52 protein-coding genes (2 of these 52 only partly in view) are annotated in these 56,086 nt (G+C 73.0%); 21 read left to right on the top strand and 31 right to left on the bottom strand.

Features of this window, described 5'->3' with window-relative positions; translation table 11 throughout:
* The 3 genes from G6W55_RS13795 to G6W55_RS13785 form a co-directional block, all read right to left on the bottom strand.
* Nucleotides 1–1,052: the 5' portion of an excinuclease ABC subunit UvrA gene (locus G6W55_RS13795; protein WP_175521107.1), read on the bottom strand. The gene continues 1,309 nt to the left of window position 1, outside the view; 1,052 of the gene's 2,361 nt are visible here — the first part of the coding sequence; the start codon lies at nt 1,050–1,052; its stop codon lies beyond the left edge, outside the window.
* A gap of 71 nt (nt 1,053–1,123) precedes the next feature.
* Complete coding sequence (locus G6W55_RS13790) at nt 1,124–1,531, bottom strand: VOC family protein (protein ID WP_175521106.1); 408 nt, start codon at nt 1,529–1,531, stop codon at nt 1,124–1,126.
* A 10-nt stretch (nt 1,532–1,541) separates the two neighbouring features.
* The gene (locus G6W55_RS13785) at nt 1,542–1,991 is read right to left on the bottom strand and encodes a helix-turn-helix transcriptional regulator (RefSeq protein WP_175521105.1); all 450 of its coding nucleotides are present in this window, start codon (nt 1,989–1,991) and stop codon (nt 1,542–1,544) included.
* A 123-nt stretch (nt 1,992–2,114) separates the two neighbouring features.
* Here G6W55_RS13785 and G6W55_RS13780 point away from each other — a divergent pair, with 123 nt between their 5' ends.
* From G6W55_RS13780 to G6W55_RS13765, 4 genes are all read left to right on the top strand, one after another.
* Nucleotides 2,115–3,686 carry a hypothetical protein gene (locus G6W55_RS13780; protein WP_175521104.1) on the top strand — a complete coding sequence of 524 codons (1,572 nt, stop codon included), beginning with the start codon at nt 2,115–2,117 and terminating at the stop codon, nt 3,684–3,686.
* Nucleotides 3,687–3,803: 117 nt separating this feature from the next.
* Nucleotides 3,804–4,388: a hypothetical protein gene (locus tag G6W55_RS13775; RefSeq protein WP_175521103.1), complete on the top strand. Its 585-nt coding sequence runs from the start codon at nt 3,804–3,806 to the stop codon at nt 4,386–4,388.
* A gap of 122 nt (nt 4,389–4,510) precedes the next feature.
* Nucleotides 4,511–5,581, top strand: coding sequence for a nitrous oxide reductase family maturation protein NosD (locus tag G6W55_RS13770; RefSeq protein WP_175521102.1), 1,071 nt, complete (start codon nt 4,511–4,513; stop codon nt 5,579–5,581).
* 89 nt (nt 5,582–5,670) lie between these two features.
* Nucleotides 5,671–6,723, top strand: coding sequence for a methyltransferase (locus G6W55_RS13765; protein WP_175521101.1), 1,053 nt, complete (start codon nt 5,671–5,673; stop codon nt 6,721–6,723).
* 75 nt (nt 6,724–6,798) lie between these two features.
* Here G6W55_RS13765 and G6W55_RS13760 read toward each other — a convergent pair whose 3' ends face one another.
* From G6W55_RS13760 to G6W55_RS13715, 10 genes are all read right to left on the bottom strand, one after another.
* On the bottom strand, nt 6,799–7,131 hold the full coding sequence (locus G6W55_RS13760) for a TcmI family type II polyketide cyclase (protein WP_030786380.1): 333 nt from the start codon (nt 7,129–7,131) through the stop codon (nt 6,799–6,801).
* Between the two features lie 44 nt (nt 7,132–7,175).
* Nucleotides 7,176–7,655: an SRPBCC family protein gene (locus G6W55_RS13755; protein ID WP_085209682.1), complete on the bottom strand. Its 480-nt coding sequence runs from the start codon at nt 7,653–7,655 to the stop codon at nt 7,176–7,178.
* A gap of 1 nt (nt 7,656) precedes the next feature.
* On the bottom strand, nt 7,657–7,914 hold the full coding sequence (locus tag G6W55_RS13750) for an acyl carrier protein (protein WP_175521100.1): 258 nt from the start codon (nt 7,912–7,914) through the stop codon (nt 7,657–7,659).
* Nucleotides 7,915–7,959: 45 nt separating this feature from the next.
* Nucleotides 7,960–9,201 carry a ketosynthase chain-length factor gene (locus G6W55_RS13745; protein WP_175521099.1) on the bottom strand — a complete coding sequence of 414 codons (1,242 nt, stop codon included), beginning with the start codon at nt 9,199–9,201 and terminating at the stop codon, nt 7,960–7,962.
* Nucleotides 9,198–10,469, bottom strand: a complete 1,272-nt coding sequence (locus G6W55_RS13740; RefSeq protein ID WP_175521098.1) for a beta-ketoacyl synthase — start codon at nt 10,467–10,469, stop codon at nt 9,198–9,200. Before G6W55_RS13740 ends, G6W55_RS13745 begins: the two co-directional genes overlap by 4 nt.
* Nucleotides 10,466–10,921, bottom strand: coding sequence for a cupin domain-containing protein (locus tag G6W55_RS13735; protein ID WP_175521097.1), 456 nt, complete (start codon nt 10,919–10,921; stop codon nt 10,466–10,468). The genes G6W55_RS13740 and G6W55_RS13735 overlap by 4 nt, the downstream gene beginning before the upstream one ends.
* Nucleotides 10,922–10,988: 67 nt before the next feature.
* On the bottom strand, nt 10,989–12,122 hold the full coding sequence (locus G6W55_RS13730; protein WP_175521096.1) for a SchA/CurD-like domain-containing protein: 1,134 nt from the start codon (nt 12,120–12,122) through the stop codon (nt 10,989–10,991).
* A gap of 159 nt (nt 12,123–12,281) precedes the next feature.
* Nucleotides 12,282–13,046, bottom strand: coding sequence for a class F sortase (locus tag G6W55_RS13725; protein WP_375372444.1), 765 nt, complete (start codon nt 13,044–13,046; stop codon nt 12,282–12,284).
* 201 nt (nt 13,047–13,247) lie between these two features.
* Nucleotides 13,248–13,793, bottom strand: a complete 546-nt coding sequence (locus G6W55_RS13720; RefSeq protein WP_175521095.1) for a hypothetical protein — start codon at nt 13,791–13,793, stop codon at nt 13,248–13,250.
* 205 nt (nt 13,794–13,998) lie between these two features.
* Nucleotides 13,999–15,660 carry an FAD-dependent monooxygenase gene (locus tag G6W55_RS13715; RefSeq protein WP_175521094.1) on the bottom strand — a complete coding sequence of 554 codons (1,662 nt, stop codon included), beginning with the start codon at nt 15,658–15,660 and terminating at the stop codon, nt 13,999–14,001.
* 180 nt (nt 15,661–15,840) lie between these two features.
* Between G6W55_RS13715 and G6W55_RS13710 the strand changes: the two genes are divergently transcribed.
* Nucleotides 15,841–16,131 (top strand): zinc-ribbon domain-containing protein, encoded by a 291-nt coding sequence (locus tag G6W55_RS13710; RefSeq protein ID WP_175521093.1) that lies wholly within the window; start codon nt 15,841–15,843, stop codon nt 16,129–16,131.
* A gap of 28 nt (nt 16,132–16,159) precedes the next feature.
* Here G6W55_RS13710 and G6W55_RS13705 read toward each other — a convergent pair whose 3' ends face one another.
* A complete protein-coding gene (locus G6W55_RS13705) occupies nt 16,160–17,245 on the bottom strand; it encodes a sugar ABC transporter substrate-binding protein (protein ID WP_175521092.1) in 1,086 nt (361 codons plus the stop codon).
* Nucleotides 17,242–19,656: a SpoIIE family protein phosphatase gene (locus G6W55_RS13700; protein WP_175521091.1), complete on the bottom strand. Its 2,415-nt coding sequence runs from the start codon at nt 19,654–19,656 to the stop codon at nt 17,242–17,244. Before G6W55_RS13700 ends, G6W55_RS13705 begins: the two co-directional genes overlap by 4 nt.
* 130 nt (nt 19,657–19,786) lie before the next feature.
* Here G6W55_RS13700 and G6W55_RS13695 point away from each other — a divergent pair, with 130 nt between their 5' ends.
* The 8 genes from G6W55_RS13695 (at nt 19,787) to G6W55_RS13660 (ending at nt 26,740) form a co-directional block, all read left to right on the top strand.
* A complete protein-coding gene (locus G6W55_RS13695; protein WP_175521090.1) occupies nt 19,787–20,878 on the top strand; it encodes a sugar ABC transporter substrate-binding protein in 1,092 nt (363 codons plus the stop codon).
* Nucleotides 20,879–20,922: 44 nt separating this feature from the next.
* Nucleotides 20,923–21,696, top strand: coding sequence for an ATP-binding cassette domain-containing protein (locus G6W55_RS13690; protein WP_175521089.1), 774 nt, complete (start codon nt 20,923–20,925; stop codon nt 21,694–21,696).
* 5 nt (nt 21,697–21,701) lie between these two features.
* On the top strand, nt 21,702–22,982 hold the full coding sequence (locus G6W55_RS13685) for a sugar ABC transporter permease (protein ID WP_175521128.1): 1,281 nt from the start codon (nt 21,702–21,704) through the stop codon (nt 22,980–22,982).
* Between the two features lie 55 nt (nt 22,983–23,037).
* Nucleotides 23,038–23,649 carry a DUF6629 family protein gene (locus tag G6W55_RS13680; RefSeq protein ID WP_175521088.1) on the top strand — a complete coding sequence of 204 codons (612 nt, stop codon included), beginning with the start codon at nt 23,038–23,040 and terminating at the stop codon, nt 23,647–23,649.
* 65 nt (nt 23,650–23,714) lie between these two features.
* On the top strand, nt 23,715–24,221 hold the full coding sequence (locus tag G6W55_RS13675; RefSeq protein ID WP_175521087.1) for a DUF2617 family protein: 507 nt from the start codon (nt 23,715–23,717) through the stop codon (nt 24,219–24,221).
* Nucleotides 24,218–24,619, top strand: coding sequence for a DUF4247 domain-containing protein (locus G6W55_RS13670; protein ID WP_175521086.1), 402 nt, complete (start codon nt 24,218–24,220; stop codon nt 24,617–24,619). Before G6W55_RS13675 ends, G6W55_RS13670 begins: the two co-directional genes overlap by 4 nt.
* 71 nt (nt 24,620–24,690) lie before the next feature.
* A complete protein-coding gene (locus G6W55_RS13665) occupies nt 24,691–25,128 on the top strand; it encodes a DUF350 domain-containing protein (protein WP_175521085.1) in 438 nt (145 codons plus the stop codon).
* A 10-nt stretch (nt 25,129–25,138) separates the two neighbouring features.
* Nucleotides 25,139–26,740 (top strand): polyamine aminopropyltransferase, encoded by a 1,602-nt coding sequence (locus tag G6W55_RS13660; protein WP_175521084.1) that lies wholly within the window; start codon nt 25,139–25,141, stop codon nt 26,738–26,740.
* A 35-nt stretch (nt 26,741–26,775) separates the two neighbouring features.
* Here G6W55_RS13660 and G6W55_RS13655 read toward each other — a convergent pair whose 3' ends face one another.
* Entirely contained in the window at nt 26,776–29,241 is a 2,466-nt protein-coding gene (locus G6W55_RS13655; RefSeq protein ID WP_175521083.1) for a SpoIIE family protein phosphatase, read from the bottom strand.
* A gap of 173 nt (nt 29,242–29,414) precedes the next feature.
* Here G6W55_RS13655 and G6W55_RS13650 point away from each other — a divergent pair, with 173 nt between their 5' ends.
* Nucleotides 29,415–31,481, top strand: coding sequence for a SpoIIE family protein phosphatase (locus tag G6W55_RS13650; RefSeq protein WP_175521082.1), 2,067 nt, complete (start codon nt 29,415–29,417; stop codon nt 31,479–31,481).
* A 19-nt stretch (nt 31,482–31,500) separates the two neighbouring features.
* Here the strand turns inward: G6W55_RS13650 and G6W55_RS13645 are convergent, their stop codons facing one another.
* From G6W55_RS13645 to G6W55_RS13615, 7 genes are all read right to left on the bottom strand, one after another.
* Nucleotides 31,501–33,678, bottom strand: a complete 2,178-nt coding sequence (locus G6W55_RS13645; protein ID WP_309243706.1) for a SpoIIE family protein phosphatase — start codon at nt 33,676–33,678, stop codon at nt 31,501–31,503.
* Nucleotides 33,679–34,147: 469 nt separating this feature from the next.
* On the bottom strand, nt 34,148–35,146 hold the full coding sequence (locus G6W55_RS13640) for a sugar phosphate isomerase/epimerase (protein ID WP_175521080.1): 999 nt from the start codon (nt 35,144–35,146) through the stop codon (nt 34,148–34,150).
* A 12-nt stretch (nt 35,147–35,158) separates the two neighbouring features.
* Nucleotides 35,159–36,322 carry a Gfo/Idh/MocA family protein gene (locus G6W55_RS13635; protein ID WP_244367798.1) on the bottom strand — a complete coding sequence of 388 codons (1,164 nt, stop codon included), beginning with the start codon at nt 36,320–36,322 and terminating at the stop codon, nt 35,159–35,161.
* A gap of 59 nt (nt 36,323–36,381) precedes the next feature.
* The gene (locus G6W55_RS13630; protein WP_175521126.1) at nt 36,382–37,422 is read right to left on the bottom strand and encodes a substrate-binding domain-containing protein; all 1,041 of its coding nucleotides are present in this window, start codon (nt 37,420–37,422) and stop codon (nt 36,382–36,384) included.
* Nucleotides 37,423–37,463: 41 nt separating this feature from the next.
* Nucleotides 37,464–38,483, bottom strand: a complete 1,020-nt coding sequence (locus G6W55_RS13625; RefSeq protein WP_175521079.1) for an ABC transporter permease — start codon at nt 38,481–38,483, stop codon at nt 37,464–37,466.
* A complete protein-coding gene (locus G6W55_RS13620) occupies nt 38,480–39,997 on the bottom strand; it encodes a sugar ABC transporter ATP-binding protein (RefSeq protein ID WP_175521078.1) in 1,518 nt (505 codons plus the stop codon). Before G6W55_RS13620 ends, G6W55_RS13625 begins: the two co-directional genes overlap by 4 nt.
* A 104-nt stretch (nt 39,998–40,101) precedes the next feature.
* Complete coding sequence (locus G6W55_RS13615; RefSeq protein WP_030786304.1) at nt 40,102–41,283, bottom strand: ROK family protein; 1,182 nt, start codon at nt 41,281–41,283, stop codon at nt 40,102–40,104.
* Nucleotides 41,284–41,563: 280 nt separating this feature from the next.
* On the opposite strand from G6W55_RS13615, the gene G6W55_RS13610 reads away from it, so the two are divergent.
* Nucleotides 41,564–42,790, top strand: a complete 1,227-nt coding sequence (locus tag G6W55_RS13610) for a phosphodiester glycosidase family protein (RefSeq protein WP_309243705.1) — start codon at nt 41,564–41,566, stop codon at nt 42,788–42,790.
* Between the two features lie 56 nt (nt 42,791–42,846).
* Here G6W55_RS13610 and G6W55_RS13605 read toward each other — a convergent pair whose 3' ends face one another.
* The 6 genes from G6W55_RS13605 to G6W55_RS13580 form a co-directional block, all read right to left on the bottom strand.
* Complete coding sequence (locus tag G6W55_RS13605) at nt 42,847–43,041, bottom strand: hypothetical protein (RefSeq protein WP_030786295.1); 195 nt, start codon at nt 43,039–43,041, stop codon at nt 42,847–42,849.
* Between the two features lie 104 nt (nt 43,042–43,145).
* Nucleotides 43,146–44,006 (bottom strand): phosphatidylinositol-specific phospholipase C/glycerophosphodiester phosphodiesterase family protein, encoded by an 861-nt coding sequence (locus G6W55_RS13600; RefSeq protein WP_175521077.1) that lies wholly within the window; start codon nt 44,004–44,006, stop codon nt 43,146–43,148.
* A 180-nt stretch (nt 44,007–44,186) separates the two neighbouring features.
* Entirely contained in the window at nt 44,187–45,278 is a 1,092-nt protein-coding gene (locus G6W55_RS13595) for an acyl-CoA dehydrogenase family protein (RefSeq protein WP_175521076.1), read from the bottom strand.
* Nucleotides 45,275–46,459, bottom strand: coding sequence for an acyl-CoA dehydrogenase family protein (locus G6W55_RS13590; RefSeq protein WP_175521075.1), 1,185 nt, complete (start codon nt 46,457–46,459; stop codon nt 45,275–45,277). Before G6W55_RS13590 ends, G6W55_RS13595 begins: the two co-directional genes overlap by 4 nt.
* Complete coding sequence (locus G6W55_RS13585) at nt 46,456–47,433, bottom strand: NADPH:quinone oxidoreductase family protein (protein WP_175521074.1); 978 nt, start codon at nt 47,431–47,433, stop codon at nt 46,456–46,458. The genes G6W55_RS13590 and G6W55_RS13585 overlap by 4 nt, the downstream gene beginning before the upstream one ends.
* Nucleotides 47,434–47,584: 151 nt before the next feature.
* A complete protein-coding gene (locus G6W55_RS13580) occupies nt 47,585–48,157 on the bottom strand; it encodes a helix-turn-helix domain-containing protein (RefSeq protein ID WP_175521073.1) in 573 nt (190 codons plus the stop codon).
* Between the two features lie 65 nt (nt 48,158–48,222).
* Between G6W55_RS13580 and G6W55_RS13575 the strand changes: the two genes are divergently transcribed.
* From G6W55_RS13575 to G6W55_RS13555, 5 genes are all read left to right on the top strand, one after another.
* Entirely contained in the window at nt 48,223–49,182 is a 960-nt protein-coding gene (locus G6W55_RS13575; RefSeq protein ID WP_175521072.1) for an NAD(P)/FAD-dependent oxidoreductase, read from the top strand.
* Between the two features lie 792 nt (nt 49,183–49,974).
* Entirely contained in the window at nt 49,975–51,513 is a 1,539-nt protein-coding gene (locus tag G6W55_RS13570) for an ATP-dependent DNA ligase (protein WP_175521071.1), read from the top strand.
* Nucleotides 51,510–51,974 carry an NUDIX domain-containing protein gene (locus G6W55_RS13565; RefSeq protein ID WP_175521070.1) on the top strand — a complete coding sequence of 155 codons (465 nt, stop codon included), beginning with the start codon at nt 51,510–51,512 and terminating at the stop codon, nt 51,972–51,974. Before G6W55_RS13570 ends, G6W55_RS13565 begins: the two co-directional genes overlap by 4 nt.
* A gap of 71 nt (nt 51,975–52,045) precedes the next feature.
* The gene (locus G6W55_RS13560) at nt 52,046–53,431 is read left to right on the top strand and encodes an NADP-dependent succinic semialdehyde dehydrogenase (RefSeq protein WP_175521069.1); all 1,386 of its coding nucleotides are present in this window, start codon (nt 52,046–52,048) and stop codon (nt 53,429–53,431) included.
* A 25-nt stretch (nt 53,432–53,456) separates the two neighbouring features.
* On the top strand, nt 53,457–53,693 hold the full coding sequence (locus G6W55_RS13555; protein WP_030786258.1) for a DUF6213 family protein: 237 nt from the start codon (nt 53,457–53,459) through the stop codon (nt 53,691–53,693).
* A 41-nt stretch (nt 53,694–53,734) separates the two neighbouring features.
* Here the strand turns inward: G6W55_RS13555 and G6W55_RS13550 are convergent, their stop codons facing one another.
* Nucleotides 53,735–54,961 carry an acyl-CoA dehydrogenase family protein gene (locus G6W55_RS13550; RefSeq protein ID WP_030786255.1) on the bottom strand — a complete coding sequence of 409 codons (1,227 nt, stop codon included), beginning with the start codon at nt 54,959–54,961 and terminating at the stop codon, nt 53,735–53,737.
* Between the two features lie 170 nt (nt 54,962–55,131).
* On the opposite strand from G6W55_RS13550, the gene G6W55_RS13545 reads away from it, so the two are divergent.
* Entirely contained in the window at nt 55,132–55,776 is a 645-nt protein-coding gene (locus tag G6W55_RS13545) for a TetR family transcriptional regulator (RefSeq protein WP_175521068.1), read from the top strand.
* A 25-nt stretch (nt 55,777–55,801) separates the two neighbouring features.
* Here G6W55_RS13545 and def read toward each other — a convergent pair whose 3' ends face one another.
* Nucleotides 55,802–56,086 carry the 3' portion of a peptide deformylase gene (gene def, locus G6W55_RS13540; RefSeq protein WP_175521067.1) on the bottom strand. Its footprint extends 261 nt past the window's final position, so the window shows 285 of its 546 coding nt (coding positions 262–546); its start codon lies beyond the right edge, outside the window; its stop codon occupies nt 55,802–55,804.

The following is a 56,086-nucleotide window of genomic DNA, read 5'->3' as shown; positions in this document are numbered from 1 at the left end:
TCCACGAACGAGTCGAGGGTCTGGCCCAGGGTGGTGAGCAGCGGCAGCACCGAGGGCTCGTCCAGGCCGCGGATCCAGGCGGCGAGGTCGGTGATCTGCATCGCGCAGGCGTCGGCGATGCTGACGCCGTCGATCTTCGAGGCGCGGGCGCCCTCGCTGAGGCGGGTGCCGTCGCACTCCGGACAGGTGCTGAAGGTGACCGCGCGCTCCACGAACTCGCGGATGTGCGGCTGCATCGACTCCTTGTCCTTGGCGAGCATGGACTTCTGGATGCGCGGGACCAGACCTTCGTAGGTCATGTTGATCCCGGCGATCTTCATACGGGTGGGCTCGCGGTGCAGGAAGTCGTGGAGTTCGCGCTTGGTGTAGTCGCGGATCGGCTTGTCGGGGTCGTAGAAGCCGGACTCGCTGTAGAGGCGGTAGCCCCAGCCGCCGGCCTTGTAGCCGGGGATGGTGAGCGCGCCCTCGTTGAGGGACTTGGAGTCGTCGTAGAGCTGGGTGAGGTCGAGGTCGGTGACCGAGCCGCGGCCCTCGCAGCGCGGGCACATGCCGCCGGTGCGGTTGAAGGTGGCCTTCACGGCCTTCTTGGCGCCGCGCTCCACGGTGATCGCGCCGCTCGCGCTGACCGAGGCCACGTTGAAGGCGTAGGCGCTGGGCGGGCCGATGTGGGGGGTGCCGAGCCGGCTGAAGAGGATGCGCAGCATGGCGTTGGCGTCGGTGGCGGTGCCGACGGTGGAGCGCGGGTCGCCGCCCATCCGCTGCTGGTCGACGGTGATCGCGGTGGTCAGCCCTTCGAGGACGTCGACCTCGGGGCGGGCGGTGGTGGGCATGAAGCCCTGGACGAAGGCGCTGTAGGTCTCGTTGATCAGCCGCTGCGACTCGGCCGCGATGGTGCCGAACACCAGCGAGCTCTTGCCCGAGCCGGAGACTCCGGTGAACACCGTGAGCCGGCGTTTGGGCAGTTCGACGCTGACGTCCTTGAGGTTGTTCACGCGCGCGCCGTGCACGCGGATCAGGTCGTGACTGTCGGCGACGTGCGGGGCCGTGCTCATCGTGTCGTCTCCATCGTGTCCGTCGTGTCCGTCGTGTCCGTCGTGGGCGTCCCGTCGTGGTGCCGCATGGCTCAGCGCCGCTCCTGGATACGGATCAGATTGCCGGAGGGGTCGCGGACGGCGCAGTCACGGATGCCGTACGGCTGGTCGGTCGGCTCCTGGACGACCTCGGCGGTGGCCTCCAGCCGGGCGAAGGTGTCGTCGAGATCGGGGGTGGCGAGCAGGAGGGCGCCGTACGTGCCCTTGGCCATCATCTCGGCGACGACGCGCCGCTCGTCCTCGGTGACACCGGGGTCGGCGGCCGGCGGCGTCAGGACGATCGAGGTGGCGGGCTGCCCGACGGGGCCGACGGTGATCCAGCGCTTCCCGCCGAATCCGACGTCGTTGCGGACCTCGAAGCCGAGCAGGTCACGGTAGAAGGCCAGGGAGGCGTCCGGGTCGTCGTGCGGCAGGAAGCTCGCGTGAATCGTGATGTCCATGGGAGTGAGGCTAGGGGCCGCCCGGTGCGGGCGCTTCTCGATTCCTGACGGGACGCGTCACCTGTTTCGACACACAGGACGGCATCCCGTCCGTCGCGGCCGCCTGCTCCCGCCGGTAGACGCTCGGCGGCACCCCGACCAGCTCGGTGAAACGGGTGCTGAAGGTGCCCAGCGAGGAACATCCGACGGCGAAACAGACCTCGGTGACACTGAGGTCCCCGCGCCGCAGCAGCGCCATGGCCCGCTCGATCCGCCGGGTCATCAGGTAGCCGTACGGCGACTCCCCGTAGGCCAGCCGGAACTGTCGGCTGAGGTGCCCGGCCGACATGTGCACACCGCGCGCCAGCGCCTCGACGTCCAGCGGCCGCGCGTACTCCCGGTCGATCCGGTCACGGACCCGCCGCAGCCGGGCCAGGTCGCTCAGCCGCTGTCCCTGCCCCTGATCCCTTCGACTGTCCACCCACCCGATCGTGCCACGCCGGCCCGCCCTCTTCGGCCTCTTCGGACCTGTCCCGGTGTCGGCTTCGGCCGTACACTGACAAATCTTAAGTTCGTGGGGGAAGTTGAGCGGGGGAGGCCGGGCATGTCCGGTGACGGATTCGGGGCGTACAACCATGGTTACGGCGTGCCACCGGTGCCGCCGATGCCGTCGGCACCGCCGCCCGCGCCGGCCGACGGTGTGCGGGCCGTGGCGGTCGCGGTGCTCAATCTCAGCGGTCTGGGGCTGGGCTACGCCCTGACCCGCAAGTGGGCGCTCACGGCGCTGTGCTGGGCCGCCACCGCCGTCCTGCTGTTCGTGGCGCTCCCGGCCGACCCGGACGGTGTCTCCGGGACCGCACTCGTGGTGTACGGGGTGTTCCTCGCCGCGGCCGCCGCGCACGGCGCCGTGGTGGGGCTGCGCACCCGGCTGGCCTGGCCCCCGCAGGCGCCGCTCGCGCTGGTCCTGGGGCTGCTCCTGATCGCCGTACCGGCCGGTGCCGTCGTGTTGTACGACGACGCGCGCGACGAGGCCACGGAGCAGATGCTGCTGGACCGGCTCGACGAGGCGGACACCCTGGTGGCGTCGGCCGGCAAGGGGACGTTCACCGCCGGCCGGTCCGACTACCGCGAGGCGCTGAAGATCTACGAGAACCTCAGCGACGACCACCCGGACTCCCGGGCCGCCGCGAAGGTGCCCGGCCGGCTCAGGGACTACTACGAGTCGGTGGGCGCCCCCTACGCCGACAAGGAGTACTGCGCGGCGATCGAACCGCTGACGTATCTGCGGACGGTGCCCGACACCCTCGACGACACGGACCTCGGCGATCTGGAGTCCTGGCCCGACGAGCGGCTCGCCACCTCGCTGTACGAGTGCGGGGCGGACGGGCTGACGACCGGGCAGTCGAGCTGGGCCGTGCAGTTCGGCGAGCTGCTCACCACGTTCCCCGAGTCGGACCAGACGGCGAAGGTCGGCCCCGCCGTCACCGCCGCCGTCACGAAGACGCAGGGCGGCCTGCGCGGCAGCGAGCCCTGCACGGCGGTCGAGCAGCTCACCTCGCTCGGCACCCGGATCGCCGATCTGCCCGCCCAGGGCACGACCGTCGCCGCCGGGCTCGACAAGGACGCCGACCGCGCGAAGAGCAGCGCCGACGCGGGCGCCTACACCTGCGGGGTGGACCAGTACAAGGACGGGGACTTCGAGGAGGCGCAGTCGACCCTGACGAAGTACGCCTCGGAGCACAAGAGCGCGAAGAACGCGGCGCTCGCCAAGAAGATCGCGATAGCCGCGGAGATCGCGCAGACCGTGCCGGCCGCCGGCAAGAAGCTGCCGACCACCCGGACCGGCGGCAGCATCGAGGTCGTCGTCAAGAACGACAGCCCGGACCCGGTCACCGTGATGTACACCGGCCCGGTCACCGGCAGCTTCACCCTCAAGGGCTGCTCCGGCTGCAAGGCGTACTCGCTCAGCAGCACCCTGCTGTCCGGGTTCAAGCCGTGCAGCAGCGGCAAGAACTACCCGCAGCGCACCATCCGGCTGCCCGTCGGCACCACGTACTTCCTGCACAAGCCGCAGAGCGGCAGCATCGCCACGCCCGCCTCGGACACCGCGAAGCTCCAGTCCGGCTACATCTACACGGAGTGCGCCTACACGACGAACAGCCTGAGCGGCCTCTGACGGCACGCGGCGCCCCCTGACGACACCCCGCGCGCCCGGCGTGCAACCTTTCCGGCGGACCGAACGTCTCACCCGATACCCGACACACCCCCGTCACATCCGTCCAGGGGGGACGACATGGCACGAAGCAGAACCATCTGGGTCACCGCCGCTCTCATGACCGCCACGCTGGGCGCCGCCGTGGTGCCCGCCACGGCCGCTCCCGCCGCCGCGCCGCGCGCGGCCGCCGCCTGCCCGACCGGCTGGGGCAGCCTCCCGAAGACCGACTACACCGGCACCCTGGATTCCGTGACCAACGCGCGGACCGGCCGCCACGACTGCTACGACCGGTTCGTCGTCGACGTCCCGGGCGCGGCGGCCGCGGACATCGGCTACTTCGTCCAGTACGTGGACCGGTTCGTCGCCGACCCGTCCGGTATCACGATCCCCGTGACCGGCGGCGCCATCCTGGAAGTGCGGGTCAACGCGCCCGCGTACGACCCTGAGACCGGCGCCTCCACCTACCCGGGCCGGTTCGCACGGCCGCTGCCGGGCGTGAACGTCACCGGGTACAGCACCTTCCGGGACACCAAGTACGGCGGCAGCTTCGAGGGCCAGACGCAGTTCGGGCTCGGCGTGCGCGCCCGGCTGCCGTTCCGCGTCCTGCCGCTGGACGGCCGTCTCGTGGTGGACGTCGCCCACAGTTGGACGGCGACTCGCTGACCGGTCCGGATCGTCCCGGCACGGCACCGGCTGTCACGCCCCCGCCCGCGACGGGGGCGTGACACGCCGTCGGATGGCCCATCCGGCTGGCCCCCACACCATCCGGTCATACCGTGCTACATATGAAGAAATGCCATATCGCGTACCTGGCGTGTACCGCCGCGCTCGTCGGGACGGCCGTCGGCGCCGCCCCGCCGGTCCACCACCGCACGCTCCATGTGGTCCATCCGGGCGAGTCCGTGCAGAAGGCCGTGGACGCCGCCGAGGCGGGCGACACCGTTCTCCTCACCCCGGGCACCTACCGCGAGAGCGTCTCCCTCACCACCTCCGGGGTGACCATGCGCGGCACCGGCCCCCGTACCGTCCTGCGGCCCGCCGCCGTCACCACCACCAAGAAGGCCGCGAACAGTTGCGCCGCGGCCGGCCACGGCATCTGTGTCACCGGCACCAAGGACCGCAAGGTCGAGCGCGTGACGATCGCCGGGCTGACCGTCTCCGGCTTCACCAAGCACGGCGTCTACGCCGTGGACACCGACCGGCTGACGGTGCGCCGGGTGACCGCCGAGAAGAACGGCGTGTGGGGCATCGCCACCGAAGCCTCCACGCGCGGCGTCTACCGCGACAACACCGCCCGTGACAACGGCGACGCGGGCCTGTTCCTGGCCAACACGGTCACCGCCGAGCAGGGCGCCACGGACACCGGCGGCACCGTCGTCGCGCGCAACCGGCTGGAGGGCAACCGGATCGGCGTCACCGTCCGCCGGCTGCGCAACCTCTCCGTCGACCGCAACTACTTCACCGGCAACTGCGCCGGTGTCTTCGTCGTCGGCGACGAGAACAAGCCCAAGGCCGGTCTGGTCACCGTGCGCGGCAACCGGATCGTCGCCAACAACAAGTCCTGTCCCAAGACCGCCCGGCTGGACGCCCTCCAGGGCTCCGGGATCGTCCTGACCGGCGCCGAGGACAGCCTGGTGACCCGCAACGTGATCACCGGCAACGCCGGCGCCTCCCCGCTGTCCGGCGGCATCGTCCTGTTCAAGTCCATCGTGGGCTCCGCCAGCGAGCGCAACCGGATCAGCGACAACGTGCTGCGCGACAACGCCCCGGCGGACCTCGTCAACGCGGACACCGGCCAGGGCAACACCTTCGAGCGCAACGACTGCCGGGCGTCCCGTCCCACCGGACTGTGCTGACCCCGCACATCCGACCCGCGTCCCGGTGAACCGCGCACGACCACAGCGCGACCGACGACAGTGAGCCGACGAAAGAAGGAAGGCGGCACATGACGACCGCACAGACTGCCCCGCCCCAGCCCCCGCCCGCGTCCCCGCCCCCGTCCATGCGCCTGCGGGAACTGGCGTTCGGGGCCGCGGCCGCCGCCGCCCTCCGCGCGGCCGCCCGGCTCGGCGTCGCCGACGCCCTCGGCGAGCGGCCGACGACCGTGGACGACCTCGCGGCCGCGGTGAAGACCGAACCCCGCCAGCTCCGCCGGCTGCTGCGCGCCCTGTCCTGCTACGGCGTCTTCACCGAGCGGCCCGACGGCACGTTCGCGCACACCGACGTCTCCCGGCTGCTGCGCGAGGACGACCCGCACAGCCTGCGCGCCATCACCCTGTGGTGCACCGAGCCCTGGACCTGGGACGCCTGGCCCAAGCTGGACGAGGCCGTCCGCACCGGCCACAACGTCGTCCAGGACCTCTACGGCAAGGAGTTCTTCGTCTACCTCAACGAGGACGCCCCGGAGTCGGCGGACGTCTTCAACCGGGCCATGACGACGTCCAGCGTGCAGTCGGCGCGGGACGTCGCGGAGTTCCTCGACCTGTCGGGGGCCGCGTCGGTGGCCGACATCGGCGGCGGCCAGGGGCATGTGGTGGCGAGCCTGCTGGAGAAGTACCCGGCGATGCGCGGCACCCTGCTCGACCTGCCACGCGTGGTGGAGAACGCCGACGCCCGGCTGCGCGAGGGCGGCGCGCTGGCCGGCCGGGTCGAGGTCGTGCCCGGCGACTGCCGCGCGGCGATCCCGGTCCGGGCCGATGTGTACATCATCAAGAACATCCTGGAGTGGGACGACGAGAGCACCGCGCGCACCCTGCGCAACGTGATCGCGGCGGGCGGCCCGGGGACCCGGGTCGTGGTCATCGAGAACCTCGTCGACGACACGCCGTCCATGCGGTTCAGCACCGCCATGGACCTGCTGCTGCTGCTCAACGTGGGCGGGGCGAAGCACACCACGGACAGCATGGTGTCCCGGCTGACGGAGGCGGGCCTGGTCATCGACGACATCCGCCCGGTCAACCCGTATCTGCACGCCTTCGACTGCCACGTGCCCGCCTGAACGCCTGGGCCGTGACACGCCGGTGGCCGGGACCGCGAGGACGCGGGCCCGGCCACCGTGGCGGTGCCGGCGGGATCAGCCCGCCGTCTCGCGCTCCCAGAGATAGAAGCGCCGCGCCATCGCGTCCTTCGGGGACCGCCAGGTCGCGGGATCGTAGGCGCTGACGAAGGGGGTCAGCCGGGTGCTGATGTCCTGGAACTGCGGGTGTCCCGACACCTTGGCGATGGCGGGTCCCGGGTCCTGCTCCGACTCGATGAGGTGCAGATACACGTCACCGAACTGGAAGAGGCTGCGCCGGCGGACACCGACCAGGTGCGGCAGCTCCCCCCGGTCGGACTCCTCGAAGATGCCGGCGATGTCCGGGGCGGCGCCGGGGGCCATCCGGGCGACGATCAGGGCTTGGTGCATGGATGTGTTTCTCCGTCCGGTCTCGGTCGGTCGGGCTGCCCGGTTCAGTCGGTCAGGCCCGGAGCGGCGCCCTGTTCGGCGGCGGCCTTCTCGATGCGGTCCCGGATCAGGGCGAGCTGGACCTTGGAGTTGCGGTTGATGTTGTCGGTCATCCAGTCGTCGTCGACCGGCGCCTCGGGCTTCATCTCGAAGTCCTGGGTCCACTCCATCCGCGTGCCCTCGCGCACCTTCTCGTAGCGCCAGCGGATGTTCATGTACGCGAAGGGCCCGGTCTCGACCCGGCGGGCCTTGACCGTGCGCGCGTCCCGGTCCGTCTCCCGCTCCGAGACCCAGCTCCACACGGTGCCGTTCTCGTCCGGGTGCATGGTGAGCCGGAAGGTCGTCTTGTTCCCCTCCACCTTGAGGATCTCGGCGGAGGCGTACTCGCTGAACAGCCGCGGCCAGTTGGCCACGTCGTTGGTCATGTCCCAGACCAGCTCCAGCGGTGCGGCGATGGTGATCTCGTTCTGGGTGTGTCCGGCCATGTCACGCTCCTGTCATGAGGGCACTGTTGACGAGGTCGAGGAACTGCCGGGGCGTCTTGCTGCGCTCCGCGTCCGGCGGCATCGGGGTGCCGTACCGGTTCTCCAGTTCGCCGACGATGCCGAGCAGTCCGAGCGAGTCGACGCCCAGGACGTCGAAGCCGGTGTCGGACTGCTGCCGGAGTTCGGCCGGCGGGACGGTGACGCCCGCGGACTTCTTCATGAGTTCGGCCAGCTCTTCGACCGTGATGCGCTCACTCATGCGTGTCTCTCCTTCTGTCTTCCTCGTATGTCTTCCTCGTACGGTTCACTCGGCGCCGTGCCGCAGCACGAGCGCCGCGTTCGACCCCATCAGGCCGCGGCTGAGGATCAGCGCGGTGCGTGCCTCGGCGGGCCGGGCCCGGCCGGTCACGAGATCGAGGTCGTGGCAGATGTCGAAGACGTTCGGGGTGGGGGGCACGACCCCGTCCTCCATGGCGAGCACCGCGGCCGCGGTGTCCAGGACGGGGGCGGCGCCGTAGCCGCGGCCGATGCCGGTCTTGGGGGCGGTGACCGGCACCCGCCGGCCGTGCGCGCCGAGGACGTCGGTGATGGCCAGCGCCTCGGCCCGGTCCGCCGCGGGCACGCCCAGGGCGTCCGCGAAGACCATGTCGATCTCCTCGGGGGCGCAGTCCGCCTCGGCCAGGGCGCCGCGGATCGCCTGGGCGAGTCCTTCCCTGGACTCCTCCCAGCGGGAGGCGCCGGTGAAGGTCGCCGCGTGCCCGGCGAGGAACGCCCGGACGGGCGCGCCCCGTTCGCGTGCCGTGTCCTCGCCCTCGACGACGAGCATGGCGCCGCCCTCGGCGGGCACGAACCCGCAGGCCGCGCCCGTGAAGGGCCGGTAGGCGCGGGTCGGGTCCTCGACGGTGCTCAGCTCGTCGTACCCGAGCTGGCAGACCACCGAGTAGGGCGCGAGCGGCGCCTCGGTGGAGCCGGCGACGATCACCTCGGTGCCGCGCCGTACCGCGCGGGCGGCGTGGGCGAGGGCGTCCAGACCGCCGGCCTCGTCGGCGGCGACCACCCCGCAGGGGCCCTTGAGGCCCCGCCGGATGGAGATCTGGCCGGTGCTGGCGGCGTAGAACCAGGCGATGGACTGGTAGGGGCCGACGAACCGGCTGCCCTTCCCCCACAGTTGCTGGAGTTCCCGCTGGCCGAACTCGCCACCGCCGGATCCTGCCGCGGTGATCACGCCGACCGAGAAGGGCGCCGCGTCCACCTCGGGGCGGCCGAACCGGGCGTCCTCCATCGCGAAGTCGGCGGCGGCCATCGCGAAGTGGGTGAACCGGTCGGTCTGGACGAGGTAGCGCTCCTCGACCGCGGCCGTCGCGTCGAAGTCGCGGACCTCGCCCGCCACCCGCAGCGGCAGGTCCTCGCAGCCCTCGCGGGTGACCCGGTCGAGGACGCTGATGCCTTCCTTGGTGGACTTCCAGAACGTCTCGGTGCTGGCGCCGTTGGGCGCGATCACCCCGATGCCGGTGACGGCCGCACGCCGTCCTCGTGGTGCGCTCATCGTGTTCTCTCCCTGGGCCGGTTCAGGACCACCGCGGACTGGAAGCCGCCGAACCCGCTGCCCACGGAGAGCACGCTGTTCAGCGTCCGCTCACGGGCGACCTTGGGCACGTAGTCCAGGTCGCACTCGGGGTCCGGGGTCTCGTAGTTCGCGGTGGGCGGTACGACCTGGTGGTCCAGGGCGAGCACACAGGCGACGAGTTCGATCGCGCCGATCGCGCCGAGGGAGTGCCCCACCATGGACTTGATGGAGCTCATGGGGGTGGCGTAGGCGTGCTCGCCCAGGGTCCGTTTGACCGCGGCGGTCTCATGGCGGTCGTTCTGCTTGGTGCCCGAGCCGTGCGCGTTGACGTAGTCGATCGCCGTCGGGTCGAGCCGGGCGTGGTCGAGGGCGTCCTCGATGGCCCGGGCCATCTCCAGGCCGTCGCTGGTCAGCCCGGTCATGTGGTAGGCGTTGCCGAAGGTGGCGTAGCCGCCCAGTTCGCAGTAGATCCGGGCGCCGCGGGCCCGGGCGTGCTCCAGCTCCTCCAGGACGAGCACCGCGCCGCCCTCCCCCATCACGAACCCGTCGCGGTCGGCGTCGAAGGGACGCGAGGCGTGGGCGGGGTCGTCGTTGTTCGGGGAGGTGGCCTTGATGGCGTCGAAGCAGGCCATGGTGATCGGGGAGATCGGGGAGTCGGAGGCGCCGGCTATGCAGATGTCGGCGCGGCCCTCCTCGACGGTGTGGAAGGCGTATCCGACGGCGTCCAGGCCCGAGGTGCAGCCGGTGGAGACGGTCTGCACCGGGCCGCCCGCGCCGAAGTGCTCGGCGACGGTCGAGGCGAGGGTGCTGGGCGCGAACGCGCGGTGCAGATGCGGTTCGGCGCGTCGTTCGTCGACGTCCCAGCGGGTGCCGCCATGGCTGACCAGCACGTAGTCGTGCTCCAGCCGGGTGGTGCCGCCGACCGCGGTGCCCAGGGAGACCCCGACGCGCCAGGGGTTCTCCCGGGCCAGGTCGAGACCGGCGTCCTGGACCGCCTCGGCGCCGGCGACCAGGGCGAACTGGATGTAGCGGTCGTTGCGGGCGCTCTGTTCGGCGTCAAGGCCGTGGGCCGCCGGGTCGAAGTCGCACTCGGCGGCGATGCGCGAGCGCAGTCCGGCCGGGTCGAAGAAGGTGATGCCGCGGGTCGCCGTGCGTCCGGAGGCCAGGAGGTCCCAGAACGCCGGCCCGCCTATGCCGCCGGGGGCGACGACGCCTATGCCGGTGACCGCCACCCGCCGCCTGGTCATGAGCGGACCTGACGTCGGGCGGCGGCGCCGACTCCCTCGCCCGCGCCGACCGGCTGGGCCGGGGCCGCGGTCTCCTCGGTGTCGACGTGGCCGAGCGGCGGGCTGGGGGCCAGCGGGCCGAGGTGGAAGACCATCCGGGCCTCCACCTTGCCGACGTTGCGGAAGCGGTGGCGCATGTTGACGGGGATCATCAGCCCCTGCTCGGGCTGGAGCGTGAACGGCTCGCCGTCGAGGTCCACCTCGAGGTGCCCGCACGTCACGTACACGAACTCCTCGGAGTACGGGTGGTAGTGCTCCGCGATGCGGTCGCCGGGCTGGATCAGGGCCACGCCCATGAATCCGCTGGTGGAGCCGACCGTGGCCGGGGTGAGCAGGGCGCGCAGATCGCCGCCGCGCCGGGTGTTGGGCTCGGCCTCGCTGAGATCCACGACTCTGGGACGGGGTGTGATCACGACGTTCCTCCGATCAGGTACTGCGTCGGCGTGCGGGCGGGGCCGCCCGGGCCCGGATGAGGACGCATCAGGCGTCGGGCGAGCGGCGGTCGGTGACGAGGGCCATCCGGACCGGTCCGCTCGACCGCGCCGGGGCACCGCCCGCGGCGGGGTCCAGGAACTCGGCGAGTTCGGCCGCCCGGGCGGGGTCGGCGAGGCCGAGGGTGAGCGCGGGGTCGGCGGCGTCCGGTCCGCCCCGCACGTCGATCAGCCGGACCACGACGTCGTCGCGCTGGAAGATCGTGCTGCGCAGCACCGGGCCGGCCGGGTCGTCGGCGGCGGCCTCGTCCTGGGCGGCCAGCAGTTCGGCGAGCCGCATGCCCTGGCCGGGGCGGGCCGGGTAGTACAGCGCGTGCCGCTCGGCGGCCGGGTCCTCGCGTTCGGCCGTCACATGGTGGACGGCGGGCAGGGCCGCGCGGGTGAAGAAGACCCGGGCGGACTCGGGGTCGTCGAGGTCCCGGTCCTGCTCCAGGTAGGGGTTGATGGCCTCCTCGACGGCGCGCACCTCGGGCTGGCGGGCCACGTGGCGCAGCGCGGCGAGCAGGTCGCCGCGCACCTCGATGGCGCGCACCACCCGGTTGCCGTGCATGAAGAGCGAGGTGCGGACGAGGCGGGTGGTGTCGTCGACCTTGGGGTCGGGCGAGGCGTAGTCGGCGAGGATCTCGGCGACCTTCTTCTCGCTGCCCGGCTTGACGGTGAAGGTGAGCGCGTGGCGGATGACGCCGTCACCCATCCGGGGGGCGCTCTGGAGCCGGCGGCCGCCCTTCTTCGCGTTCTCGGCGGGGCCGCCGGTCTCGCGGACGACGTGGAAGCGCAGCGAGCGGGTGTCGCGGACGCAGTTGTGCAGCGGCCGCACCATCTGGACGTGTTCCTCGCTGTTGACCCAGGCGAGGAACGGCGGGGCGCTCTCCCACTCGCTGGTGATCAGCCACTGGGAGGGGTTCTCGATGGACTGGCAGAGCTGGTCGCTGACATGTCCGGGAACGGACGCGACCTGGTTGCACAGTTGTTCGTACGCCTCCAGGAACTCCTGCTGGGCGCCGTCGTAGACGTCCACCAGCAGGACGACCCGGAGCCGGGAGCCGTCGAAGACGGACTGGGACACCCTCTGCGACGCCTGGCGCGCCGTCGGACCTGAGAGACGTTCGGACGTGGTGGTCATCCTGCGCACAACTCCTTCGCGGGGGCGGAAGCCGACGCCGGCCGCGTGATGCGACGTCAGCTTCCTCGATCGTGTGCCCGTCCCCGCGACCGCGCGACTCGTGTGCACTGCGCGGGTGACCCCCGGGCCCCGCACCCCCGGACCTCGGAGCCCGGACCCTCAGACCAGGTGGGCGAAGACGACGAGGTTCTCGGTGTAGTCCTTGGCGGTGCGGTCGTAGGAGCCCGCGCAGGTGATGAGCCGTACCTGGGCGTCGGCGGTGTCTGCGTAGACGAGACGGTCGGGGAAGTCGTCCTTGGCGAAGGTCTCGACGTCGTCGACGAGGAAGACCGCCTTGCTGCCGTCCGCGCGGCGGACGTGGAAGCGGTCGCCCTGCTTCAGCGCGGAGAGGTTGGCGAAGACGGCGGCCGAGGTCTTGGTGTCGACGTGCCCGGCGATGATCGCGGTGCCCGGCTCACCGGGTGAGACGCCCTTGGCGAGCCAGCCGACGAGGTTGGTGTCGGCCGCCGGGGGTGCCTCCAGCCGGCCGGTGGGGTCGATCGCGAGGTCGACGAAGGGGGCGTCGACGGAGATCTTGGGGATGAGCAGCCGCACCGGGCGCGAGCGCGGCAGGTGTTTCCCGGCGGGTGAGCTGGCGGCGGGCTGTCCGGGGCGGGGCTGCGAGGGCGCGGAGCGCGGGGGCTGTCCGGCGGACTCCGAGGTGACGGGGGCCGACGCGGTGGCCGCGGGGGCGAGCGGGTGGCGGGAGCTGTCGGACGCCGGGTCCTCGCCGCGGCCGGTGAGGCTGACCGCCAGGACCAGGGCGGCCGCGGCGCACATCATCAGCACACCGGTGCGCGACGACCGCGGCTCCTCGGGGCCGGGCCGGCCGTCGCCGGAGGGCGGGGCGTGCGGCGGAGCGGGGGTGGGGGAAGGGGCCGCCATCGGAAGGACCACCTCATTCGGGCACGGCAGCGGGCAAAGGAAGCGGGGGCGGGGCACGGGCCGGGGCCGTCGTACGGATCGGACCCCGAGAACGGGCCGGGGCCGTCGTCAGGACAAGGCCCCGGAAACGGGCCGGGCCGCCACACGGGTGCACGCGTGGCGGCCTCGGCTGCGCTATCGCGGCTATCGCGGCCGCCATGGTCAGATCACGCTTCCGGCGGTCTTCTTGCGGCGGGCCGCGTACAGACCGGCCGCGGCGACACCGAGGACGGCCAGGCCGCCGGTCGTCACCGACGGGTTGGCGAGGCCGCCGCCGCCGGTGTGGACACCACCGCTCGGCTTCTCCCAGTCACCCTTGGACTTGCCCGCGTCCTCGGGGTGCTTGGCGAGGTAGCCGGACTCCTCCTTGGTGCTGCTGCCGGAGTCCTTCTCCTTGTAGGTCTCCGGGTCGTACTTCGGGTCCTTGGCGGTGGCCCAGTCGCCCTCGTTGAGGGCGGTCAGCGCGCCGCCGCCGGTGTGGACGCCGCCGCTGGGCTTGCCGCCCCAGTCGCCCTTGGACTTGCCGGCGTCCTCGGGGTGCTTGGCCAGGTAGCCCGACTCCTCCTTCGTGGACTCCTCCTTGGTGCTGGAGCTGGAGCTGGAGTCGCCCTTCTCCCAGTCGCTGCCGGCCGCGAAGGCGGCGGGCGCCCCGAGTCCGATGACGGCCGTGGCCGCCGCGGTGGCCAGGATCACGCGAGCAGAACGCATCTGATGGTCCTTCCGTCCTGGACCGGGAAGCTGGCGCTTCGTCAGCTTTCGAGACCCGGCCCCGACGTGATCCACCGTCAGGCAGGGTGCGCGAGCCCACCACTCGGGAGCATCACACGGGTGAACGGGCGGGGCGTCCGGCTGAACGCGGCCGCCCCCGGCCCTGGTGGGGCCGGGGGCGGCGGGGATCTGACGGAACGTCGGTTCAGCCCAGGGAGAGCACCTTCATCAGGACCTGACGCAGGGTCGACACGGCGTCGGGGTCGGCCTCGGTGGCGCGCCAGGCGACGAATCCGTCGGGCCGCACCAGGACGGCTCCGCCGGGTGCGATCCCGTGCCGCCGGGCCCAGTCCTCGCCGTCCTCCGGTACGAGGTCGGCGCCGGGGTCGGTGTCGGTGCCCAGCCGGTAGGAGCGCAGCGGGATGAGCAGCTCGTCGGAGAGCCGGGCGGCGGCCTGGTGCCACTTCCCCGTCCCCGCGGCGGCGCTGAGCATGACCGGCTGACGCTCGTACAGGTCGAGGGTGGAGATCCGCTCGCCCTGCCGCCGTACCCACAAGTGCGGTGCCCTGCTGCCCGGTTCACCGCTCAGGTCGAGCTGCTCGGGGACCACCGGGGCGCCTGCGGGGACCCCGGCGACGGCGCCGCGCGGGTAGCGGTAGCCGAGTGCCACGTCGAGGATGCCGCTCTGCCGGCCGCCGGCCGCGCCGGGCGGCGGGGCGAAGCCGGGGTGGCTGTGCTCGGCCGACCGGGCGGCGGCGCGGGCGCTGGTGGCCTCGGCGACCGGGCGGCGCTCGGCGTCGTAGCTGTCCAGCAGCCCCTCCCCCGCCCAGCCGTCCAGGACGGCGGCGAGCTTCCAGGCGAGGTTGTGGGCGTCCTGGATGCCGGTGTTGGAGCCGAAGGCGCCGGTGGGCGACATCTCGTGGGCGGAGTCGCCGGCCAGCAGGACGCGGCCGCAGCGGTAGCCGCGGGCGACGCGCTGGGCGGCGTGCCAGGGGGCGCGGCCGGTGATCTCCACGTCGAGGTCGGCGACGCCGACCGCGCGCCGGATGTGCTCGGCGCACCGCTCGTCGGTGAACTCCTCCAGTGTCTCGCCCTGTTCGGGGTGCCAGGGGGCGTGGAAGACCCACTGCTCGCGGTTGTCGACGGGCAGCAGCGCGCCGTCGGCGTCCGGATTCGTCAGGTAGCAGACGATGAACCGGCGGTCGCCGACCACGTCGGCCAGCCGGCGGGAGCGGAAGGTGACGCTCACGTTGTGGAAGAGGTCGCCGGGACCGCTCTGGCCGATGCCGAGCTGTTCGCGCACGGGGCTGCGGGGGCCGTCGGCGGCGACCAGGTACTCGGCGTGGATGGTGGTGTGCTCGCCCGTCTCCCGGCTCTTGACGACGGCGGTGACGCCGTCGTGGCCGGCGTCGAAGGACATCATCTCGGTGGAGTAGCGCAGATCGCCGCCGAGCCTGCGGGCATGGTCGAGCAGGACGGGTTCCAGGTCGTTCTGACTGCACAGGCACCAGGAGGTGGGACTGAACCGGGCCAGTCCGCCGCCGGGATCGATGTTGCGGAACAGCCATTCGCCCGCCTCGCCGACCAGGGTGGGCGTCTGGAGGATGCCGTGGTTGTCGGCGAGGGTCTCGGCGGCCCGGTGGATGTCGGGCTCGACGCCGGCCACCCGGAAGAGTTCCATCGTGCGGACGTTGTTGCCGCGGCCGCGCGGGTGGATGGAGGTGCCGGAATGGCGCTCCACCAGGACGTGCCGCACGCCGAGCCGGCTCAGGAACAACGAGGTCGACAGTCCGACCAGGGAGCCGCCGACGACGAGGACCGGGACTCTGAGGGTGTGGTCGTCGGCTTGATCGGCTCGTTCGTTCATCTCTTACGCCTCCAGCATGGTTTTTTCGCCGTTTCGGCCGGTACCGGCCGAGATTCCTCATCCTTGCCCCGTGATGCTGACGGCGGCTCAGGCTTTCACCCGGCTGGGCATGCGGAAGGGCGGCCGGGCGTGCGGGAGACTGGGGTGGACGGCAGGCACCGACACAGGAGGACGCACGGCGTGATCATCTTCGGCACCAAGGGATATCTGTACCAGCTCGCGATACTGACGCTGGTGTGCGGCGGCTGCGGCAACCCGGCCGCGCACACCCTGCGCAAGCGGGTCACGAAGTTCACCCTGTTCTTCGTGCCGCTGTTCCCGTTCTCCACGAAGTACGCCACCCAGTGCACCTTCTGCGGCACCGAGCAGCGGCTGACGAAGGAGCAGGCCGACCAGCTCCTGGCGCAGGCCGCGGGCTGCGCCGGGGCACCGGCGTACGGGCAGCCGCAGCAGCAGCCGTACCAGCACTGACGCTGTCCCCTCCGGCCCCCGCCCGTGCTCAGCCGGTGAGTCCGGCGGCGGCGCAGGCTTCGCGCAGGCGCGGGACGCAGATCCGGGAGAGCGGGTAGACACCGCCGTCGACGAGGACGGGCCCGATGTCGTCCACGGTGATCGAGGTCGGGCTGAGCAGGACGGCGGGGATGTCGCGGGTGGTGGGGCTGTCGATGGTGGTGGGGCTGCCGCCGGGGTCCTCGCCGCGGCCCAGCGCGACGGCCATGGCGACGGCCGAGGCGGCCTCGTCCCGGAACGCCTTGTAGACGGTCATGTACTGCTCGCCCTTGACGATGCGCCGTACGGCGTCCAGGTCGGCGTCCTGCCCGGTGATCGGCGGCATCTTGCGGACGCCGGCGCTCTTGAGGGCGGAGATCACCCCGGCGGCGATCGCGTCGTTGGCCGCGTAGACGGCGTCGATCCCCTCGGGGCCCAGCGCGGCGAGGGCGGCGACCATGTTGGTGTGCGCCTCCTGGGTGTTCCAGCCGGGGGTGTCGTAGGAGCGGGCGATGTCGACCCGGCCGCGCAGGACGGACAGCGCGCCCTCGCGGTACCAGGCGGCGTTGGGGCTGGTCGGGTCGCCGTTCATCATGACGACGCTGGCGTCCTCGGCCTCGTCGCCGAGGGCGTTCAGCAGCGCCTGGCCCTGGAGCCGGCCGACCTGGGCGCCGTCGAAGCCGATGTATCCGGCGATCGGGCCCTCGGCGAGCCGGTCGTAGGCGACCACGGGGACGCCCGCGCGGTGGGCCTCGTAGATCGAGGAGCGCAGGGCCTTGGTGTCGGCGGCGTCCACGATCAGCACCCGGGCCCCCTTGGTGATCATGGAGATGAGCTGCTGGCGCTGGCGGGCCGCGTCGTTCTCGGCGTTGGCGTAGGTCAGGGTGCAGGCGGGGCAGCGGGCCTTGAGCTGCTCCTCGATCAGCGGTTTGTCGGCGTTCTCCCAGCGGGGCAGGGAGCGGCTCGGCAGCAGCAGGCCGACGGTGAAGCCCCGTTCGCTGCGGGCGCCGCCGTCGCCGCAGGAGGCCAGGCAGACGGTCAGGACGGCCGCGAGGAACAGGGCGACCAGATGCCGGGCGCGGGTCCCGATGCTCATGGCGGGCCGCCTCCCCCGCGCCCCAGGGCCGTGCCCGCCAGGTCGGCCGGGCCGGCCGTGTCGTCCGGGGCGTGGCCCGGCACGGTGATCTCGCTCCACACCTGCTTGCCGCCGGCCACCGGGACCGTGCCGAAGGCGTCCGACATGGCTTCCACCAGCAGCAGGCCGCGGCCGCCGGTCGACTCCCAGTCCACGATGACGGGCTTGGCGGGGGCGCGCGGCGAGGCGTCGCTGACGGCGATCCGCACCCGGTCGCCGCGCAGGGTCAGATCGACCTGGACCGGGCCCTGGGTGTGCACCAGGGCGTTGGTGACGAGTTCGGAGACGACCAGGAGCGCGGGGTCGATCGCCTCCTCGACCTTCCAGCGGCGCAGGGTGCGCGCGGTGAAGCGGCGGGCGTGCATCACGGCGTCGGGCAGCCGCCACACCATCCAGCCGGCTCTGATCGGTTTGATCCGCATGCCGTCGTAGCGCATGAGCAGCAGCGCCACGTCGTCCTCGCGGCGGGTGCCGTCGCCGAGCAGGGCGTCGGCCATCCGGCCCGGATGGGCGGGGTCGGCGGCGGCGAGCGCGGCGCCGGTGCGCCGCATCCCCTCGTCGACGGGCAGGTCGGACGCCTCGACCAGGCCGTCGGTGACCAGGGCGAGGACCGTGCCGGGGGTCAGGGCGACGGCGGTCATCGGGAAGTCGGCCTCGGCGAGGATGCCGAGCGGGGGGCCGCCCGCGACCTCCACCTCCTCGACGGTGCCGTCGGGGGCGCGCAGCAGCGGGGCGAGGTGGCCGGCGCGCACCAGGAGGGTGTTGCCCTCCTCCATGTCCAGTTCGGCGTAGCAGCAGGTCGCGAAGAGGTCGGTCTCCATGCTGACGAGGAGCCGGTTGGCGTGCGAGACGACGACGTCGGGCGGGTGGCCCTCCATGGCGTAGGCGCGCACGGCGGTGCGCATCTGGCCCATGATCGTGGCGGCGGCGGCGCTGTGTCCCTGCACGTCCCCGATGACGAGGGCGACGCGTTCCTCGGAGAGGGCGATGACGTCGTACCAGTCGCCGCCCACCTGGAGGCCGCGGCGGGCGGGCAGATAGCGGGCGACGGCGGTGCCGCCGGGCAGTTCGGGCAGCCGGCGGGGCAGCAGGCTGCGCTGGAGCATGGTGGCGAGTTCCTGCTCGGCGTCGTGCGCGTGGGCGCGCTGGAGCGCCTGGCCGACCAGGGCGGCGGTGGCGGTGAGCAGGGAGCGTTCCTCGGGGGCGAAGGCGTGCGGTTCGTCCCAGCCGACCAGGCAGATGCCGGTGATCCGGCCCTTGGCGGGCAGCGGCAGGACGGCGAGGCCGCCGGGGCCGATGCCGGCGAGGCCGGGTTCGAGTTCGGTGCCGGCCGGCCACAGGTCCATCCGGCCGTCGCGCAGGGCCTCCTGGAGGGTGGGCAGGAGGCGGACCGGGGCGTCGGGCCATTCGGTGCGCCATTCGGCCCGCCAGACGGCCGGCCAGGCGGCGGGCTGCGGCGGATCGAGGACGGCGACCATCATCCGGTCGTCCTGGAGATTGGCGAGCGCCACCCGGGCGGCGCCGAGCGGTTCACGCAGGGCGGCGACGACCACCCGGCCGACCTCCTGGACGGTCGTGGCGTCGTCCAGGGCGGCGGTCAGCCACTGGATGCGGGCGACGTCGTCGGCGCCCCGGCGCAGCACCGGGGTCGCCGTGATCACGCCGACGACGCGTTCGCCCAGGCCGTCGACGGCCGGTTCGGAGCGGCAGCTCAGGCTCAGCCAGCGCATCTCGCCGGTCGGGCCGCGCACCCGGAACTCCAGTTCGCGGCGGCCGGAGGTGTCGGCGGCGGGCTCCAGGACCGACATCAGGGCGTGCATGTCCTCGGGGAGGGCGTGGGCGAGCAGGGTGTCGGCCTTGCCGTCGAAGTCGTCGGGGGTGATGCCGACCAGGTCGAGCAGGGTGTCGTCGGCCTCGGTGACGCCGGTGTCGGGGGTCAGGACGAAGGAGCCGACGCGCAGGCTGCGCAGGGCGGGGCCGAGCAGCGCGGCGGGCGCGGCCGGGGTGCCGTGCCGCAGCAGGAAGGCGACGGCGTCGGCGTAGCGCTCCAGGAAGCGGCGCTGTTCGGCCTGGAAGCCGTCGGCGAGGTCGCCGGTGACCACCAGGCAGCCCAGCCGGCGGCCCTCGGTGTCGAGCGGCAGCGCGCCCAGGGCGCCGCCGGTGTTCCGCCACAGCGGCCGGTCGGCCCGGAACGCCTGGGCGGCGGGCTCGTCGCCCGAGACGGCGAGCCGGTCGGAGAGCCAGGGGCGGCCGTCGGGCGGGAAGCCGACGCTGTCCACCAGCCGCAGCTCGGTGTGCGCGGCGTCGGGGACATAGACCGCTGCCCGGGTGACTCCGACGAAGGTCAGGGCCCGATCGAGGCAAGTCCGCACCGTACCTCCCGTCCCCGCCGCAGCCTCCGACAGGTTGAGATCGGGGCAACCAGCCACCAGAATCGCATATAAGAATCAACCGGACATATCGCAGCGTATCCACCCTATTGTCGTCTACGGCTGGGATCACATGAAGGGCTCCCTACGGGACACGGCCGTGGCCGTGATCGCGGTCGCCACGGCCGTCGCCCTGGCGGCCTGCGGTTCCGGCGGCGGTGACAGCGACCCCGACAACGGGGGCCGGCCGCGGATCGGCATTCTGCTGCCGGACGCCATCACGGCCCGCTGGGAGCACCAGGACCGGCCGCTGCTCACCAGCAGGATCGAGGAGGAGTGCCCCACCTGCGTGGTGGAGTACGCCAACGCCAAGGGCGAGGTGGCGCTCCAGCAGGGCCAGATGGACTCCATGATCACCAAGGGGGTCGACGCGATCCTGCTGGCGCCCGTGGACGCCCGCTCCCTCGGCCCGTCGGTCCGCGAGGCCCGGGACGCCGGCATCCCCGTCATCTCCTACGACCGGCTCTCCGAGGGGCCGATCTCCGGATACGTCTCCTTCGACGGCCGCGAGGTCGGCAGACTCCAGGGCCGGGCCCTGCTGACGGCGATGGGCGACGCGGTGCCCGGCGCGCAGATCGTGATGATGAACGGCGATCCGAGCGACCCCAACGCGGTGGCCTTCAAGGAGGGGGCGCTGTCCGTGCTCGACGGGAAAGTACGGATCGGCAAGGCGTACGACACCCTCCAGTGGCGGGCCGAGGTCGCCAACATGAACATGTCCGCCGCGATCGCCGCCCTGGGCCCGGAGGCCATCGACGGGGTGTACGCGGCCAACGACGCGCTGGCCGCCGGGAGCATCACCTCCCTGAAGGCGAACAAGGTCGAGCCGCTGCCCCCGGTCACCGGACAGGACGCCGAACTGGGCGCCGTACGGCGGATCGTGGCGGGCGAGCAGTACATGACCGTGCTGAAGCCCTTCGAGCCGGAGGCCGCCGCCGCGGCGACCATGGCGGTGGCGGCGGCCCGCGGGGAGGACCTGCACGAGAAGGCCACGGACGAGGTGCGGCCGCGCGGCGGGGAGCCCGTCCCGGCCGTGCTGCTCACCCCGGTCTCCGTGACCGCGGACACCATCGCGGACACCGTCGTCAAGGACGGTGTGTACACCGTGGCGCAGATCTGCACCCCCCAGCTCGAGGCCGACTGCGTCCGGGCCGGGCTGATCTGACGGTTCCGGCCGTTCCGGACCCTTAGGTAAGGAGAGTGGTCGCCGTGCCGGAGCCGCCCCTGCTGGCGCTGCGTGGCGTGTGCAAACGCTACGGCGTCGTCGAGGTCCTCACCGACATCGAGCTGGAGATCCACTCCGGGCAGGTCGTCGCTCTCCTCGGGGACAACGGGGCCGGCAAGTCCACCCTGATCAAGGTGATCTCCGGGGTGGCGCCCGCCGAGAAGGGCGTCATCGAGTGGCAGGGCCGGGCGGTCCAGATCCGGCGCCCGCACGACGCCCGGGACCTCGGCATCGCCACCGTCTTCCAGGACCTCGCCCTGTGCGGCAACCTCGACGTCGTCGGCAATCTGTTCCTCGGCCGCGAGATCCGCCGGTACGGCTTCCTGGACGAGATGGAGATGGAACGGCGCTCCCGGGAACTCCTGGAGCGCCTCACCCGGCACGTCCCCGACCTGCGCGGCCCGGTCGCCGCGCTCTCCAGCGGCCAGCGCCAGACGGTCGCCATCGCCCGCTCTCTGCTCGGCGAGCCCCGGGTACTGCTCCTGGACGAGCCGACCGCGGCGCTGGGCTTCGAGCAGACCGCCGAGATCCTCGACATCGTCGACCGGCTCCGCGACCGCGGCATGGGCGTCCTGCTGATCAGCCACAGCATGGGGGACGTCAAGGCGCTCGCGGACCGGGCAGCGGTGCTGCGGCTCGGCCGCAACAACGGCTTCTTCGACGTGAACACCGCGTCCCAGGAACAGATCATCTCCTCCGTCACCGGCGCCACGGAGAACGTGCCGCGCCGGCCCGCCACCCGGGAGTCGACGTGGTGAAGGACATGCGCCAGGAGGCCCGGACCCCGGCGGCCGGCACTCCCGCCCGGGGCGACGGCTCCGGCACCCCCGCTCCGCGGGCCGGCGGCCGGGCGGCCCTGGCCCGCGCCGCCCGCGCCGGGGGCACCGCCGTACGGCGCAAGGTGCGGGCCGGGGAACTGGGCTCGCTGCCCGTCGTGCTGGTGCTCGCGATCGTCTGGATCACCTTCCAGTCCCTCAACGCGAACTTCCTCTCGCCGCGCAACCTCTCCAACCTCAGCGTGGACATCGTCGGCACCGGGATGATCGCGGTCGGGATCGTCTTCGTGCTGCTGCTCGGCGAGCTGGACCTGTCCGTCGGCTCGATCAGCGGCCTGGCCGCGGCCGTCTTCGCCGTGCTCAACGTCGACAACGGCGCGCCCGAATGGCTGGCGCTGATCGTCGCGGTGCTCGCCGGCACCGCGACCGGCATCGTGCAGGGCTACTCCATCGCCCGCTCCCGGGTGCCCGCCTTCGTGGTGACCCTCGCCGGGCTGCTCACCTGGAACGGGTGCATGCTCGCCATCCTCGGCAGCACCGGCACCGTCAACCTCGACGAGAACGGGCTGGTCTCCCAGCTCACCAGCTACTACTTCCCCGACGCCGTCGGCTACGGGCTGGCCGCCCTCGCCGCGGGGTCGGTGTTCGTCGTGACCGACCTGGACCGACGGCGGCGCAGGGCCGCCGGCATGCCGCACCGCTCGCTCACGTACATCCTGGTGCGCGCCGGCGGCATCGCCGTCCTCGCGTTCGGCATCGCCTTCCTGCTCAACCGCTTCCAGGGGCTGCCGCTGGCCCTGCTGATCTTCCTGGTGCTGGTGGCCGGCCTCGACGTCCTGCTGCGCCGGACGCACTACGGACGCCAGGTGTACGCCCTCGGCGGCAGCAAGGAGGCGGCGCGGCGGGCCAGTCTCCATGTGGTCCGGGTGCAGACGGCGGTGTTCGCGGTGTCGGGCACCATGGCCGCGATCGGCGGACTGTTCCTCGCCTCCCGCATCACGTCGGTCAGCCAGACCTCGGGCACCGGGGTGCTGCTGATCAACGCGATCGCGGCGGCCGTGATCGGCGGCACGAGTCTGTTCGGCGGGCGCGGGACGACCTGGTCGGCGGTGCTCGGCATCCTGGTCATCCAGTCCATCGCCTCCGGCATGGCGATCACGGACACGCCTCCGGCCGCCCAGTTCGTGATCACGGGCGGGGTGCTGTTCGCCGCGGTGATGATCGACGCGGTGTCCCGCCGCAACCAGGAGGCGCACGGGCGGGCCTGAGCTGCCGTCCCGACGTGCTGTCCCGACCTGTCGTCCTGGCCTTCGAGGGGGCGTGATGTGCTGGAGCGCGACGGCCGATCTGGTGGCCGGTGTCGGCATCTCGGCCGTCGGGGTGGCCTGTGTGGCGCGGGTGCGCGACCCCAGGACACTGCCGCTGGCCGCGCTGCCGCTGCTCCTCGGCGCCCATCAGATCGTCGAGGCCGTCGTCTGGCACGGCGGCGGCGGAAGCGGGCCCGCCACCCTCGCCTGGGCGGTGATCGCGCTGCCGCTGCTCGCGGTGTGGGTGCCGCTCGGGGTGTGGTGCGCCGCCCCGCCCGACGCCAGGACCCGGCTGCTGCTGCCGCTCACCGTCGGCGCCGGGACGGCCGCGGTGCTGGCGTACCGGCTGGCGACCGGGCCGGTGACGGCCGAGATCCGCGGCCGTACGGTCGGCTACGCCGTCGACCTGCCCCACCCGGCGGTGCTCGTCGCGGGCTATCTGCTGGCCACCGTGGGCGCGTTGCTGCTCTCCGGCGACCGGCGGCTGACACTGCTCGGGGTGCTGGCCGGGACGGGTGCGGTGGCCTGCTGGGCGCTGTGGCGAACGGAGTTCGTCTCCACGTGGTGCGCGGTCGCGGCCCTGTGTTCGCTGGTGCTGCTCGGCTGGACGCGGGCCCGGCCGTTTTAAGTTTCACGTGTCTGATGTGCCATACTCGGCGCCGCTTATAGCAAGATCCGACCGGGGGAGTCCACATGCATGCCATTTCTTTGGGCGCCCCATACCTGGACACGGACGCGGATCAGCTCTGCTTCTCGCTGGACCTGCCCGAACGCCCCGCCCTCGCCGAACGCGCGGTCACCGTCGGCGGCATCGACGTACGGCTGCGTCTGCTCGGTGCCTCCCACCAGGTCTTCGTGGGACCGGTGCGGGAGACCGTCGCGTGTCTGCGCGAGACCGACCGGGGTCTGCCCGCCGCCCACCGCAGCGAACCGCCCGGCTGGACCTACGACTTCAGCGCCGAGACGCGGCGTCTGGAGCCCGCGGCGTTCAGCGCCGAGGTGGCCTCGGTGCTCGCCCTGGTGGACGCCAGCCCGGACAGCCTGTGCGGGATCTTCCCGGGCTCGCCGGAGGCGGTGACGGCGGTGGTCGTCGAGGCGGCCGACGGACCGTCCGGCGGCGGGCTGGTCTGGCGCACCTGGCACACCTATCCGCAGCACGGCCAGATCGTATCCACGCACACCCGGCTGGAGGCCCGATGAACGGTTCCCGACTGACGCGCGCGGCGGTGACGGCCGTGCTGACCGCGGCCCTGCTCACCGCCTGCTCCTCCGACGGGGACGACGGGGTCCCGCGCGGCTGGATCGGGGACACCTACCGGTCCCAGGGGGTGGGCTGGCTGGACCCGGACAGCAATCCGATCGTGGTCGCCGACGCCATCCACGGCCACCGCCACGCGCTCGACCGCGCCAGCGGCGACAGCATGGAGTTCCTGCGCTACGGCGACGACCTGGTCACCGTCTCGCCGTCCGGCGCCGGCAGCCTGATCGAGATAGAGGACTACCGCTCCGGCTACCGCCGCCACAGCCAGTACCTCTACAACTGGCCCGGCCCGGACAGCGACAGCTTCCGCGGCGGCGGGCCCGGCGAGGGCAAGTAGCGACTCCCCTCCCCCGCACACCTGAAGAGCAGCCCCGAGCACGCCCCGAAGACCTGAAGAAAGGCAACGCAGTGACCGAGATCCTCGAGTCGACCGGCCAGGCCCTGCTCTACGGAGTCGTGGGCCTCGTGGTGATGGCCGCCGGCTTCCTCGCCCTCGACCTGGTCACGCCCGGCAAGCTCTTCCACGTGGTCTGGACGGACCGCAACCGCGGCGCCGCCGTGCTGCTGGGCAGCCAGTCCGTCTCCGTGGGCCTGGTCATCATGGCGGCGATCCGCGCCAGCGAGTCCGAACAGGGCCTCGGCTACGGCCTGGTGAGCACCCTGCTGTACGGGCTGGCCGGGGTCCTGGTGATGACCGTCGTCGGCATAGTCATCGGCCTGCTCACGCCGGGCCAGATGGGCGCCGTCGTCCTCGACGACCAGGACGGCCGTCCGCACCCCGGCGCCTGGGTCCAGGCCGCCATGTACCTGGGCACCGCGGTCATGGTCGGCGCGGCGCTCTCCTAGCCGGCACCCCATGACCACCGTCGCCGAGCGGGGCCGCGACACCGCGCCGCCCACCCCCGCCCCGGCCCCCCGGCACTCCCGGGGGGCGCGGGTCCTCCTGCTGTTCTCCGTGTTCCTGTGCGCGGCCTGCGGTCTGGTGTACGAGCTGGCGCTCACCGCGCTGGGCAGTTACCTCATCGGCAACTCCGTGCTCCAGACCTCCGTGGTCATCTCGGTGATGGTCTTCGCGATGGGGCTCGGCTCGCTCGCCGCGAAACCGCTGCGCCGCCGCGCGGTGGGCGCGTTCGCCCTGGTGGAGGCGGCGCTGGCGCTGGTCGGCGGGCTGTCGGTGCTGGTGCTGTACGCGGCGTTCGCCTGGCTGCGGGTCTACACCCCGGTGATGATCGTGATCACGCTGCTGGTCGGACTGCTGATCGGCGCCGAGATCCCGCTGCTGATGACCCTCCTCCAGCGGATCCGCCGTCAGGAGGCGGGCAGCGCGGTCGCCGACATGTTCGCCGTCGACTACATCGGCGCGCTGGTCGGCGGGCTCTGCTTCCCGCTGCTGCTCCTGCCGACGTTCGGTCAGCTCAAGGGCGCGCTGGTGGTGGGCGCGGTCAACGCGGTGGCCGGGGTCGTGGTGGTGGTCGTCATCTTCCGGCGGCAGACCAGACGCCGGGTCCAGCTCGGTCTGCTGGCGACGGTCACGGCGGTGCTGGGGGTGCTCGGAACGGCGTACGCGCTCGCCGGCGAGCTGGAGGTGACGGCCCGTCAGCAGCTCTACCGGGACCCGATCGTGCACGCCGAGACGACGCCGTACCAGGAGATCGTGGTCACCCGCTCCACCGCCTTCACCGGTGAGCCGGACATGCGGCTCTTCCTCAACGGCGACCTCCAGTTCAGCTCCGTCGACGAGTACCGCTACCACGAGTCGCTGGTCCACCCGGCCTTGTCGGGCGACCGTTCCCATGTGCTGATCATGGGCGGCGGCGACGGGCTCGCGCTGCGCGAGGTGCTGCGCTACGACGACGTCGAGCGGGTCACCCTGGTCGAGCTGGACCCGGCGATGACCGGCCTCGCCCGTGACTTCACGCCGCTGCGAAAGCTGAACCACGCCTCGCTCACCGACCCCCGGGTCGAGGTGGTGAACGCCGACGCGTTCACCTGGCTGCGCGGCGCCCGGGAGCGGTACGACGCGGTCGTCATCGACTTCCCCGACCCCGACACGGCGGCGCTGGCCAAGCTGTACTCGGTGGAGTTCTACCACCTGCTCGGGCAGGTGCTGACGCCGCGCAGCCAGGTGATGGTGCAGAGCGGGTCGCCGTTCTTCGCGCCGAAGACGTTCTGGTCGATCGCCGCGACCGTCGAGGCGGCGGGCTACACGACGAGCGAGTTCCAGGTCGACGTGCCGAGCTTCGGCAACTGGGGCTTCGTCCTCGCCACCCCGGGCTCCGGGCCGCCCCCGCGGCCGCGGCTCGCGGCGGACGCGCCCGAGCTGCGCTATCTCGACGCGGACGTGCTGCGGGCGGCCGCGGTGTTCCCCGTCGACCGCCGCCGCGAGGACGTCCGGCCGAGCACGCTGATGGATCCCGCGGTGCTGGAGTACGTGCAGCACGAGTGGGACAACTACTGACGCGCCCGCCTGTTCCGCTGACGCGCCCCCCCGGTTCACGGGATGTCCTGCTCGGACCAGATGACCTTCCCTTCGCCGGTGTACCGGGCGCCCCAGCGGTGCGAGAGCTGGGCCACCAGGAACAGGCCCCGGCCGCCCTCGTCCGTGCTGCGGGCGTGCCGCAGCCGGGGCGCCGTACTGCTGGCGTCGGCGACCTCGCAGGTCAGCCGGGCGTCCCGGATCAGCCGTAGCCGGATGGGGCCCTCGGCGTAGCGGATCGCGTTGGTGACCAGCTCGCTGACGATCAGCTCCGAGGTCATGGCCAGCTCCCCCAGCCCCCAGTCCGTCACCTGACGGGTCGCGCGGGCCCGGGCCTCGGCCACGGCCGCCGGGTCGGCCGGCACCTCCCAGGACGCGACGTGGTCGGCGCCGAGCGCGCGGGTGCGGGCCAGGAGCAGGGCGATGTCGTCGGGCTGCGGCACCGGCACCAGCCGGTCCACCACCGAACCGCACAGGGACGTCAGATCGTCGGCGGTGCCGGCCAGCAGCTCCCCCAGCCGGGCCATACCGGCCTCCATGTCCCGGTCGGTGCCCTCGATCAGCCCGTCGGTGTAGAGCCCGAACAGGCTGTTCTCGGCCAGCTCGATCTCGGTGGACTCGAAGGCCATGCCGCCGAGCCCGAGCGGGGGCCCCGGCGGCGGCTCCGGGAACGTCACCCGGCCGTCGGGCGCCACCACGACGGGCGGCGGATGACCGGCCCGCGCCATCGTGCAGCGCCGGGTGACCGGGTCGTAGACGGCGTACAGGCAGGTCGCGCCGAGGACCGCGGTGGTGCTCTGGCGGGCCGTGCCGTCGTCGGCGCTCTCCGCGCTCAGCCGGAGCACCAGGTCGTCGAGGTGGGCCAGCAGCTCGTCGGGGGGCAGTTCCATGTCGGCGAGGGTCTGCACGGCGGTGCGCAGCCGGCCCATGGTCGCGGCGGCGGCGATGCCGTGCCCCACGACGTCGCCGACGACCAGGCCGACCCGTGCCCCGGACAGCGGGATCACGTCGAACCAGTCGCCGCCGACCCCGTCCGTGGCGTCGGCGGGCCGGTAGGCGGAGGCCACCTCCAGCGCGGTGCCCCCGGTCAGGGCGTGCGGCAGCAGACTGCGCTGGAGGGTGACGGCCGCGGTGTGCTCCCGGGTGTAGCGGCGGGCGTTGTCCACGCACAGCGCCGCCCGCGCCACCAGCTCGCGGGCCAGCAGGACGTCGTCGGGCTGGAAGGAGACGGGGTTGAGGGACCGGATGAAGGTGGCGAGGCCCAGGGTGGTGTCGCGGGCCCGCATCGGCACCGCGACCAGGGAGTGCAGTCCGAACTCCCGGATGGTCGCCGCCCGCTCCGGCTCCTGCCGGGCCCACAGCTCGTCCGCCGGGTCGAGGACCGGCACCAGGATCGGATCGCCGTCGCCCAGCAGATGCGCGTCGTGCGGCGGGGGCGGGCGGAAGTCCACCCGGTCGCCGACCCGGGCCACCGCCTCCGGGCAGCCCTCGCGCACCGAACTCATCCCCGCGCGCCGCATCACCGGCCAGGCGGGCGCCGGTCCCGCGTCCGGCAGCCAGGCGCCGTGGCCCTCGGTGCTGAGCACCGGCTCCAGCAGGTCCACGACGACGAAGTCCGCGAACCGGGGCACGGCGAAGTCGGCCAGCTCCTGAGCGGTGCGCAGCACGTCCAGGGTGGTGCCGATGCTGGTCCCGGCCTCGTTGACCATCGCCAGGAGGTGGCGGGCGGTCCAGCGCTCGGTGACGTCCAGCACCATGTAGCAGATGCCGGTGACGGTGTCGTCCGCGCCCGTCAGCGGGAAGAACGACGTCGAGTAGGCGTGTCTGCGGTGCGGATCGGCCCAGCTCCACCCCACGTACTCGTAGTCGGTCAGCGGAACGCCGGTCTCCAGGACCTTGCGCATCAGGCTCTCGATGGCGACCGCCTGGAGGCCGGGCAGCAGCTCGCTCAGCCGGTGGCCGAGCCGCTGTTCCCGGGGCACCCCGCCGAAACGTTCCAGCGTGTCGTTGAGCCAGACGTACCGCAGCTCCAGGTCCAGCACCGCCATACCCACCGGGGAGCGGGTCAGAAAGCCGTCGAGGACCGACTGGCCGACCGTCCAGTGCCGGCGCTGCGGGCGGGCCGACAGCAGGAAGACCTCGTCCTCGCCGATCCGGAAGGACGCCGAGACCCGCAGATCCACGTCGACCGTACGGCCGTCCTGGTGCCGCAGGGAGACCAGGCCGCTCCACCCCATGCCGGCACGGCAGCGCTCCGCGACACCGGCCACCCGGGCCGGGTCGGCGGGCGTCGCCACCAGCGCCGCCGCGGAGCCGCCGACCACCTGCGACGCCGGGAGGCCGAGCAGTGCCTCGGCGCCCCGCGTCCAGCCGGTCACGACGCCGTCGCCGGAGACGACCGCCGCCGCGTCGCTGGACGCGTCGAGGAGATCGCGGGGCGCCGCGGCCGCCGGGGCCTCGGAAGCCTCACGCGCAGAATCCATCGCTCCATCCTCTACCCGACCCATGTTCCTGCTTGTCCGCCCGATGCGCACGGCGCGCCCTTCGCGTTACCGCACCCGGCGGCGCGGAGGGAGCATGGAGGTACCGGCGGTGGGGTCCCGGGCGGGCGCCGACAGGCGTCGCCGTGCCCCGCCGAACGGTGGAGGAGGATGGGATGACAACCGAACCCTTCGGGTCCGACGCCGGTACGAGCCCCGCCGGGCTGCCGCCGAGCACCGGGCTCCTGGACGTGCTGAGCGTGTCCGCGATGGTCGTCGACACCCAGGGCCGGATCGTGTTCTGGACCCCGCAGGCGGAGGAGCTGTTCGGCTACAGCGCCGAGGAGGCGCTCGGCGCGTACGCGGCCCGGCTGTTCGTCCATCCCGAGCATCTGCCGTCCGTGGTACGGCTGTTCACCGAGGTGCTGGAGACCGGGCGGTCCTGGGCCGGTGCCTTCCCCATCCGGCACAAGGACGGCAGCAGCCGGCTGATGGAGTTCCGCAACATGCGGCTCCAGGACGACCTGGGGGACGTCTACGCCCTGGGCATCGCGGCCGACCACGCCCTGCTCCAGCGGGTGGAGACCGACCTCGCGCTGTGCGAGCGGCTGATCAACCAGTCGCCGATCGGTCTCGCCCTGCTGGACCCCGATCTGCGGTACATCCTGGTCAACCCGGCGCTGGAGCGGATCGACGGCGTGGCCGCCGAGGACCATGTGGGCCGCCGGCTCGGCGAGACCCTGCCGCTGCCGGACATCGACACCATCGAGTCCGTGCTGCGCCAGGTGCTGACCACCGGCACCCCGCTGCTCGACCAGTACCACGTGGGCACGCCGCGGACCGACCCCGACCACGAGCACGCCTGGTCGCTGTCGTTCTACCGTCTCGAGGACCCCGGCGGGCGGGTGCTGGGGGCCGCCGTGTCCGTCGTCGACGTGACCGAACGGCACCGGGTGGCGGCGGAGGCCGACCGGGCCAGGCGGCGGCTGGCGCTCGTCGCGGAGGCGTCGACGCGGGTGGGCACCACGCTGGAGGTGGAGGGCACGGCCCGTGAGCTGGCCGAGATCGCCGTTCCGCAGCTCGCCGACGTGGTGGCCGTGGACATCCTCGACGCGGCGCTGGCCTGCCGCCGTTCCCGCCGTCCCGACAACGGCCCCGAGCTGTTCCGCGCCCTCGCGCTGAAGGCGGCGCATCCCACGGTGGCGCTGCGGGCCGCCGATCCGCCGGGCGACATCGCCTCCTACGAGGGCGACCGGCTGGTGACCCTGTGCGTGCACACCGGGCGGCCGGTGGTGGTGCGGCACGTCGGCGAACAGGACATCCCGCGGATCGCCCGGGACGCGGAGGCCGCGGCGATGCTGGCGCGGGCGGGCGTGCACTCGTATCTGGCGGTGCCGCTGATCGCGCACGGCGAGGTGCTGGGCGCCCTCGACCTCAAACGGACCCGCAATCCGCTGCCGTTCGACGACGACGACGTGGTCCTCGCCACCGAGCTGGCCGGGCGGGCGGCCGTCGCCATCGACAACGCGCGCTGGTTCCAGAGCGTGCGCAACACCGCCCTCACCCTCCAGCGCAGCCTGCTGCCCGACCACGCGCCGCACCACACGGGCCTTGAGCTGGCCTCCCGCTACCAGCCCGCGCAGGCCACCAGCGAGGTCGGCGGCGACTGGTACGACGTCATCCCGCTGAACGACGACAAGACCGCGCTGGTCGTCGGGGACGTCATGGGCAACGGCATCGACGCCGCCGCCACGATGGGCCGGCTGCGCACCGCGACCTGCGCCTACGCCGATCTCGACCTGGACCCCGGCGACGTTCTCCAGCACTTGGACAAGATCACCTGCGATCTGGAGCACTACATCGTGACCTGTCTGTACGCGGTGTACGACCCGCGGACCGGGCGGTGCCGGATCGCCAACGCCGGGCACATGCCGCCCGCGCTGGCCCGTCCCGGGCGGGACGCCGAGCTGCTCGACCTGCCGCCGTGCGCGCCGCTCGGTGTCGGCGGGGTCCCGTTCGAGACGGCGACGGCGGAGCTGGGTCCGGGCGATCTGCTGGTGCTGTACACGGACGGCCTGGTGGAGACCCGGCAGCATCCCATCGACGACCGGCTGAACGTCCTCCTCGGCTTCCTGGACGAACCCCAGCGGCCGCTGGAGGAGATCTGCGACCTCCTGCTGTACGGCCTGCGCCACCCCGACGACCACGACGACGTGGCGCTGCTGGTGGCCCGGGCGGTGTGAGGGCGTCTCCGAGAAGGCTCTATTCGAGGGCGAGGGCGGCCAGCAGGCCGTCGGACTCGCTCAGTTCGGCCCAGACGGTCTTGCCGTCGCGGCCGTGGCGGGTGCCCCAGCGTTCGGCGAGCTGGGCGACGAGGAACAGCCCGCGGCCGCCCTCGTCGAAGTGGCGGGCCCGGCGCAGATGCGGGGTGGTGCTGCCGGAGTCGGACACCTCGCAGAGCAGGGAGCGGTCATGGATGAGGCGCAGCCGGATCGGCGGGCGGCCGTAGCGGATGGCGTTGGTGAGCAGTTCGCTGACGACGAGTTCGGTGGTGAAGTCCAGCGCCTCCAGTCCCCAGTCGTTCAGTTGGCGTGCGACGTCCGCGCGCGCCCCGGCGACGGCGGCGGGGTCGGCGTCCAGCTCCCACACGGCCACCTGGCGTTCGCCGAGGGCGCGGGTGCGGGCAAGGAGGAGGGCCACGTCGTCGTCCGGGCGGTCGGGCAGCAGGGCGTCGAGCATCCGGTCGCAGGTGGCCTCCAGGGAGGGTCCCGCGAGGGTCAGGGCGTGGCGCAGCCGGTTCAGCCCGGCGTCGGTGTCCTGGTCGCCGCCCTTGATCAGGCCGTTGGTGTAGAGGGCGAGGACGGTGCCCTCGGGCAGGTCGAACTCCGCCGCCTCGAACGGCAGCCCGCCGACGCCGAGGGGCGGGCCGGGCGGCAGGTCGAGGATCTCGGCGGTGCCGTCGGGGTGCAGCGCGGCGGGCAGGACGTGTCCGGCGCGGGCGAGGGCGCAGTGCCGTGAGACGGGGTCGTAGACGGCGTAGAGGCAGGTGGCGGTGGCGCCGGTGCCGAACACGTCCCGGTCCGGGGCCGTCGCGTCGGTCTCGTCGGGGGGATCGTCGGACGCCTCGGCGGACAGCCGCAGGACGACGTCGTCGAGGTGGGTGAGGAGTTCCTCGGGGGGCAGGTCGATGTCGGCGAGGGTGCGGACGGCGGTGCGCAGCCGGCCCATGGTGGCGGCGGCCTGCACGCCGTGCCCGAGGACGTCCCCGACGACGAGGGCGACCCGGGCGCCGGAGAGGGGGATGACGTCGTACCAGTCGCCGCCCACGCCGGACAGGGCGCCGGCGGGCAGATACCGCCAGGCGACCTCGACGGCGGACTGCTCGGGGGTGCGGCGCGGGAGGAGGCTGTGCTGGAGGGCGAGCGCGGCGGCGCGGGCGTGGGTGTAGCGGCGGGCGTTGTCCACGGCCACCGCGGCCCGGGCGGCGATCTCCTGCGCGAGCAGCAGGTCCTCGTCGTGGAAGAGGTCGGGGTCGCGGTACCGGAAGAGCTGGGCGACACCGAGGGTGGTGCCGCGGGCGCGCAGCGGGACGGCCATCGTGGAGTGGACGCGGGTGCCGGGCTCGCCGTGGGCGGCGTCCTCGGGGTGCTCGCGGCTGGGCCGGCCGGTGGTGAGGGCGCGGTACGCCGGTGAGTCCTTCGGGTAGGTGTGCAGGCTGTCCGGCGGGACGGTGCCGCCGGGGATGTCGACGGCGGGCGGCACGGCCCGTCCGGCGACCCGGCGCAGCACGGGCGGGTCGCCCTGGGGACGGTCGTGGCCGCTGAGGACGGAGTCGAGCAGGTCGACGATGACGGCGTCGGCGAAGTGCTCGACGACGACGTCCGCCAGCTCCTGGGTGGTGCGGGCGATGTCCAGGGTGGTGCCGACACACATGCTGACCTCGCTGACCAGCGCGAGGCGCCAGCGCAGCCTGCGGTCGCGTTCCTCCTGGAACGCCGCCACGCCCTGCTGGGAGGAGCGGTCCACGTACTCCGTCCCGGTCATGATCATCCGGCGTGCGGCCTCGACGACCAGCGCGGTGTCGTCGGTGAGCGCGGGCAGCTCGGCGAGGAGCCGGTCGAAGATGATGCCCTGGGCGAGCCGGTGCGCGCGCAGCAGCGCGCTGACGGAGGTGCCGTGCTTGGCGAGCCGGCGGGCGCGCTCGGCGTCCGCGGGCGGGGGTTCGATCAGGTCGGGGTCGACGCCCCGGGCTACGTCGGTCAGGACGCCGTTGATGTGCTCGGCGATGTTCTCCGACGCCATCCGGGCCAGGTCGGGCGGGTCCCACAGCTCGGGGACCTCCTTGCGCAGGCACACCTCCACGTCCGCGATCAACAGCTCCGCACCCGCACCGAGCCGCTCCGCGGCGCGGGCCACCAGCTCACCGGCACTGACTTCCACACAAACGACGGTACGCCGTACCCCCACATCCGCACGGCCGGAGCCCCCGGGCCCCACCCCGGGGCCCGCGGCCGCCATGCCCAGCCGAGCACCCGTCGGCGCCCCCATCGCCGGCGGGGCCCCCCGCCCAACAGGCCGAACGGGCGCGCCCCCACCCACACCTGGACGGGGCCCGCCCTCAGCCCCCCCCAACCGGCGGCAGGCCCGCCCGCACACCTGACCGGCGACTCGACGGCTCCCCCAGCCCGGCATCCCCGCACCCACTGCCCGTCGGCACATCTGCCGCCGGGGACACCCCCCGGCCCAGCACGCCCCGGCGGCGGGCCCGGCCGAACGGCCGACCACCGACGGGGCGGCTCCCACAGCCAGCGCCCGTGGCCCCCGGCCCCGCACGCCGAATGGGCCGCGGTGCGGGCCGTCCCGTCCCCTGTGCGGGGCGGCTGCGGTCGCGGGTCCGGCGTGGGGTGGGTCAGTGGGAGAAGGCCGCGTCGAACGATGTCGACGGGGGGTCGAAGTCGAACTTCTTGAGGTGGGTGAGGGCCTCGGGGGCGCCCTGGAGGCGGTCCATGCCGGCGTCTTCCCATTCGACCGAGACCGGGCCGCGGTAGTCGATGGAGCGGAGCATGCGGAAGACGTCCTCCCAGGGGACGTCCCCGTGGCCCGCCGAGACGAAGTCCCAGCCGCGGCGCGGGTCGCCCCAGGGGAGGTGGGAGCCGAGGCGGCCGTTGCGGCCGTCGAGGCGTTTGCGGGCCTCCTTGCAGTCCACGTGGTAGATCCGGTCGCGGAAGTCCCACAGGAAGCCGACCGGGTCGAGGTCCTGCCACACGAAGTGGGAGGGGTCGAAGTTGAGGCCGAAGGCGGTGCGGTGGCCGACCGCTTCGAGGGCGCGCAGGGTGGTCCAGTAGTCGTAGGCGATCTCCCCGGGGTGGACCTCGTGGGCGAAGCGCACCCCCTCCGAGTCGAAGACGTCCAGGATCGGGTCCCAGCGCTCGGCGAAGTCCTCGAAGCCGCGCTCGATCATCGCCTCGGGCGCGGGCGGGAACATCGCCACGAGGTGCCAGATCGCGGACCCGGTGAAGCCGATCACCGTGTCGACGCCGAACGCGGCCGCCGCCCGCGCCGTGTCCCGCATCCGCTCCGCCGCCCGCCGCCGTACGCCCTCGGGGTCGCCGTCGCCCCACACCTGGTCGGGCAGGATCGCGAGATGGCGTTCGTCGATGATGGCGTCGCAGACGGCCTGCCCCACCAGGTGGTTGGAGACGGCCCAGCACTTCAGGCCGTACTTGTCGAGGAGTTGATGACGGGAGGCCAGATAGCCGGGGTCGGCGAGCGCCTTGTCGACCTCGAAGTGGTCGCCCCAGCAGGCGAGTTCGAGTCCGTCGTAGCCGAAGTCGCGGGCGAGCCGGCAGACCTCCTCCAGCGGCAGGTCGGCCCACTGGCCGGTGAAGAGGGTGAAGGGGCGTGGCATGGGCGGGCCTCCTCAGTCGGGGACGGGTGTGTAGACGGAGTTCTTCGCGGCGCTCTCCTCCACCGCCGCGAGGACCCGCTGCACCTGGAGCCCGTCGGCGAAGGAGGGGTCGGGGCGGCGGCCCTCGGCGATGGTGTGGACGAGGTCGCGGGCCTGGTGGACGAAGGTGTGCTCGTAGCCGAGGCCGTGTCCCGGCGGCCACCAGGCGTCCAGATAGGGGTGGTCGGGTTCGGTGACGAGGATGCGCCGGAACCCCGCCTCGGTGCCGGGCCCGGTGGCGTCGTGGAACCAGAGTTCGTTGAGCCGCTCCAGGTCGAAGGCCAACGAGCCGCGCTCGCCGTTGAGTTCGATGCGCAGCGCGTTCTTGCGGCCGGTGGCGTACCGGGTGGCCTCGAAGGAGGCGAGCGCGCCGGAGGCGAAGCGGCCGGTGAACAGCGCGGCGTCGTCGACGGTGACCGGACCGGTGCCGGGCCCCTCCGCGGCCGGCAGCGGGCGTTCCCGTACGAAGGTCTCCGTGAGCGCGGAGACACCGGCCAGCCGCTCCCCCGCCAGATGCTGGGCGAGGTCGACGATGTGCGCGCCGAGGTCGCCCAGCGAGCCGGAGCCGGCCGCTTCCCGGCGCAGCCGCCAGGTCAGCGGGAACTCCGGGTCGCCCAGCCAGTCCTGGAGGTAGGACACCCGGACGTGACGCAGGGTGCCGAGCCGCCCGGCGGCGACCATCCGGCGGGCGAGCGCGGTGGCGGGCACCCGGCGGTAGTTGAAGCCGACCATCGCGGTACGGCCGCGCGCCCGGGCGGTCTCGGCGGCGCGGGCCATCGCCTCCGCCTCCTCGACGCTGTTCGCCAGCGGCTTCTCGCACAGCACGTGCTTGCCCGCGGCGAGCGCGGCGAGCGCGATCTCGGCGTGGCTGTCGCCGGGGGTGCAGATGTCGACGAGGTCGATGTCGTCCCGGGCGACCAGGGCCCGCCAGTCGGTCTCGACGTCGGCCCAGCCGTGCCGGTCGGCCGCCGCGCGCACGGCGGTGGCGTTACGGCCGCACAGCACCGCCAGGACGGGCTGCCGGGGCAGGTCGAAGACCCGGCCCGCGGTGCGCCAGCCCTGCGAGTGGGCGGCGCCCATGAAGGCGTATCCGACCATCCCGACGCGCAACGGCAGTTGCCCGGGGTCCGGTTCCATGCGCTCGTCCTCCCTTTCCTCTTCTTCCTTCTCCGCCTCCGGCCCTGCCGCGGGGCGGCTCACCGGAAGCCGGTGGGCATGTACTGGTCGACGTTGTCCTTGTCGACGACGGCCGAGTAGAGGGTGATCGACGCCGGGATCTCGTACTCGGCGAGTCCGCCGACGCCCTTGCCCTGGCCGAGGGCGCGGGCCAGATCGATGGCGGAGGCGGCCATGGTCGGCGGGTAGAGCACGGTCGCCTTGAGGACGCCGTCGTCCTTCTTGATGGCCTGGAACGCGGAGAGCGCGCCGGCCCCGCCGACCATCAGGAAGCCGTCCCGTCCGGCCTGCTCGACGGCGCGCAGCGCGCCCACGCCCTGGTCGTCGTCGTGGTTCCACAGGGCGTCGAAGTCGGGCTGCGCCTGGAGGAGTTGGGCCATCTTGGCCTGGCCGGTCTCGACGGTGAACTCGGCCGCCTGGCGGGCCACCTTGCGGATGTTGGGGTAGTTGCGCAGGGCGTCGTCGAAGCCCTGGGTGCGCTGCTTGGTCAGCTCCAGGTTGTCCAGGCCCGCGAGTTCGACGACCTTGGCGTCCGGCTTGTCCTTGAGCTTCTCGCCGATGTAGTGACCGGCGTTGAGGCCCATGCCGTAGTTGTCGCCGCCGATCCAGCACCGGTACGCCTGGGCGGAGTTGAAGATCCGGTCGAGGTTGACGACCGGGATGCCGGCCCGCATCGCCTTCAGGCCGACCTGGGTGAGCGCCTTGCCGTCGGCGGGGAGCACCACCAGGACGTCGACCTTCTTGTTGATGAGGGTCTCGATCTGGCCGATCTGCTGGGCGGTGTCGTTGGAGCCCTCGGTGATCTCCAGCGAGACGTCGGAGTACTTCTTCGCGCGGCTCTCGGCGTTGTCGTTGATGGCGTTGAGCCAGCCGTGGTCGGCCTGGGGTCCGGCGAAGCCGATGGTGACGTGCTTGCCGGGCTTGTCGTCCGCGGCCGGCCCGCTGTCGGCGGCAGGGCTCTGGTCCTTGGGCTCGTTGCTGGTGCAGGCGGCCAGGAAGGCTCCGGCGGAGACGGCGGCGGTCCCGAAGAGGAGTCCTCTGCGGCTGGTGCGCCCGTTCATGGCGTGGCTGATCTGCTCTGGCATGGCGGTGAACCCTTTCCTCAGGTCGTGTTCGCGGTACGGCGCTGGACCAGGACGGCGGCGACGATGATCGCGCCCTTGGCGATCTGCTGGACGTCGCTCTGGAGGTTGTTCAGGGCGAAGATGTCGGTGATCGTGGTGAAGATCAGGACGCCGAGGACGGAGCCGGTGATCGTGCCCCGGCCCCCGCTGAGCAGGGTGCCGCCGATGATCGCGGCGGCGATGGCGTCGAGTTCGTAGAGGTTGCCGTTGGTGTTCTGGCCGGAGCCGGAGAGCACGATCAGCAGGAAGGCGGCGATGCCGCAGCACAGGCCGGAGAGCAGGTAGAGGTAGAGCCGCTGGCGGCGGACGTCGATGCCGGCGAGCCGGGCGGCCTCGGCGTTGCCGCCGACGGCGACGGTGCGGCGGCCGAAGGTGGTGCGGTTGAGGACGAGCCAGCCGACGACCGTGACCAGCGCGAACACCAGGAACAGCGGCGGGATGCCGAGCACGTAGGCGTCGCGTTCGCCGAGCGAGAGGACGGAGTCGACGGTGACGACCTGGGTGCGGCCGTCGGTGATCTGGAGGGCGAGACCGCGCGCCGAGGCGAGCATGGCGAGGGTGGCGATGAAGGGGACCATCCGGCCGTAGGCGACCAGCACGCCGTTGACCAGGCCGCAGCCGAGGCCGACGAGCACCGCGGTGAAGAGGATCCCGGCGAAGCCGTACTCCTGGGTGGCGACGGTGGTCGCCCACACCGAGGCGAGCGCGACGATCGCGCCGACGGACAGGTCGATGCCGCCGGAGGTGATCACGAAGGTCATGCCGACGGTGACGACGCCGATCACCGACGCCTGGGTCAGGACGAGTTGGAGGTTGCGGACGTCGAGGAAGGCGTCGGGTTCGGTGACCCCGCCGATGACGACGAGGACGGCGAGCACCCCGAGCAGGGACAGGGTGCGCACGTCGGCGCGTGCCGACATCAGGCGCCAGGACGGGAGACGGCCGGCCGGCGGGAGTTTGCCGGTGGCGTCCCGGGGCGGGGAGGCGTGCTGCGTCATGACGCCGGGCTTCCTTCCAGGACGAGGTCGAGGACTCGGTGTTCGTCGAGCTGTTGGGCGGGCGCGGTGTGCACGACCCGTCCCTCCCGCAGCACCAGGACGCGGTCGGCGAGGCCGAGGACCTCGGGCACCTCGCTGGAGACGAGGAGCACGGCCAGCCCTTCGTCGGCCAACCGCCTTACCACGGCGTACAGTTCGGCGCGGGCGCCGACGTCGACGCCCCGGGTAGGTTCGTCCAGGAGCAGCACCCGGCAGCCGCGCAGCAGCCAGCGGGCGAGGACCGCCTTCTGCTGGTTGCCGCCGGAGAGGGTGCGGATCGGGACGTCGGGGTCGTCGGGGCGCAGCGACAGTTCACGGACGGCCGCGCGGGCGGCGGCGCGTTCGGCGCCCCGGTCGATCCAGCCGGCCCGCGCGAAGCGTCCGAGGGTGGAGACGGAGACGTTGCGGGTGACGGACTCCAGCATCAGCAGCGCCTGCGCCTTGCGTTCCTCGGGGGCGAGCCCGAGCCCGGCCCGCACCGCGGCCCGCACACTTCCGGGACGCAACGGCCTGCCCTGGACGAGGACTTGGCCGGCGGTCGGTCTGCGGGCGCCGTAGATGGTCTCCAGGATCTCGGAGCGTCCGGAGCCGACGAGGCCGGCGAGTCCGACGATCTCCCCGGGCCGCAGATCGAGGTCGAGGGGCGCGAACTCGCCGTCCCGGGCGAGGCCGCGCACCTGGAGCACGGGGGGCGCGGTGGGCGGCTCGGGCGGCCGGTCGGGGAAGACGTACTCGACGGTGCGGCCGGTCATCAGGGCGACCACGTCCCGGGTCGGGGTGGACCGGGCGGGCAGTCCCCCCGCGACCGCCCGCCCGTCCTTCAGCACGGTCACCCGGTCGCCGATGCGGCGGATCTCCTCCAGGCGGTGCGAGATGTAGACGACCGCGACGCCGTCGGCGGTGAGATCGCCGACGATCCGGAAGAGGTTGTCGACCTCGTCGGGGTCGAGCGCGGCGGACGGCTCGTCCATGACGATGAGCCGCACGTCGTGCGAGAGGGCCCGGGCCATGGAGACGATCTGCCGCTGGGCGGCCGACAGCCTTCCCACCAGGGCGACCGGATCGATCTCGGGATGCCCGAGCCGCCCGAGGAGCGCGGCCGTAGACGCCCTGGCGGCCCTGCCGCGGACCACGAACCCGGCGGCGGTCGGTTCATGGCCGAGGTACACGTTCTCCGCCACCGACAGATGCTCCACCAGATCGAGTTCCTGGTAGATGGTGGCGATGCCGAGGCGCATGGCGTCGCTCGGCGAGCGCGGGGCGACGGGTTCGCCGCGCCAGCGGACGGTGCCCTCGTCGGGCAGATGGGCGCCGGCCAGGACCTTGATGAGGGTGGACTTCCCGGCGCCGTTCTGGCCGAGCAGACAGTGCACCTCACCGGCCTGGACGTCGAGGTCGACGCCGTCCAGGGCCCGGACTCCGGGGAACGACTTGGTGATGCCGGACATGCTGAGCAGGGGTGGTTCGGGTGCCATGTGGTTCCCCTCGGCGGACGTGCGGGGCCGGTGTCAGGGCAGGGGTGGGCGCGACGGGGCGGAGCGGGGTGAGGTGGGAGCGCGGCCGCGCGGACGGCGGCCGGCTACGCGGGTGAGAAGAGGTGGTCGCTGATCAGCCGGGCTCCGCCGATGACACCGGCGGTGGGTCCCAGCTCGCCCAGCACGATGGGGAGGTTGCGGGTCGCCAGCGGAAGCGACTGGCGGTAGACCTGGGTGCGGATCGCGGCGAGCAGGGTGTGGCCGAGGCCGGTCACCCCGCCGCCGATCACCACCAGGCCGGGGTTGAAGAAGGACACGAGTCCGGCGATGACCTGCCCCACCCGGGTGCCGCCCGCGCGGATCAGGTCGAGCGCGGTGGCGTCGCCCGCGGCGGCCGCGGCCGCGACGTCGACGGCGGTGAGGGTGCCGTTCGCCTCCAGCCGGGCGGCGAGTTCGGCGGACAGCCCCTGCTGGACCGCCTCCAGGGCGTCCCTGGCCAGGGCCGCGCCGCTGAAGTGGGCCTCCAGGCAGCCCCGGTTGCCGCAGGCGCAGGGCCTGCCGTCCGGCACCGCCTGGATATGGCCGATGTCGCCCGCGCTGCCGGTGGTGCCGCGGTAGACCTGCCCGCCGACGACGATGCCGCAGCCGATACCGGTGCCGATCTTGACGCAGAGGTAGTCGGCGACGGGCCGGGCGACCCCGGCGTGCTGCTCCCCCATGGCCATGAGGTTCACGTCGTTGTCGACCATGACCGGGCAGCCGAGTTCCTGGCTGAGCGCCTCCCGCACCGGGAAGCCGTCCCAGCCCGGCATGATCGGCGGCGCGACCGGCACACCCTCCGGGAACCGGACGGGCCCGGGGACGCCGATCCCGGCGCCGTCGAAGCCCTCGGCGAGCCCGGTGGCCCGCAGCTTCCCGGCCATCTCCAGGACCTGCTCGAAGACGGCGACGGGACCCTCGCGGACGTCCATCGGCCGGGTGAGATGGCCGAGGATCTCCAGTTCGGCGTTGGTGACGGCGACATCGACCGAGGTCGCGCCGATGTCGACGCCGAGGAAACGCAGACCGGGGTTGAGCCGGATGTTGTGGGAGCGGCGGCCACCGCGCGAGGCGGCGAGCCCGTCGGCGACCACGAGACCCGTCTCCAGCAGCCGGTCCACCTCCACGGCCAGCTTGGACCGGGACAGCTCCACCTGATCGCCGAGCTGCGCACGGGAGTTGGGGCCACCGTCACGGAGCAGGGTGAGCAGCCGGGACTGGTGCGCGTTCGCAGGTCGTGCCGTCATACGTCTCACGAACCCCTCCCCGCCAAGATTCGGCCACCAGGTGACTGGCTTTCGAGGGGAACGTAGCAGCGGCCGCCGACCCTGGGAAGAAGTCGTGCAGCAATTCGACACGACTTTCTCCACTCCGAGGACAAAGATCTCCGGCGGCCGACACGGTGGCGGCGGCCGGTGTCCTCGCCGTCACTCGTCCGCGTGGACTTGCCCGGCGCTCCCGGTGGACGTTCTCCCTGCCCGTGACCATGGCTGCGGACAGGGAGAACTTCGCAGGGGGGTCGGCTTCGTGACACGACGTCGGGCATGGTCCGGGACGGTCGTACGGCGTACGCCCGCACTGGCGGCGGCGCTCGCCGCGACCGTTTTGGTGGGGGTGGCTCCGGCGGGCGCCGCGCCCGCCTGGACCACCGTGGCGCCGGGGGTGACGTACCGGCAGTACGACCTTCCGGCGGCCGCCGGGACGGCCCGCGCGCATGTGCTGAACGTCGACCTCGGCCACGGCCGGGTGCGGCTCGGGCTGCTGTACCCGGGGGCGGTCGCGGCCCGGGCGCCCCTCTCCTCGCTGGCCGACGCCCGGCGGGCGGTCGCCGGGATCAACGGCGACTTCTTCAACATCTCGGAGACCCAGCATCCGGGCGTCCCGGCGACCGGGGCGAGCGTGGGTCCGGCGATCGCCGACGGCAAGGTGCTCAAGGGGGCCGTCCCGGTCGGCCAGCGGTTCGGGCCCGAACTGCCGCCGGGCACCGGCACCGGGGCCGTGGTCGGCGTGGACACCGGCGGCCGGGCCCGGGTGGACACGCTGTCGCTCGTCGGCTCGGTGAGCGCCCTCGGACGGCGGCTGACCCTGCGCGGGCTCAACCAATACGCGCTGCCGGAGAACGCGATCGGCGCCTTCACCTCCGACTGGGGGCGGGTCTCGCGCGCCCGGGCCGTCTGCGGCACGGACACCGACCGGGCCGCCCCGTGCGCCACCAGGACCTACGAGGTGACGGTCAGGAGGGGCCAGGTGGTGTCGGCGTCGGCCAGGCCGGGAAGCGGTGCCGTCACGCCGGGCACGACGGTGCTCCTCGGCCGGGAGGCGGGCGCGGCGCGGCTGCGGACACTCCGGGTGGGCGAGCGGGTGACCGTGCGGTACGGGCTGGACTCCGCGTCGTCGGCGGTGTACCGCTTCGCCGTCGGCGGGTACCCGGTGCTGGCGGGCGGCAGGGCCCGGGCCGGCCTCGACAGCCGGGTCCCGGCGGTGCGGACGGCCGTGGGCATCGGCGCGGGCGGCCGGCGGGTGTTCCTGTTCGCGCTGGACGGCGCGGCCGCGTATCGCAGGGGTCTGACGGTCGCCGAGGTCGCCGCCGCGCTGAGGTCGCTCGGCGCCACCGAGGGGTTCAGCCTGGACGGCGGCGGCTCGACCACCCTGGTGACCCGCAAGCCCGGCGCCGCCCGGGTGACGGTCCGCAACCGTCCCTCGGGCGGCGCCGAGCGTCCCGTACCGAACGGCATCGGGGTCTTCACCCGGTGAACGGCCCCGGCCTCAGGGCCCGTTCAGGGCCGGTTCACGACCGGTTCGGGGCCGCCTCAGGGCCGCAGGCTGCCCACGATGTCGGCGGTCGCCGTGAGGCCGCTCTGGATGGTGGGCGCCATGCTCGTACCGGCCAGGAAGAAGCCGAGCAGCAGACAGACCAGCGCGTGCGACATCTTCAGTCCGCCGTTGCGCAGGAAGATCACCGCCAGGATCAGCAGCAACAGCACCACGGAAATGGAAACGGCCATCGTCAACCTCCTCCGCCACGTCCGCTTTCGCGGCGTTCGGCCGCAAGTGTGGCGTAACGGAGGGTTCGTCAGGGCGGCTGACCTGTCCGCCGAACGAGTGGTGTCTACGGCGTCCGGCGCGCGTCGAGGAACGCCTCCAGGCCCGCCAGGTCGTCGGTGTTGAGGTGGTCGACGCCCGCGGCGAGGAGTTCCGTCCACACGGCGTCACGGGCGGGTCCGGCGAGATCCGGGGTGGCCCAGAACCGTACCCGCTGGCCACGCGCGTGGGCCGCGGCGACGATCGCGCGCAGTCTGCGCCGCTCCTCCTCGGGGAAGGCGCCGACGCCGAGCCACCCGAAGTTCAGCGTCCAGTTGTCGGAGATCAGCGGGGCGAAGGCGGCGTCGGTGGTGCCGAGGTCGGCGAGCCGTCCGTCGTAGAAGGCGTGGCGCACGCTCTGCGCCGCCAGGGGGACGCGGGCCGCCCGGTCGCCGGAGACGACGGCGGTGACCGCGCCGGGCCGCACCCTGCCGTGCGCGTACGTGGTGAACAGGCCCTGATACCGGCGCAGTTGACGGTCGAGGGCGAGATAGGCCGAGACGCCCTCGGTCTTGATGTCGACGAGCAGGTGCAGGGGCCGCCGGTGTCCCCGGTACACCGAGCCGTGGTGGGCCCGCACCCGGGCGGCGAGCGGGGCGAGGTAGAGGGACTCCAGGGTGCGGGCGGGGTCGAGCTGGTCCGCCGAGTGGGCGACGAGGAGTTCGCCGTCGACCAGGAAGATGTCGGCCTCGACGCTGCCGAAGCGGTGGTCGAGGGCGTCGAGGAGCGGACGGGGGTGCTCGTAGTCGTTGTGGGCGTGGGCCCGCCACAGCGGGCGGGGGCCGGGCGGCCGGCCGCCGGCGACAGCAGTACCGGCCGGCTGGGCGAGCACCGCGGCGGCGGTGACGGCAAGGCCGGTGAGCGCGCGGCGGCGGGTGACGAGGGACATGGTGTTCCTCCCTGTGGGGCGGGTCCGAACCACAGGGAGTATGGGGCCGTGCGGGACTCAACGGGCCTTCGAGTGCGATGAGTTGGCCGGACCGCCGCCCCGTGTTCACTCGTTCGGCCACTCCTTCGGCGCGCACGGAAAAGCCCGCCCCGGTCCGGGACGGGCTTCGCCGCGTGACGCTCAGGGCGCGCGCAGGTCGACCAGTTCGGCCAGCGCCTCGCGGTGGGCGCCCGCCGTGCCGTAGGCGATCGAGTCGGCCTTGGCCCGCTTGAGGCACAGGTGGACGGGGTGTTCCCAGGTCATGCCGATGCCGCCGTGCAGTTGCAGGGCCTCCTCGGCGGCCCGGACGGCTACGGACGCCGCGTACGCCTGGGCGACGGCGACCGACACCTCGACGTCGTGGCCGGTGGCGAGCGCGTCGGCGGCGCCCCGGGCGGCGGCCCGCAGGTTGACGACCTCCAGCCAGAGCTGGGCGAGCCGGTGCTTGAGCGCCTGGAAGCCGCCGACCGGACGGTTGAACTGCTTGCGGTCCTTGAGATAGCGGACGGTCTCGGTCAACGCCCAGTCGGCGAGGCCGAGTTGTTCGGAGGCGAGCAGTCCGGCACCGGCCCGGAGCGCGCGCCGCACGGCGGGTCCGGCGTCCCCGATCCGGCGCCCCGGGGCGCCGGTGAGGGTGACGGTGGCGAGCGGGCGGGTCAGGTCGAGGGAGACCTGCGGGGTGACGGTCGCGTCGGCGGCCTCGACGGCGTACAGCCCGCCGTCGGCGGCGGGCACCAGCAGGACATCGGCGGCCGCCGCGTCCGCGATGCCGGTCAACTCGCCGTGCAGGGCGCCCGCTTCGAGGCGTACGGCGGGGAAGGCGGCGCCGGGGGCGGTGTGCAGGCCGACCGCGAGCACGCCCACGGTCCGCCCCGAGGCCAGTCGTCCGAGCAGGTCCTCGTCCCGGCAGGCGAGCAGCGCCTCGGTGGCGACCACGGCACTGGTCAGATACGGCACCGGCGCGACCGCGCGGCCCAACTCCTCCAGGACGACGGCGGCTTCATGATGCGTGGCACCCTGGCCGCCCTGTGCCTCGGGGATCAGCAGTCCGGCGAGCCCCATCCCGTCGGCCAGCGCCTTCCAGGCCGCCGGGTCGTGCGGGGCGTCGGACTCGGCGCGCGCGATGACCGAGGGCGCGTCGCAGTGGTCGGCGAGCAGATCCCGTACGGCCGCGCGCAGCGCCTCTTCCTCCTCCGAGTAGAGCAGGTCGGGCTGCGTCGGCTGCGGCTTCATCGGGACAGGTCCTTCCACGCGACGTCCTTGTCGGTGCGCGGTTCGGCGGGCAGGCCCAGAACGCGCTCGGCGACGATGTTCAGCAGGACCTCGCTGGTCCCGCCCTCGATGCTGTTGCCCTTGGAGCGAAGGTAGCGGTAGCCGGCGTCACGGCCGGTGAAGTCGACCAGTTCCGGACGGCGCATGGTCCAGTCGTCGTACAACAGACCTTCCTCGCCGCGCAGTTCGACCTCCAGGCCGCTGATCTCCTGGTTGAGTCGGGCGAAGGCGAGTTTCATGCCGGAGCCCTCGTAGCCGGGCTGTCCCGCGACGAGCTGCTGGCGCAGGCGCTCGGCGGTGAGGCGGGCGACCTCGGCCTCGACCCACAGCTTCAGCAGCCGCTGGTGCAGATCGTGGGTGCGCAGTTCGGGGCGCTCGCGCCAGGTCCGGGAGACCGGGCCGATCATGCCGCCCTCGCGGGGCAGCCGCATGCCGCCGATGGAGACGCGCTCGTTCATCAGGGTGGTCTGCGCGACCCGCCAGCCGTCGCCGACCGCGCCGAGGCGGCGGGAGTCGGGGATGCGGACGTCGGTGAGGAAGACCTCGTTGAACTCGGCCTCGCCGGTGATCTGGCGCAACGGCCGCACCTCGACGCCGGGGTCGGTCATGTCGCAGACGAAGTAGGTGATGCCTGCATGCTTGGGCACGTCCGGGTCGGTGCGCGCGATGAGGATGGCCCAGCGGGCGACATGGGCGCTGGAGGTCCACACCTTCTGCCCGTCGACCACCCAGGTGTCGCCCTCGCGGACGGCCCGGGTGCCGAGGGCGGCCAGGTCGGAGCCGGCGCCCGGCTCGCTGAAGAGCTGGCACCAGACCTCCTCGCCGACCCACAGGGGCCGCAGGAAGCGCTGTTTCTGTTCCTCGGTGCCGTACTTGAGGAGGGTCGGCGCGGCCATGCCGAGGCCGATGCCGATGCGGCGCGGGTCGTTGTCGGGGGCGCCGGCGGCCTCCAGCTCGGTGTCCACGACGGCCTGGAGGGAGCGGGGCGCGCCGAGTCCGCCGAGGCCCTCCGGGTAGTGCACCCAGGCCAGCCCTGCGTCGTAGCGGGCCTTGAGGAAGTCGAGGCGGTCGGTGGTGGCCGGTGGGTGGGCGGCCAGCAACTCGGCGGTGCGGCGGGTGAGTTCGGCGGCGTCGATCGTCATGCGGCGGCTCCGTTCTCCAGGTGCGGGACGACGGCGACGCGGCCGGTGGTGGTGCCGTCGGCGACCCGCTGCACGGCGTCGGCCGCTCCGGCGAGCGGGACGCGCTCGCTGATCAGCGGCTTGATCGCGCCGCGCGCGGCCAGCTCGGTGAGCTGCTCGTGGCAGCGCAGGACGAGCTTGGGGTTCTTGGTGTTGTACAGGCCCCAGTGCAGGCCGAGGATCGAGTAGTTCTTGACCAGGGCGTGGTTCAGGGCGGGGCTCGGGATGGTCCCGCTGGCGAAGCCGACGACCACGATCCGGCCCTCGAAGGCGACGACCTTGGTGGACTGGGTGTAGGCGTCGCCGCCGACGGGGTCGTAGATCACGTCCGCGCCCCGGCCGCCGGTGGCTTCCTTCACGGCGGCGACGACGTCCTCGGCGCGGCGGTCGATCACCAGGTCACAGCCCGCCTCCCGGGCCGCGGCGGCCTTGTCGGCGCCGCCGACGACCCCGATGACCCGGGCGCCTGCGGCCTTGCCGAGCTGCACGGCCGCGGTGCCGACGCCTCCCGCGGCGGCGTGCACGAGCAGCGTCTCGCCAGCTTCGAGCCCGGCCCGCCGGTGCAGTCCGAACCAGCCGGTCTGGTAGCCGATGTGCAGGGCGGCGGCCTCGGCGTCGTCCAGGGCGTCGGGGGCGGGCAGCAGGGCGGCGGCGTCCGCGACGGCGTACTCGGCGAAACCGCCGTACGGCAGGGCCGGGTTGGCGATGACGCGGCGGCCGTCCTCGGTCTCGCCGCAGATCTCCACGCCCGGGGTGAAGGGCAGCGGCGGGCGGACCTGGTAGTGGCCGCGGCACATCAGCGCGTCCGGGAAGTTGACGTTCGCGGCGCGCACCCTGAGCAGGACCTGGCCGTCGCCGGGCGTGGGCCGCTCCACGTCCTCGAGCCGCATCACCTCGCCCGGCTCGCCGTTCTCGTGCACCTGCCATGCCTGCATGCGGAGCCTCCACGGGACTGCGTCGTCCGGCCGGCGTTCTCCACCGGCGTGCCCGGACGGTGTTCCGACCGGGGTCGATCGCATACTAAGCGGTCGCTTGCCGATCAGGGAACAGCGGAACCCAGGGAAACGGGCGGACGTGTCGGACGGGTCACGCCCCGGACGGCCGCGCCCGTACGTGCATCCGCTCGCCCTGCGGACCGAAGAGGCTCAGGAACTCCGCCGGGCCCTCCCCCGTCGAGCCGAACCAGTGCGGCACGCGCGTGTCGAACTCGGCCGCCTCGCCCGCCTGCATCACCACGTCGTGCTCGCCGAGCACCACGCGCAGCCGCCCGGACAGCACGTACAGCCACTCGTAGCCCTCGTGGGTGCGCGGCTCCGGCTCCTCGTCGCGCCGCGGGACCAGCACCTTGAACGCCTGGAGGCCGCCCGGCTGCCGGGTCAGCGGCCAGAAGGTGCGCCCGTGCCGGACCAGCGGGCGCGAGCGGACGCGCGGGTCGCCCACGGGCGGGGCGCCGACCAGTTCGTCCAGCGGCACCTGGTGGGCCTGTGCGATCGGCAGCAGCAGCTCCAGGCTGGGCTTGCGCAGCCCCGACTCCAGCCGGGACAGCGTGCTGACCGAGATGCCGGTCGTCTCGGACAGCGCCGCGAGGGTCACCTCCCGCTCCTTCCGGATCCGGCGCAGCCGGGGCCCCACCTCCGCGAGAACATCGTCAGCACTCATGCTTCTTATTGCAGGATCGGCAAAGACGTTTGTCAATCCCGCGCCTGCGGAGCGACGGTGGCGGCATGAACGGGACATACGACGAGGCAGACGAGACCTACGAAGTGATCGTGATCGGCGGCGGTGCGGCGGGGCTCTCCGCGGCCCTGGTCCTCGGGCGGGCGCGCCGCCGCACCCTGGTGATCGACGCGGGCGAGCCGCGCAACGCGCCCGCCGCCCATATGCACGGCTACCTCTCCCGGGACGGCATGGCGCCCGCCGACTTCCTGGCCGCGGGCCGCGAGGAGATCGCCCGCTACGGCGTGGAGCTGGTCCGCGACCGGGCGGTGGACGTCGTGCGGGACACGGACTTCGCCGTCGTCCTCGCGGGCGGGCGGACCGTGCGGGCCCGGCAGCTCGTCGTCGCGACCGGGCTCAAGGACGAGCTGCCGCCGCTGCCGGGGCTCGCCGAGCGGTTCGGCCGCGATGTGCTGCACTGCCCGTACTGCCACGGCTGGGAGGTCCGCGACCGGGCCTTCGGGGTCCTGGCGACCACCCCGCTGAGCGTGCACCAGGCGCTGATGGTGACCCAGTGGTCGAAGGACGTGACCCTGTTCCTGCACACGGTCGCCGAGGAGGACCTGTCCGACGACGACCTGCGCCGCCTGGCGGCGGCGGGCGTACGCGTGGTCCCCGGCGAGGTGTCCGGACTGACGATCGAGAACGACCACCTGACCGGCATCCGCCTCCAGAACGGCACGGAACACACCCGCGAGATCCTTTTCGTGGCACCCCGCGCGGTCCCCCGCACGGACCTGCCGACCCGCCTGGGCGCCGAAACGACGGAGACACCGTTCGGCACCTACCCGGTGACCGACCCCCAGGGCAGAACCACGGTTCCCGGCCTCTGGGCGGCCGGCAACGTCTCCGGCTTCGCCGAGCAGGTCATCAACGCGGCCAGCCGCGGCTACCGAGCCGGCGCGGCGATCAACGGCGAACTACTGATGGCGGACCTGGACGCGGCGCTGACGACGACGGACGGCTAGCCACCGCCGAAGCCGCGCGGGTACGGGCGAGCCCCGGCCCTGGGGGCTCGCCCACCCCGCGCCGATACGTCCCCGCCCCGGCCCGCGCCGCCCAGACCCCACACCACCCCCGACCGGCCGAGCCAGGGCAACCCCGCGCCCGCGCACTCGGCAGGGCCCGTCACGCGCCCTCGCCCTCGCCCGCACCCGCACCCGCACCCGCAGCCCGACCGGCGACACCCAGCGCGGGTGAGGCCCCCGAGCCACAACCTCACGGACCACCCGTCCCGCGCCAGTCCTCCCCGGCCAGGGCACTTACCACTCGGGGCACATGCCACCACCCCAGCCAGCCGAGCCGGCGCAGCCAGTGCCCGCGGACCCGACACGGCCCGCCCGACGACACCAAGCACGCCCCCTCCCTACCCCCGAGCCACAACGCCGCAGGCCCAGGCCACCCGTCCCGCGCAGGTGCACCCCAGCCTGGACACTTACCACGCGGGCACATGCGGCCCCGGGCAGCCGAGCCAGGGCAGGCCGGCGCCCGAGCGCGCGAAACGGCCGGCCCCGCCCAGTGCCCGCCCGGGCGGCGAGCCGCAGCCCCGCAGGCCAACCGCCCCGCCCGCACAGGGACGCCCCGGCTCCTGCCGCCCGCCCGCATGCCACCGCCCCGGCATGGCCCGCCCGTCACCCGCCGACGGCCATAGCCGGCCCGCCCCGCGACACCCCGCGCAAGCGGGCACCCCCAAAAGCCCGGCCCCCTGCCCCCCACCCCGCGCAGATGTGCCGCAGGCGCCCGCGTTGCACCATGGCTGCATGCTGCTAGCCCGGCTCGCCGATGTGTCTCGGGAAGTCGCGGCCGCCTCGGCCCGTTCCCGCAAGATCGCCCTGCTCGCCGAGTTGTTCCGGGAGGCGGAGGCCGAGGAGGCGCCGGTCGTCATCCCGTATCTGGCCGGGCGGCTCCCGCAGGGGCGGCTCGGGGTCGGGTGGAAGACGCTGAGCCGACCGGTTCCCCCGGCCGCCGAGCCGACCTTGACCGTCCGTGCCGTGGACGCCCGGCTCACCGAGCTGGGACAGGTGTCCGGGCCCGGTTCGCAGGCCGAACGGGCGCGGATCGTCGGGGAGTTGATGGGCGCCGCCACCGCCGACGAGCAGCGCTTCCTGCTCGGGCTGCTCACCGGTGAGGTCCGGCAGGGCGCCCTGGACGCGGTGGCCGTCGAGGGACTGGCCCAGGCGACCGGGGCGCCCCCGGCGGACGTACGGCGGGCGGTGATGCTCGCGGGCTCGCTGAGCGCGGTGGCGCGGGCGCTGCTCGCGGAGGGGCCGGAGGCGCTCGCGGGGTTCCGGCTGACCGTCGGCCGCCCGGTCCTGCCGATGCTCGCGCACACCGCGTCGTCCGTCACCGAGGCGGTCGGCAAGCTCGGCGCCTGCGCGGTGGAGGAGAAGCTGGACGGCATCCGGGTGCAGGTGCACCGCGACGGCGACGACATCCGCGTGTGGACCCGCACCCTTGACGACATCACCGACCGGCTCCCCGAACTGACCACAGCCGCAGGCGAACTGACGGTCCGTCGGTTCGTGCTCGACGGTGAGGTCATCGCGCTCGGCGCCGACGGCCGGCCCCGTTCCTTCCAGGAGACGGCCGGCCGGGTCGGCTCCCGGGTGGACGTGGCGGCGGCCGCCGAGGCGGTGCCGGTCTCCCCCGTCTTCTTCGACGTGCTGTCGGTCGACGGCCGCGACCTGCTCGACCTGCCGTTCGCCGAGCGGCACGCGGAGCTGGCCCGGCTGGTCCCGGAGCCGATGCGGGTGCGCCGGACGGTCGTCACCGACCCGGGGGACGCGGTCGCGGCGGAAGAGTTCCTCAAGGACACCCTCCTGCGCGGCCACGAGGGGGTCGTGGTCAAGTCCCTGGACGCCCCGTACAGCGCGGGCCGGCGCGGCGCGTCCTGGCTGAAGGTCAAGCCCGTGCACACCCTCGACCTGGTGGTGCTGGCCGCCGAGTGGGGCCACGGCCGGCGCACCGGCAAGCTCTCCAACCTGCACCTCGGCGCGCGCACCGCCGACGGCGGCTTCGCGATGCTCGGCAAGACCTTCAAGGGCATGACCGACGCCCTGCTCACCTGGCAGACCGAACGGCTCCGGGCCCTCGCCGAGCAGGAGCACCCCTGGGGCGTCACCGTGCGCCCCGAACTCGTCGTGGAGATCGCCTACGACGGCCTCCAGCGCTCCACCCGCTATCCGGCCGGGGTCACCCTGCGGTTCGCCCGGGTGCTGCGCTACCGCGAGGACAAGCGGCCCGGGGAGGCCGACACCGTGGAGACCCTGCTCGCCGCCCATCCGGAGGTACGGCCGTGACCGTCCGGCGCAGCGCGGGCCTGCTGCTGTTCCGCCGCACGGGCACCGGCCTGGAAGTCCTGCTGGGCCATATGGGCGGCCCCTATTTCGCGCGGAAGGAGGCGGGCGCCTGGACCGTGCCGAAGGGCGAGTACGAGCCCGACGAGCCCGCCTGGGAGGCCGCCCGGCGTGAGTTCCGCGAGGAGCTGGGGCTCGACCCGCCCGACGGCGAGGCGATCGCGCTCGGGGAGGTCCGGCAGACCAACGGCAAGATCGTCACCGTATGGGCGATCGAGGCGGAGCTGGATCCGGGGGCGGTGGTGCCCGGGACGTTCACCATGGAGTGGCCGCCGCGGTCGGGGCGGCAGCGGGAGTTCCCGGAGCTGGACCGGGTCGCCTGGTTCGGCCTGGAGGGGGCGCGTGCGGTGATCGTCACGGCGCAGGCCGCGTTTCTGGACCGGCTGGCGGAGCACCCGGTGTGACGTCCACGCGTTGCGCCGTCCGGTGCGGCGCGGGAAGGTCGAAGCACAGCCAGCTCTGCGGGAGGTCGGTCATGCCCATCGCGACGGTGAATCCGGCGAACGGCGAGACGGTCAAGACGTACGAGGCCATGGGCGAGGAGGAGCTGGAACGCCGGCTCCAGCTCGCCGAGGCCACGTTCCGGACGTACCGGACGACATCGTTCGAGGAGCGGGCGCGGCTGCTGAACCGGGCCGCCGACCTGCTCGACGAGGACACGCCGGACATCGGCCGGGTCATGACGACCGAGATGGGCAAGCCGGTCAAGCAGGCCCGCGCGGAGGCCGCGAAGTGCGCGAAGGCGATGCGCTGGTACGCGGGGCGCGCGGCGGAGCTGCTGGCCGACGAGCATCCGGCGGAGGCGGACGTACGCGACTCCGGCGCCTCCCGCGCCCTGGTGCGCTACCGGCCGCTGGGCCCGGTGCTCGCGGTGATGCCGTGGAACTTCCCGCTCTGGCAGGTCGTGCGGTTCGCCGCGCCCGCGCTGATGGCCGGGAACGTGGGGCTGCTCAAACACGCCTCGAACGTCCCGCAGACCGCCCTGTATCTGGAGGATCTCTTCCACCGGGCCGGCTTCACCGAGGGCGTCTTCCAGACGCTGCTGATCGGATCGGGCGCGGTGGACGAGATCCTGCGCGACGAACGGGTGAAGGCGGCCACGCTGACCGGCAGCGAGCCGGCCGGGCGGGCCGTCGCCTCCACGGCCGGGGAGATGGTGAAGAAGACCGTCCTGGAGCTGGGCGGCAGCGATCCGTTCGTCGTCATGCCGTCCGCCGACGTCGAGCGGGCCGCCGAGGTCGCGGTCACCGCCCGGGTGCAGAACAACGGCCAGTCGTGCATCGCCGCCAAGCGGTTCATCGTCCACTCGGACGTGTACGACGCGTTCACCGAGCGGTTCACCGAAGGGATGAAGGCGCTCCGGGTCGGCGATCCGCAGGCGGAGGACACCGACATCGGCCCGCTGGCGACCGAACAGGGCCGGGCCGACCTGGAGGAGCTGGTGGACGACGCGCGACGCGGCGGCGCGAGCGTGCTGTGCGGCGGCGAACGGCCCGAGGGCCCAGGCTGGTACTACCCGCCGACCGTGCTCGCCGGGGTCGGCCGGGAGATGCGCATCCACCGTGAGGAGGCGTTCGGGCCGGTCGCGACGGTGTACCGGGCGGACGGCCTGGACGAGGCGGTGCTCATCGCCAACGACTCGCCGTTCGGCCTGAGTTCCAACGTGTGGACGCGCGACGAGGCGGAGGTGGACCGGTTCGTCCGGGATCTGGAGGCCGGCGGCGTGTTCGTCAACGGGATGACGGCGTCCCATCCGGCCCTGCCGTTCGGCGGGGTGAAGCGGTCCGGGTACGGGCGTGAGCTGTCCGGGCACGGAATCCGGGAGTTCTGCAACATCACCACGGTTTGGCACGGTGCGTGAGCGCCGCGCGGCTACGATCCCGGATGTGAACCGCGAAGTGACTCTGCCTCTGATCGTCGACGACCGGGGGACCTTGCAGGTGTCGGCCGCCGATGTCAGCAAGCTGCTCCGCACGCTGGGCGGTCGGTGGCTGCATCTGGTCGAGGCGGGCGCGGACGGACTCGACGAGGACACGGTGGCCGCGCTGACCATCGAGCTGGCGAAGCTGGCCGACCGGATCGACGTCGCGTGCATCGCGCACAGCAGCGGGGGCACGGCGTAATCCGTGTCCCCCGCCGCCGTACGACGCGGTCGCGGTCGCCGCTAGCGGATCGGCATTCCCGAGAGCGTGCGGGCGATCACCAGGCGCTGGATCTCGCTCGTCCCCTCGAAGATCGTGTAGATGGCGCTGTCGCGGTGCATCCGCTCGACCGGGTACTCGCGCGTGTAGCCGTTGCCGCCGAGGATCTGGACGGCCTGCGCGGTGACCTTCTTGGCGGTCTCGCTGGCGTAGAGCTTGGACATCGAGCCCTCGGCCGCGGTGAACGGCTTGCCGCTGATCGCCATCCAGGACGCCCGCCACACCAGCAGCCGGGCCGCGTCGATCTGCGTGCGCATGTCCGCGAGCTGGAACGCCACGCCCTGGTTGTCGATGATCGGGCGCCCGAACTGCTCACGCGTCTTCGCGTAGTCGAGGGCTACCTCGTAGGCGGCGCGGGCCGTGCCGACGGCCATGGCGCCGACCGCCGGGCGGGACGCCTCGAAGGTCGCCATCGCGGCGTTCTTCACCCGCTCGCCGCCGGCCTTGGCCCGCTCCCGGGCGCGGGCGAGGCGCTCGTCGAGCTTCTCCTTGCCGCCGAGCAGGCAGGAGCCGGGCACGCGCACCTGGTCGAGGATGACCTCGGCGGTGTGCGAGGCGCGGATGCCGTGCTTCTTGAACTTCTGGCCCTGGGCGAGGCCCGGGGTGCCCGGCGGGACGATGAAGGAGGCGTGCCCCTTGGAGCCCAGCTCGGGGTCGACGACGGCCACCACGACATGGACGTTGGCGATGCCGCCGTTGGTCGCCCAGGTCTTCGTGCCGTTGATCACCCACTCGTCCTTGGCCTCGTCGTACACGGCCCGGGTGCGCAGGGAGGCCACGTCGGAGCCGGCGTCGGGCTCGGAGGAGCAGAACGCGGCGACCTTGACGTCGTTCGCGTCGCCGTACATCTGGGGGATCCAGGTGCCGATCTGTTCCTCGGTGCCGTTGGCGAGGACTCCCACCGCGGCCAGTCCGGTGCCCACAATGGACAGGGCGATGCCCGCGTCGCCCCAGAACAGCTCCTCCATGGCCATCGGGATACCGAGCCCGGTGGGGTCGAAGTACTGCTGCGCGTAGAAGTCGAGGGAGTAGATGCCGACCTTCGCGGCCTCCTGGATGACCGGCCAGGGAGTCTCCTCACGCTCGTCCCATTCGGCGGCCGCGGGGCGGATCACGTCGGCCGCGAAGCCGTGCAGCCAGTCCCGGACCTCCTTCTGTTCGTCGTTGAGCTCCATGGTGAACTCGGCCATGTCCCCTCCAGCGGCGGGCGTGCGTGTTACTAGCGGTAACTCGAAGTCTGTTACTCGCAAGTAAGGAATGTCAACTCCTGACGACGGGTCGGCAGCCCGTTCGATGCGAGAGGGCCGTCAAGTGTTAGTTTGCGCAGGCGTCACCGAATCAGCACGGGTGGGGAGAGCACATGGACACCACACAGCGGACCGAGCAGCAGAGGTCCGCCGACCGCCGTCGGCGCGAGCTGCTGGAGGCCGCGGACCGGGTGGTGCTGCGCGACGGCCCCGGGGCCTCCATGAACGCCATCGCCGCCGAGGCCGGCATCACCAAGCCGATCCTCTACCGCCACTTCGGTGACAAGGGCGGGCTGTACGCCGCCCTCGCCAAGCGGCACACGGACGCCCTGCTGGGCTCGCTGCGGGCGGCGCTGGACGCCCCCGCCGAGCGCCGCGAGCGGGTCGAGTCCACCCTCGACACCTATCTGGCCGCCATCGAGGCCCGCCCCCAGGTGTACCGCTTCCTGATGCACCCCTCCGAGGGCGGCCAGGGCGGGGACCAGGGCTTCGACGTCGGCAAGCACTCCGCCCCGCTGCTGCGCCGGATGGGCGAGGAGCTGGCCCAGGTCATCGAGGAGCGTGTCGACCTCGGACCGGGCAGCCAGCAGCTCGCCCGGGTGTGGGGGCACGGCATCGTCGGGATGATGCACGCGGCCGGCGACTGGTGGCTGGGCGAACGCCCCTGCTCCCGGGCCGAGCTGGTGCGCAGCCTCGCCGACCTGCTGTGGGGCCGTCTCGCGGCCGCCGGAGACAAGATCGGCGGCCCCGGCTTCTGAGCACCTCCCGGCGCCGGCACCCGTACTAGGAACCCCGGTTCCAGGGTGCCCGCGCCACCTGGCGCAGCAGCCGACGCCTCCGCCATCCCTCCACCCGGTCCGCGTACACCGTTCCCGCCAGATGGTCGCACTCGTGCTGCAAGCATCTGGCAAAGAATCCGGTGCCGTGGATCCGTACGCGGTCGCCCGTCATGGTGTGTCCCTCGACCACGGCGTGGTCGTGGCGTTCCGTCCCCGCCTCCAGGCCCGGCAGGGACAGACACCCCTCGGGGCCGCGCAGCACGATGCCGTCCGCCGCCACCAGACGGGG

The sequence above is a fragment of the Streptomyces sp. CAI-85 genome (assembly GCF_013363615.1).
In the GTDB taxonomy this organism is placed as follows: Bacteria; Actinomycetota; Actinomycetes; order Streptomycetales; family Streptomycetaceae; genus Streptomyces; species Streptomyces antibioticus_B.
This window is presented reverse-complemented; position numbering and strand designations above follow the sequence as displayed.

Bases quoted from the DNA above. Each gene is read 5' to 3' on its own strand.
- G6W55_RS13600 (WP_175521077.1), bottom strand. From the start codon at position 44,006: ATGTCCCTCGTCACCCGCCGCCGCGCGCTCACCGGCCTTGCCGTCACC.
- G6W55_RS13620 (WP_175521078.1), bottom strand. From the start codon at position 39,997: ATGGCACCCGAACCACCCCTGCTCAGCATGTCCGGCATCACCAAGTCG.
- G6W55_RS13545 (WP_175521068.1), top strand. From the start codon at position 55,132: ATGGACACCACACAGCGGACCGAGCAGCAGAGGTCCGCCGACCGCCGT.
- G6W55_RS13760 (WP_030786380.1), bottom strand. From the start codon at position 7,131: ATGCACCAAGCCCTGATCGTCGCCCGGATGGCCCCCGGCGCCGCCCCG.
- G6W55_RS13580 (WP_175521073.1), bottom strand. From the start codon at position 48,157: ATGAGTGCTGACGATGTTCTCGCGGAGGTGGGGCCCCGGCTGCGCCGG.
- G6W55_RS13695 (WP_175521090.1), top strand. From the start codon at position 19,787: ATGAAGGGCTCCCTACGGGACACGGCCGTGGCCGTGATCGCGGTCGCC.
- G6W55_RS13720 (WP_175521095.1), bottom strand. From the start codon at position 13,793: ATGCGTTCTGCTCGCGTGATCCTGGCCACCGCGGCGGCCACGGCCGTC.
- G6W55_RS13740 (WP_175521098.1), bottom strand. From the start codon at position 10,469: ATGACCAGGCGGCGGGTGGCGGTCACCGGCATAGGCGTCGTCGCCCCC.
- G6W55_RS13570 (WP_175521071.1), top strand. From the start codon at position 49,975: ATGCTGCTAGCCCGGCTCGCCGATGTGTCTCGGGAAGTCGCGGCCGCC.
- G6W55_RS13625 (WP_175521079.1), bottom strand. From the start codon at position 38,483: ATGACGCAGCACGCCTCCCCGCCCCGGGACGCCACCGGCAAACTCCCG.
- G6W55_RS13725 (WP_375372444.1), bottom strand. From the start codon at position 13,046: ATGGCGGCCCCTTCCCCCACCCCCGCTCCGCCGCACGCCCCGCCCTCC.
- G6W55_RS13660 (WP_175521084.1), top strand. From the start codon at position 25,139: ATGACCACCGTCGCCGAGCGGGGCCGCGACACCGCGCCGCCCACCCCC.
- G6W55_RS13790 (WP_175521106.1), bottom strand. From the start codon at position 1,531: ATGGACATCACGATTCACGCGAGCTTCCTGCCGCACGACGACCCGGAC.
- G6W55_RS13705 (WP_175521092.1), bottom strand. From the start codon at position 17,245: ATGAGCATCGGGACCCGCGCCCGGCATCTGGTCGCCCTGTTCCTCGCG.
- G6W55_RS13605 (WP_030786295.1), bottom strand. From the start codon at position 43,041: ATGGCCGTTTCCATTTCCGTGGTGCTGTTGCTGCTGATCCTGGCGGTG.
- G6W55_RS13680 (WP_175521088.1), top strand. From the start codon at position 23,038: ATGTGCTGGAGCGCGACGGCCGATCTGGTGGCCGGTGTCGGCATCTCG.
- G6W55_RS13550 (WP_030786255.1), bottom strand. From the start codon at position 54,961: ATGGCCGAGTTCACCATGGAGCTCAACGACGAACAGAAGGAGGTCCGG.
- G6W55_RS13635 (WP_244367798.1), bottom strand. From the start codon at position 36,322: ATGGAACCGGACCCCGGGCAACTGCCGTTGCGCGTCGGGATGGTCGGA.
- G6W55_RS13675 (WP_175521087.1), top strand. From the start codon at position 23,715: ATGCATGCCATTTCTTTGGGCGCCCCATACCTGGACACGGACGCGGAT.
- G6W55_RS13560 (WP_175521069.1), top strand. From the start codon at position 52,046: ATGCCCATCGCGACGGTGAATCCGGCGAACGGCGAGACGGTCAAGACG.
- G6W55_RS13715 (WP_175521094.1), bottom strand. From the start codon at position 15,660: ATGAACGAACGAGCCGATCAAGCCGACGACCACACCCTCAGAGTCCCG.
- G6W55_RS13670 (WP_175521086.1), top strand. From the start codon at position 24,218: ATGAACGGTTCCCGACTGACGCGCGCGGCGGTGACGGCCGTGCTGACC.
- G6W55_RS13575 (WP_175521072.1), top strand. From the start codon at position 48,223: ATGAACGGGACATACGACGAGGCAGACGAGACCTACGAAGTGATCGTG.
- G6W55_RS13650 (WP_175521082.1), top strand. From the start codon at position 29,415: ATGACAACCGAACCCTTCGGGTCCGACGCCGGTACGAGCCCCGCCGGG.
- G6W55_RS13685 (WP_175521128.1), top strand. From the start codon at position 21,702: ATGCGCCAGGAGGCCCGGACCCCGGCGGCCGGCACTCCCGCCCGGGGC.
- G6W55_RS13730 (WP_175521096.1), bottom strand. From the start codon at position 12,122: ATGACCACCACGTCCGAACGTCTCTCAGGTCCGACGGCGCGCCAGGCG.
- G6W55_RS13590 (WP_175521075.1), bottom strand. From the start codon at position 46,459: ATGACGATCGACGCCGCCGAACTCACCCGCCGCACCGCCGAGTTGCTG.
- G6W55_RS13765 (WP_175521101.1), top strand. From the start codon at position 5,671: ATGACGACCGCACAGACTGCCCCGCCCCAGCCCCCGCCCGCGTCCCCG.
- G6W55_RS13770 (WP_175521102.1), top strand. From the start codon at position 4,511: ATGAAGAAATGCCATATCGCGTACCTGGCGTGTACCGCCGCGCTCGTC.
- G6W55_RS13745 (WP_175521099.1), bottom strand. From the start codon at position 9,201: ATGAGCGCACCACGAGGACGGCGTGCGGCCGTCACCGGCATCGGGGTG.
- G6W55_RS13655 (WP_175521083.1), bottom strand. From the start codon at position 29,241: ATGGATTCTGCGCGTGAGGCTTCCGAGGCCCCGGCGGCCGCGGCGCCC.
- G6W55_RS13595 (WP_175521076.1), bottom strand. From the start codon at position 45,278: ATGAAGCCGCAGCCGACGCAGCCCGACCTGCTCTACTCGGAGGAGGAA.
- G6W55_RS13615 (WP_030786304.1), bottom strand. From the start codon at position 41,283: ATGACGGCACGACCTGCGAACGCGCACCAGTCCCGGCTGCTCACCCTG.
- G6W55_RS13585 (WP_175521074.1), bottom strand. From the start codon at position 47,433: ATGCAGGCATGGCAGGTGCACGAGAACGGCGAGCCGGGCGAGGTGATG.
- G6W55_RS13640 (WP_175521080.1), bottom strand. From the start codon at position 35,146: ATGCCACGCCCCTTCACCCTCTTCACCGGCCAGTGGGCCGACCTGCCG.
- G6W55_RS13755 (WP_085209682.1), bottom strand. From the start codon at position 7,655: ATGGCCGGACACACCCAGAACGAGATCACCATCGCCGCACCGCTGGAG.
- G6W55_RS13780 (WP_175521104.1), top strand. From the start codon at position 2,115: ATGTCCGGTGACGGATTCGGGGCGTACAACCATGGTTACGGCGTGCCA.
- G6W55_RS13775 (WP_175521103.1), top strand. From the start codon at position 3,804: ATGGCACGAAGCAGAACCATCTGGGTCACCGCCGCTCTCATGACCGCC.
- G6W55_RS13750 (WP_175521100.1), bottom strand. From the start codon at position 7,914: ATGAGTGAGCGCATCACGGTCGAAGAGCTGGCCGAACTCATGAAGAAG.
- G6W55_RS13630 (WP_175521126.1), bottom strand. From the start codon at position 37,422: ATGAACGGGCGCACCAGCCGCAGAGGACTCCTCTTCGGGACCGCCGCC.